54 protein-coding genes and 1 tRNA gene (1 of these 55 running past the window's edge) are annotated in these 56,714 nt (G+C 63.0%); 32 read left to right on the forward strand and 23 right to left on the reverse strand.

Annotated elements, in window-relative coordinates:
• Window positions 1–337: 337 nt before the first annotated feature.
• Window positions 338–1,516, reverse strand: coding sequence for a hypothetical protein (locus tag KA248_09325; GenBank protein ID MBP7830103.1), 1,179 nt, complete (start codon window positions 1,514–1,516; stop codon window positions 338–340).
• Window positions 1,517–2,042: 526 nt separating this feature from the next.
• Between KA248_09325 and KA248_09330 the strand changes: the two genes are divergently transcribed.
• The 6 genes from KA248_09330 to thiL are packed head-to-tail and all read left to right on the forward strand — an operon-like array spanning window position 2,043 to window position 7,435.
• A complete protein-coding gene (locus KA248_09330; protein ID MBP7830104.1) occupies window positions 2,043–3,044 on the forward strand; it encodes a hypothetical protein in 1,002 nt (333 codons plus the stop codon).
• On the forward strand, window positions 3,041–3,493 hold the full coding sequence (locus tag KA248_09335; GenBank protein MBP7830105.1) for a DNA-binding protein: 453 nt from the start codon (window positions 3,041–3,043) through the stop codon (window positions 3,491–3,493). Before KA248_09330 ends, KA248_09335 begins: the two co-directional genes overlap by 4 nt.
• Window positions 3,494–3,512: 19 nt before the next feature.
• Entirely contained in the window at window positions 3,513–4,526 is a 1,014-nt protein-coding gene (locus KA248_09340) for a glycosyltransferase family 2 protein (GenBank protein ID MBP7830106.1), read from the forward strand.
• Window positions 4,523–5,407 carry a CPBP family intramembrane metalloprotease gene (locus KA248_09345; protein MBP7830107.1) on the forward strand — a complete coding sequence of 295 codons (885 nt, stop codon included), beginning with the start codon at window positions 4,523–4,525 and terminating at the stop codon, window positions 5,405–5,407. The genes KA248_09340 and KA248_09345 overlap by 4 nt, the downstream gene beginning before the upstream one ends.
• A gap of 20 nt (window positions 5,408–5,427) precedes the next feature.
• Window positions 5,428–6,498, forward strand: coding sequence for an S-methyl-5-thioribose-1-phosphate isomerase (gene mtnA, locus KA248_09350; protein ID MBP7830108.1), 1,071 nt, complete (start codon window positions 5,428–5,430; stop codon window positions 6,496–6,498).
• A 7-nt stretch (window positions 6,499–6,505) separates the two neighbouring features.
• Complete coding sequence (gene thiL / locus KA248_09355) at window positions 6,506–7,435, forward strand: thiamine-phosphate kinase (GenBank protein ID MBP7830109.1); 930 nt, start codon at window positions 6,506–6,508, stop codon at window positions 7,433–7,435.
• An 89-nt stretch (window positions 7,436–7,524) separates the two neighbouring features.
• Here the strand turns inward: thiL and KA248_09360 are convergent, their stop codons facing one another.
• Both KA248_09360 and KA248_09365 read right to left on the reverse strand, forming a co-directional pair.
• Complete coding sequence (locus KA248_09360; GenBank protein ID MBP7830110.1) at window positions 7,525–7,737, reverse strand: hypothetical protein; 213 nt, start codon at window positions 7,735–7,737, stop codon at window positions 7,525–7,527.
• Window positions 7,734–8,168 (reverse strand): hypothetical protein, encoded by a 435-nt coding sequence (locus KA248_09365; GenBank protein MBP7830111.1) that lies wholly within the window; start codon window positions 8,166–8,168, stop codon window positions 7,734–7,736. Before KA248_09365 ends, KA248_09360 begins: the two co-directional genes overlap by 4 nt.
• Window positions 8,169–8,302: 134 nt before the next feature.
• Here KA248_09365 and KA248_09370 point away from each other — a divergent pair, with 134 nt between their 5' ends.
• Window positions 8,303–9,373, forward strand: a complete 1,071-nt coding sequence (locus KA248_09370) for a YchF family ATPase (protein ID MBP7830112.1) — start codon at window positions 8,303–8,305, stop codon at window positions 9,371–9,373.
• Window positions 9,374–9,475: 102 nt separating this feature from the next.
• On the opposite strand, the gene KA248_09375 is transcribed toward KA248_09370, so the two are convergent.
• A complete protein-coding gene (locus KA248_09375; protein ID MBP7830113.1) occupies window positions 9,476–9,751 on the reverse strand; it encodes an Lrp/AsnC ligand binding domain-containing protein in 276 nt (91 codons plus the stop codon).
• Between the two features lie 48 nt (window positions 9,752–9,799).
• On the opposite strand from KA248_09375, the gene KA248_09380 reads away from it, so the two are divergent.
• Window positions 9,800–10,042: a hypothetical protein gene (locus KA248_09380; protein MBP7830114.1), complete on the forward strand. Its 243-nt coding sequence runs from the start codon at window positions 9,800–9,802 to the stop codon at window positions 10,040–10,042.
• A 32-nt stretch (window positions 10,043–10,074) separates the two neighbouring features.
• On the opposite strand, the gene KA248_09385 is transcribed toward KA248_09380, so the two are convergent.
• Entirely contained in the window at window positions 10,075–11,310 is a 1,236-nt protein-coding gene (locus KA248_09385) for a uracil-xanthine permease (GenBank protein ID MBP7830115.1), read from the reverse strand.
• Between the two features lie 309 nt (window positions 11,311–11,619).
• Here KA248_09385 and ilvB point away from each other — a divergent pair, with 309 nt between their 5' ends.
• The 7 genes from ilvB to KA248_09420 all read left to right on the forward strand — a co-directional run bounded on the left by ilvB (window position 11,620) and on the right by KA248_09420 (window position 18,255).
• On the forward strand, window positions 11,620–13,347 hold the full coding sequence (gene ilvB, locus KA248_09390; GenBank protein ID MBP7830116.1) for a biosynthetic-type acetolactate synthase large subunit: 1,728 nt from the start codon (window positions 11,620–11,622) through the stop codon (window positions 13,345–13,347).
• Window positions 13,348–13,371: 24 nt separating this feature from the next.
• Window positions 13,372–13,881: an acetolactate synthase small subunit gene (gene ilvN, locus KA248_09395; GenBank protein ID MBP7830117.1), complete on the forward strand. Its 510-nt coding sequence runs from the start codon at window positions 13,372–13,374 to the stop codon at window positions 13,879–13,881.
• Window positions 13,882–14,001: 120 nt separating this feature from the next.
• Window positions 14,002–14,763, forward strand: a complete 762-nt coding sequence (locus KA248_09400) for a transposase (GenBank protein ID MBP7830118.1) — start codon at window positions 14,002–14,004, stop codon at window positions 14,761–14,763.
• A 184-nt stretch (window positions 14,764–14,947) separates the two neighbouring features.
• A complete protein-coding gene (gene leuC, locus KA248_09405) occupies window positions 14,948–16,348 on the forward strand; it encodes a 3-isopropylmalate dehydratase large subunit (GenBank protein MBP7830119.1) in 1,401 nt (466 codons plus the stop codon).
• Between the two features lie 233 nt (window positions 16,349–16,581).
• Window positions 16,582–16,767: a type II toxin-antitoxin system HicA family toxin gene (locus KA248_09410; protein ID MBP7830120.1), complete on the forward strand. Its 186-nt coding sequence runs from the start codon at window positions 16,582–16,584 to the stop codon at window positions 16,765–16,767.
• Between the two features lie 13 nt (window positions 16,768–16,780).
• Window positions 16,781–17,419, forward strand: a complete 639-nt coding sequence (gene leuD, locus KA248_09415; protein ID MBP7830121.1) for a 3-isopropylmalate dehydratase small subunit — start codon at window positions 16,781–16,783, stop codon at window positions 17,417–17,419.
• A gap of 92 nt (window positions 17,420–17,511) precedes the next feature.
• A complete protein-coding gene (locus KA248_09420; protein ID MBP7830122.1) occupies window positions 17,512–18,255 on the forward strand; it encodes a ribonuclease H-like domain-containing protein in 744 nt (247 codons plus the stop codon).
• Between the two features lie 115 nt (window positions 18,256–18,370).
• On the opposite strand, the gene KA248_09425 is transcribed toward KA248_09420, so the two are convergent.
• Together KA248_09425 and KA248_09430 are read right to left on the reverse strand one after the other, a co-directional pair.
• Window positions 18,371–20,578 carry an ATP-dependent RecD-like DNA helicase gene (locus KA248_09425; protein ID MBP7830123.1) on the reverse strand — a complete coding sequence of 736 codons (2,208 nt, stop codon included), beginning with the start codon at window positions 20,576–20,578 and terminating at the stop codon, window positions 18,371–18,373.
• Window positions 20,579–20,695: 117 nt separating this feature from the next.
• Window positions 20,696–22,015 carry a M48 family metalloprotease gene (locus KA248_09430; protein ID MBP7830124.1) on the reverse strand — a complete coding sequence of 440 codons (1,320 nt, stop codon included), beginning with the start codon at window positions 22,013–22,015 and terminating at the stop codon, window positions 20,696–20,698.
• Between the two features lie 239 nt (window positions 22,016–22,254).
• Here KA248_09430 and KA248_09435 point away from each other — a divergent pair, with 239 nt between their 5' ends.
• The 7 genes from KA248_09435 to KA248_09465 are packed head-to-tail and all read left to right on the forward strand — an operon-like array spanning window position 22,255 to window position 28,678.
• Complete coding sequence (locus tag KA248_09435) at window positions 22,255–22,767, forward strand: prepilin-type N-terminal cleavage/methylation domain-containing protein (GenBank protein MBP7830125.1); 513 nt, start codon at window positions 22,255–22,257, stop codon at window positions 22,765–22,767.
• Window positions 22,764–23,312 carry a prepilin-type N-terminal cleavage/methylation domain-containing protein gene (locus KA248_09440; GenBank protein ID MBP7830126.1) on the forward strand — a complete coding sequence of 183 codons (549 nt, stop codon included), beginning with the start codon at window positions 22,764–22,766 and terminating at the stop codon, window positions 23,310–23,312. The genes KA248_09435 and KA248_09440 overlap by 4 nt, the downstream gene beginning before the upstream one ends.
• Before the next feature lie 41 nt (window positions 23,313–23,353).
• On the forward strand, window positions 23,354–23,974 hold the full coding sequence (locus KA248_09445; protein MBP7830127.1) for a prepilin-type N-terminal cleavage/methylation domain-containing protein: 621 nt from the start codon (window positions 23,354–23,356) through the stop codon (window positions 23,972–23,974).
• Between the two features lie 14 nt (window positions 23,975–23,988).
• Entirely contained in the window at window positions 23,989–24,714 is a 726-nt protein-coding gene (locus KA248_09450; protein MBP7830128.1) for a prepilin-type N-terminal cleavage/methylation domain-containing protein, read from the forward strand.
• A gap of 7 nt (window positions 24,715–24,721) precedes the next feature.
• Window positions 24,722–25,255, forward strand: coding sequence for a hypothetical protein (locus tag KA248_09455; GenBank protein MBP7830129.1), 534 nt, complete (start codon window positions 24,722–24,724; stop codon window positions 25,253–25,255).
• Between the two features lie 11 nt (window positions 25,256–25,266).
• Entirely contained in the window at window positions 25,267–26,202 is a 936-nt protein-coding gene (locus tag KA248_09460; protein ID MBP7830130.1) for a prepilin-type N-terminal cleavage/methylation domain-containing protein, read from the forward strand.
• Between the two features lie 49 nt (window positions 26,203–26,251).
• Complete coding sequence (locus KA248_09465) at window positions 26,252–28,678, forward strand: hypothetical protein (GenBank protein ID MBP7830131.1); 2,427 nt, start codon at window positions 26,252–26,254, stop codon at window positions 28,676–28,678.
• 44 nt (window positions 28,679–28,722) lie between these two features.
• On the opposite strand, the gene KA248_09470 is transcribed toward KA248_09465, so the two are convergent.
• On the reverse strand, window positions 28,723–33,177 hold the full coding sequence (locus KA248_09470; protein MBP7830132.1) for a hypothetical protein: 4,455 nt from the start codon (window positions 33,175–33,177) through the stop codon (window positions 28,723–28,725).
• A 458-nt stretch (window positions 33,178–33,635) separates the two neighbouring features.
• Here KA248_09470 and KA248_09475 point away from each other — a divergent pair, with 458 nt between their 5' ends.
• Both KA248_09475 and KA248_09480 read left to right on the forward strand, forming a co-directional pair.
• The gene (locus KA248_09475; GenBank protein MBP7830133.1) at window positions 33,636–33,887 is read left to right on the forward strand and encodes a ribbon-helix-helix protein, CopG family; all 252 of its coding nucleotides are present in this window, start codon (window positions 33,636–33,638) and stop codon (window positions 33,885–33,887) included.
• On the forward strand, window positions 33,884–34,294 hold the full coding sequence (locus KA248_09480) for a putative toxin-antitoxin system toxin component, PIN family (GenBank protein MBP7830134.1): 411 nt from the start codon (window positions 33,884–33,886) through the stop codon (window positions 34,292–34,294). The genes KA248_09475 and KA248_09480 overlap by 4 nt, the downstream gene beginning before the upstream one ends.
• 220 nt (window positions 34,295–34,514) lie before the next feature.
• On the opposite strand, the gene KA248_09485 is transcribed toward KA248_09480, so the two are convergent.
• The 5 genes from KA248_09485 to KA248_09505 form a co-directional block, all read right to left on the reverse strand.
• Window positions 34,515–34,961 (reverse strand): hypothetical protein, encoded by a 447-nt coding sequence (locus tag KA248_09485; protein ID MBP7830135.1) that lies wholly within the window; start codon window positions 34,959–34,961, stop codon window positions 34,515–34,517.
• Window positions 34,962–35,373: 412 nt separating this feature from the next.
• Entirely contained in the window at window positions 35,374–35,517 is a 144-nt protein-coding gene (locus KA248_09490) for a hypothetical protein (GenBank protein ID MBP7830136.1), read from the reverse strand.
• Window positions 35,517–35,885, reverse strand: coding sequence for a hypothetical protein (locus tag KA248_09495; protein ID MBP7830137.1), 369 nt, complete (start codon window positions 35,883–35,885; stop codon window positions 35,517–35,519). The genes KA248_09490 and KA248_09495 overlap by 1 nt, the downstream gene beginning before the upstream one ends.
• Window positions 35,886–36,257: 372 nt before the next feature.
• Entirely contained in the window at window positions 36,258–36,434 is a 177-nt protein-coding gene (locus KA248_09500) for a type II toxin-antitoxin system HicA family toxin (GenBank protein ID MBP7830138.1), read from the reverse strand.
• Window positions 36,431–36,622, reverse strand: coding sequence for a type II toxin-antitoxin system HicB family antitoxin (locus KA248_09505; protein ID MBP7830139.1), 192 nt, complete (start codon window positions 36,620–36,622; stop codon window positions 36,431–36,433). Before KA248_09505 ends, KA248_09500 begins: the two co-directional genes overlap by 4 nt.
• A gap of 431 nt (window positions 36,623–37,053) precedes the next feature.
• Between KA248_09505 and KA248_09510 the strand changes: the two genes are divergently transcribed.
• The 3 genes from KA248_09510 to KA248_09520 all read left to right on the forward strand — a co-directional run bounded on the left by KA248_09510 (window position 37,054) and on the right by KA248_09520 (window position 40,517).
• A complete protein-coding gene (locus tag KA248_09510; protein MBP7830140.1) occupies window positions 37,054–38,796 on the forward strand; it encodes a DNA topoisomerase VI subunit B in 1,743 nt (580 codons plus the stop codon).
• A 62-nt stretch (window positions 38,797–38,858) separates the two neighbouring features.
• Window positions 38,859–39,239, forward strand: coding sequence for a GxxExxY protein (locus KA248_09515; GenBank protein ID MBP7830141.1), 381 nt, complete (start codon window positions 38,859–38,861; stop codon window positions 39,237–39,239).
• Between the two features lie 141 nt (window positions 39,240–39,380).
• The gene (locus tag KA248_09520; protein MBP7830142.1) at window positions 39,381–40,517 is read left to right on the forward strand and encodes a DNA topoisomerase IV subunit A; all 1,137 of its coding nucleotides are present in this window, start codon (window positions 39,381–39,383) and stop codon (window positions 40,515–40,517) included.
• Window positions 40,518–40,637: 120 nt separating this feature from the next.
• On the opposite strand, the gene KA248_09525 is transcribed toward KA248_09520, so the two are convergent.
• The 3 genes from KA248_09525 to KA248_09535 form a co-directional block, all read right to left on the reverse strand.
• Window positions 40,638–41,123 (reverse strand): transposase, encoded by a 486-nt coding sequence (locus KA248_09525; protein ID MBP7830143.1) that lies wholly within the window; start codon window positions 41,121–41,123, stop codon window positions 40,638–40,640.
• A gap of 168 nt (window positions 41,124–41,291) precedes the next feature.
• The gene (locus tag KA248_09530; GenBank protein ID MBP7830144.1) at window positions 41,292–42,323 is read right to left on the reverse strand and encodes a UDP-3-O-acyl-N-acetylglucosamine deacetylase; all 1,032 of its coding nucleotides are present in this window, start codon (window positions 42,321–42,323) and stop codon (window positions 41,292–41,294) included.
• Window positions 42,324–42,522: 199 nt separating this feature from the next.
• Complete coding sequence (locus KA248_09535; GenBank protein MBP7830145.1) at window positions 42,523–42,987, reverse strand: hypothetical protein; 465 nt, start codon at window positions 42,985–42,987, stop codon at window positions 42,523–42,525.
• Between the two features lie 93 nt (window positions 42,988–43,080).
• On the opposite strand from KA248_09535, the gene KA248_09540 reads away from it, so the two are divergent.
• Window positions 43,081–43,154 (forward strand) — tRNA-Pro (locus KA248_09540).
• Window positions 43,155–43,346: 192 nt separating this feature from the next.
• Here KA248_09540 and KA248_09545 read toward each other — a convergent pair.
• Window positions 43,347–44,750, reverse strand: coding sequence for a hypothetical protein (locus KA248_09545; protein MBP7830146.1), 1,404 nt, complete (start codon window positions 44,748–44,750; stop codon window positions 43,347–43,349).
• Window positions 44,751–44,853: 103 nt separating this feature from the next.
• Here KA248_09545 and nadB point away from each other — a divergent pair, with 103 nt between their 5' ends.
• Window positions 44,854–46,482 carry an L-aspartate oxidase gene (nadB, locus tag KA248_09550; GenBank protein ID MBP7830147.1) on the forward strand — a complete coding sequence of 543 codons (1,629 nt, stop codon included), beginning with the start codon at window positions 44,854–44,856 and terminating at the stop codon, window positions 46,480–46,482.
• Here nadB and KA248_09555 read toward each other — a convergent pair.
• Window positions 46,446–47,135 (reverse strand): hypothetical protein, encoded by a 690-nt coding sequence (locus KA248_09555; protein ID MBP7830148.1) that lies wholly within the window; start codon window positions 47,133–47,135, stop codon window positions 46,446–46,448. The two genes, nadB and KA248_09555, sit on opposite strands and share 37 nt — an antisense overlap.
• A gap of 160 nt (window positions 47,136–47,295) precedes the next feature.
• Between KA248_09555 and KA248_09560 the strand changes: the two genes are divergently transcribed.
• Window positions 47,296–47,940, forward strand: coding sequence for an NUDIX hydrolase N-terminal domain-containing protein (locus tag KA248_09560; protein MBP7830149.1), 645 nt, complete (start codon window positions 47,296–47,298; stop codon window positions 47,938–47,940).
• A 201-nt stretch (window positions 47,941–48,141) separates the two neighbouring features.
• Here the strand turns inward: KA248_09560 and KA248_09565 are convergent, their stop codons facing one another.
• Window positions 48,142–48,921, reverse strand: coding sequence for a TorF family putative porin (locus KA248_09565; GenBank protein ID MBP7830150.1), 780 nt, complete (start codon window positions 48,919–48,921; stop codon window positions 48,142–48,144).
• A 525-nt stretch (window positions 48,922–49,446) separates the two neighbouring features.
• Here KA248_09565 and KA248_09570 point away from each other — a divergent pair.
• Together KA248_09570 and glgA are read left to right on the forward strand one after the other, a co-directional pair.
• Window positions 49,447–50,058: a SagB/ThcOx family dehydrogenase gene (locus KA248_09570; GenBank protein ID MBP7830151.1), complete on the forward strand. Its 612-nt coding sequence runs from the start codon at window positions 49,447–49,449 to the stop codon at window positions 50,056–50,058.
• 8 nt (window positions 50,059–50,066) lie between these two features.
• Window positions 50,067–51,596 (forward strand): glycogen synthase GlgA, encoded by a 1,530-nt coding sequence (gene glgA / locus KA248_09575; GenBank protein MBP7830152.1) that lies wholly within the window; start codon window positions 50,067–50,069, stop codon window positions 51,594–51,596.
• 3 nt (window positions 51,597–51,599) lie between these two features.
• Here glgA and KA248_09580 read toward each other — a convergent pair whose 3' ends face one another.
• From KA248_09580 to KA248_09595, 4 genes are all read right to left on the reverse strand, one after another.
• Window positions 51,600–53,273, reverse strand: a complete 1,674-nt coding sequence (locus tag KA248_09580; protein ID MBP7830153.1) for an FAD-binding oxidoreductase — start codon at window positions 53,271–53,273, stop codon at window positions 51,600–51,602.
• Between the two features lie 17 nt (window positions 53,274–53,290).
• Window positions 53,291–54,445: a response regulator gene (locus tag KA248_09585; protein MBP7830154.1), complete on the reverse strand. Its 1,155-nt coding sequence runs from the start codon at window positions 54,443–54,445 to the stop codon at window positions 53,291–53,293.
• The gene (locus tag KA248_09590; protein ID MBP7830155.1) at window positions 54,445–55,644 is read right to left on the reverse strand and encodes a TonB-dependent receptor; all 1,200 of its coding nucleotides are present in this window, start codon (window positions 55,642–55,644) and stop codon (window positions 54,445–54,447) included. Before KA248_09590 ends, KA248_09585 begins: the two co-directional genes overlap by 1 nt.
• Window positions 55,645–55,911: 267 nt before the next feature.
• Window positions 55,912–56,714, reverse strand: partial view of a methyltransferase domain-containing protein gene (locus KA248_09595; protein MBP7830156.1) — the 3' portion only. The gene runs 280 nt beyond the window's last position; 803 of the gene's 1,083 nt are visible here — the last part of the coding sequence; its start codon lies off the right edge, out of view; the stop codon is at window positions 55,912–55,914.

Here is a 56,714-nt window from a genome sequence, read left to right on the forward strand (position 1 = left end):
GCGCGTGCGGTCGGGACAAGTGCAGATGTCGACGATCTTCGACGGCCCACTCGACGACTTCGCCTTTCTGGAAATCCATCGCTTCGGCGATGGGGGTGGGAAAGTTGATGTACCACTGATTGGTGCCGCGCTTGCGTTCGATCAACTGAACTTTCGTTGGATAGCCCATAGAGAGCTCCTTTCTGTAACCTAGTCTATATACTAGGTCCTGAATACCAAGAGAAAAAAGCTCGTTCTCTTCAGGCCATGTCGCGGACTAGTAAAGGGCCAAACACGAGCGGCGGCTCTGCGAGCCGCCCTGCTTGACTACGGTAGCGCCGCACGGTGTGCGGCGGACTTACGGATTCAGCTGCTTCCGAATCGCCAGCGCCGCCGCCAGCGCCGCCGCGCGCCGGCCGGGGATCATCAGCAGGTGATTGCCCAGCGGCCGCTCCAGGAGCGCCGGCAGGACGTCGGGATCGTCGAACTCCACGGTCGCCTGCGTCCGGCAAAGGTTCTCATCCTGCCCGCGCTCGATCACCCGGCCCTGGCCGATCCACCACTCCCGCAGGCGCGGGCCGCCGATGCGGTACACCGTGACCTCGTCGGAGGTCCAGTGCCCGGCGATGGCCGTTCCGCGGCCGGATTCGAAGTGCGTGCGGACCGTGTGGCCCGAGACCAGCGTGAACGGCACGGTGCAGTGCGCCAACGTCAGCCGGTTCGCCCGCAGGTCGAGCCGGGAAGGATTGGCCATCCAGCCCGGCTCGTTCCACAGCGCGTGAATCCAGAGCAGGCCCAGGGCGCTGGGGATATCGCCCTCGCACCCGGCCGGGAGCCCTTCGTCGTTGAGGCGGGCCAGCGCGAGGCAGGCCGTCGCGTCCCGCGCGGTCAGCAGGTCGAAGCAGCGCAAGGTCAGTGCCGTCAACCGATGCTGCGCGATCAGGTCTCTCAAGGCCTGATCCATCGTCCGGCCCGCGTCGAGCGCGCGGAGGCATTCCTCCACCGGGATGTAGGCCAGCTCCGGGCCCCACGCGGTGCGCACCAGCTCCGCGTCCGGCGGGCTGGTGAGCAGCCAGTCGGAGGGCATGCCGATCAGGCCCAGGCGCGCCGCGTGCAGGACGCGATTGGCGCGCAGCGCTTCCACGGCCCCGGCGATCGACCGGAATCCGGGATCGTCGTCGCCCGCCTCGGGATCGAAGTAGAACACGCGGCCCGGGATGCCCGCGTTGTGCAGCGAGGCGAAGAACTCGAGCGACGCCGCCAGGGAGCTGTGGTGGGGGATGGCCAGCACCCAGACGGGGCGGCGGCCCACGCGGTCCCAGGCGTCGCGCAACTGCTTCATCAAGCCCTCGGTCCCGCCGCTGATCGGCAGCACCAGGAGCACCTCGTCCCCCGGGGACACCGACGCGCCGTGGGGCGCCGGCGTCAGCGACAGGGTCGCTAGGCGGCGGGCGCAGAGATCGGCCAGGCTCTGCATGGCCGCCGCCTCGTGCAGCGGTGAATGCGCCATGAAGTAGGTGATCGGGGACGAAGTCATGGCCGCATCGTACCCAACCCGGGCCGCGCGCACAATCGCGCATCCTCCTGAATCTTCAGCGTGCGTGAGTTTTCTGTACGATCCGGTCTAATGTGACACGGGCGTCTCGCCCGCGCCTTTTCACGGCCGGGACGGCCGTGCCACACTTCAGATCCAATCGTTCGCTGAAGATTCAGGCGCATCCCAGGACTGATTCATGAGAACGGTGAACCCTCGATCCGTGAAGGGGATGCGATTTTTCTCGAGGGGACTCCCCTCGCGAAACGCGGGGGTCCGGAATCCGCGGAGCCAACCGGCCCCGCGACCGGGGGCGGTCGCGGGCTACGCCGAGTGTCGCATCCGCGGCGTCCGCGTAGCGCGGCCTCGCCCTCGAGGCCGACGCATGCCCTGCTGTGCGCGGGCCTTGTTCTTCCATGGTTGGAACGGGTTACGCTCCTTTATAAATCAGTCCTGGGCGCATCCTTGTCCGCCGGCAATTCCCTTGCCCGGGCGCCCCGGTTTGGCCTATCCTTGCAAAAAAAGGGGCATGCCGATCATGGGAAACTGGTCCAATTTCGTGGCCTGGTGGAAAAGGGCGTGGGGCCGCCAACCCTCCGGGGATTACGTGCCCGTCGAGCCGGATTCGTCGGCCGGGAGCCCGGAACCGGCCCAGGAGAAGTCCGGCCGGATCATCCGTTGGCCCGGCTCGCGCCGGGACCGCCAGCTGGCCGCGCTCCAGGAAGGCTACGTGGAGATGCTGGGCCTGATGCGCGGCATCCGCGAGCACTTGGAAAAGCAGCAGGGCGTGCAGGAGAAAATGGTCCACGTCCTCGACCGCCTGCCGGAATCGATGGACGGGCTCAAGAACGTCGGCCGCGCGGCGGAGCAGCAGGTCGAGGTCATGTCGCTGCTGCGGAAGCAGATCGAGTCCGGCGCCACGCACGACCAGCAGCTGATCGACAGCATGAACCGTTTCAACCAGACGCTCTCCGTCATGGACCAGACCAGCCGCACGTCGGGCCGCGCGGTGGAACAGTTGATCGGAAAGTCCGCCGACTCGGAGAAGATGCTGCGCGAGGCCATGGAGCGTTCCGAGCGGCGGTTCATGATCGTCACGGGTGTCTTTGCGGTCGTGGCCGTGCTCGCGGCGGGCGCGGTGATGTTCCTGGTCTGGGCCGGCCGGACGGCCGCGCCGGCCGACCGCACCCCGGCGCCCGCGGCGGCGATGGAAGCGGCGCCCTCCGCGGACATCACGGCGTCGGAATCCGAGGGCTTGCCCCCCGGCGCCATACCGGTGCCTCCCGAGACCCTGGAGCCCCCAGTGGATGAGCCGGAACCGGCGCCGGCCGAAACGATGGAACCCGCGGTCATGCCCGAGTTGACCCCGGTGGAACCGGCGCCCGAGCCGGAGCCCGCCGTCGAGGCCCCTCCGCCGGAAACGGCGGTGGAAGCAGCGCCTGCCGAACCCGAAAAGCGCGTGAGGAAGCCCCGCCGCTCCGCCCGGCGGCCGTCGCTCGAACCGGCGCCCGCGGAGCCGGAGGCGCCATGAAATACGAACAGGCCGGGCTGGGACGGGTCTTCGTGCTGCGCTTGGAGGACGGGGATATCGTTCACGAAGTCATCGAGAAATTCGCCGCCGAACAGAAGATCCGCGCGGCGTCCGTCATCGTGGTGGGCGGCGCGGACAAGGGAAGCCGCCTGGTCGTCGGACCCGAGAACGGCCGGAGCGATCCGCCGATCTCCCTGATCCATACGCTCGACGACGCCCACGAAGTCGCCGGCACGGGCACGCTCTTCCCCGACGAGGAAGGGAACCCGTTCCTGCACCTTCACCTCGCCGCCGGCCGGGGCGATCGCGCGGTCACCGGCTGTGCCCGGGTCGGGGTGAAGACCTGGCACGTGCTGGAGGTGGTCCTGGTGGAGCTGACCGGCAGCCGCGGCGTGCGCCGGCTCGATCCGAAGCTGGGGTTCAAGCTGTTGGACCCCGAGGGCCCCTGACGCCAACTCCGAGGCACCCATGAGCGACAAGGTCGACGAACTCGATGTATCGGTGGTGGTCCCGGTCTTCAACGAGCAGGAGAGCGTGGCGCCCCTGATGAAGGCGCTTCACGAGTCGCTGTCCGCGCTGGGCCGGAGCTACGAGATGGTGCTGGTGGACGACGGCAGCACGGACGGCACCTGGGCTCAACTGGCGGAAGGCGCCCGGCGCTATCCCGGTGTGCGCCTGGTCCGACTGCGCCGCAATTTCGGCCAGACCGCGGCCATGAGCGCCGGGTTCGACCAGGCCCGCGGCCGCGTCATCGTCACGCTGGACGCGGACCTTCAGAACGACCCGGCGGATATCGGCCTGCTACTCGCGCGCGTGGACGCCGGGGCGGACGTGGTCAGCGGCTGGCGCAAGGACCGGCAGGACAAGTTCCTCTCCCGGCGGCTCCCGTCGGTGATGGCCAACGCGCTGATCAGCCGGATCACCGGCGTGAGGCTCCACGATTACGGCTGCACGCTGAAGGCCTACCGCCGCGAGGTGCTGCAGGGCGTCCGGCTGTACGGCGAGATGCACCGGTTCATCCCGGCCCTCGCCAGCTGGGTGGGGGGGCGGCTGGAGGAGGTCGAAGTCCGCCATCACGCGCGCCGCTACGGGAAATCCAAGTACGGCCTCTCCCGGACCACGCGCGTCATCCTCGACCTCATCACGGTGAAGTTCATCCTGCACTACAGCCGGGGGCCCATCCAGATCTTCGGGCGGATCGGCGGGCTGCTGGGCGTGGTCGGGCTCTTCATGCTGGCCGTCATGGCGGCCGCGAACCTGTCGTACCGGCTCTTCGGAACGACGTTGGCCGCCGACCTGATCAAGCGGCCCTTCTGGATCATGACCTCGTTCATGCTGGTGTTCTTCGGCCTGCAGTTCATCAGCATGGGCCTGCTCGCCGAGATGCAGATCCGCACGTACCACGAATCGCAGAGCAAGCCCATCTACGTGATTCGCGAAACGCTGGACAGCCCGGCGGGCGGCGCCCGCGCGCCCGCATGACACCGCTGGCGTGGAGCAGCGGTTCCCCGGAATCCGCGGCCGCCCGCGCGCTGGAGTCCGCGGGCGAACAGGCCTGGCTCATCGGCGTGTTCTTCCTGGTCATCACCGGCCTCGGGCTGGCGGCAGACGCCGCGCTGGGGATCGCCCTCTGGCGGCGGGCGCCGCGCTGGCCGGTGCGCGAGCGGATCCTGCTTCGTCGCCCCTGGTTCTGGCGGGAGGCCCTCGGCGTGATGATCTGGCTCGCGGCCTGGTACTCGTCGATTCTTGTCCTGCAGCCGCTCTGGCGTGCCGCGGGCCGGTGGGAAACCCTGTGGGTCGTGCTCCAGAGCGCCCTGTTCAACCTCGTGGGCCTGTGGCTCGTGAGCCGGTCGCTGTCCCGGCGCGGGCTGACCTGGCGCAGGGCGTTCGGCGGGCTCCGGGCGGGCTGGCCCGCGCGGCTGGGCGCGGGGGCCCTGTACTACCTGGCCGCCATGCCGTTCATCTGGTTCTATTCCCTGGTCTACCAGGCGGGCCTGCGGGCCAGCGGCTACACGCCCGAGTGGCAGGACGTCGCCGCGGCCTTCGCCGGCGAATCCTCGGGCGCCGTACGCCTGCTGCTGTTCCTGCTCGCCGTCGGGCTGGCCCCGGTGTTCGAGGAGGTCATCTTCCGCGGCATCCTGCTCCCCCTCGTCGCCCGGCGCTGGGGCGTCGCCGCGGCCGTGGTCGCCGTGTCCGCGCTCTTCGCGCTGGTGCACGGACACCTGCCGTCCCTCCTGCCCCTGTTTCTGATCGCCGTCGCGTTCTCGCTGGGCTATATTTACTCGGGCTCGCTGCTGGTGCCCGTGACCATGCACGCGCTCTTCAACGGGATCAACCTGGTCATGCTGGGCTGGCTCCGCTGACCCGGCGTCGGGAGGATGGCATGGCCCTGAAAACCATAGAATGGGTTCCGGACGGCGGCCGCGGGCTGGTCCCGGGCCGCGTGCGCCTGATCGACCAGACCAAGCTGCCGGAGGCTCTGGTCTACCTGGAGACCCGCGACGTCCGGGAGCTCTGGACGGCCATCCGCGAACTCAAGGTCCGCGGCGCGCCCGCGATCGGCGTTGCCGCCGCCATGGGCGTGGTGCTGGCCGCGCAGGCCAGCGCGGCCTCCGACACGCCGGGCCTGCTCAAGGCCGTCAACGAGGGCGCCGCGTACCTCGCCGGTTCGCGGCCCACCGCGGTGAACCTGTTCAACATGCTCGAGCGCATGAAGAAGGCGGCCGCCGGGCTCGCCGGCCTGCCCCCCGGCCGTTTCAAGGAGGCCCTCGCGAAGGAAGCCCGGGCCATCCGCGACGAGGACGCGGAGATGTGCCGGGCCATCGGGCGGCACGGCGTGAGCCTTTTGAAAGACGGTTGCACCGTCCTCACGCACTGCAACGCCGGCGGCCTGGCCACGGCGGAATACGGCACCGCGCTGGCGCCGGTTTACCTCGCCCGGGAGCAGGGCTGGAAGATTTCCGTCTTCGCAGATGAGACCCGCCCGCTGCTCCAGGGAGCCCGGCTGACCGCCTGGGAGCTGATGCAGGCCGGCGTGGATGTCACGCTGATCTGCGACAACATGGCGGCGTCCGTGATGGCGACGGGAAAAATCCATGCCATCCTCGTCGGCGCCGACCGGATCGCCGCCAACGGCGACACGGCCAACAAGATCGGCACCTACTCGCTCGCCGTCCTGGCCGCCGCCCACGAGATCCCGCTCTACGTGCTGGCGCCAACCACCACCTTCGATCTCACGATCCCCGACGGCCGCCATATTCCCATCGAGCACCGCGCGGCGGAAGAGGTCACCGAGGGCCTGGGCCGCCGCACCGCCCCGCGCGGCGTGAAGGTGCACTCGCCGGCCTTCGACGTCACCCCGGCCGGCCTGATCCGCGCCATCGTCTGCGAGCGCGGCATCGCCCGCTCGCCGTACGAAAAAAGCTTGGCCGCGCTATGGCGCGGCAAGCCGTGAGGAGCCGATGTCCACGTTTCATGAACTTGGCGAACGGGAGGTGATCCGCCGGCTCGCGCGGCTGGTCCCCGGCCGGCCGGATGTCCGCGTGGGCATCGGCGACGACGTGGCGGTGGTCGAGCACGCGGGCGCGCACGACCTGCTCCTCACGTCCGACGCCGTAATCGAGAAGGTCCATTTTCTTTCGGATGCCGAACCCGGGCGGGTGGGGCACAAGGCGGTGGGCCGGGTCTTGAGCGATTTCGCGGCGATGGGGGGCGAACCGTTGTGGGCTCTGGTGGATCTCGTGGCCCCGCCGGACACGCAGGTCGAGTGGGCCGAGGCCGTCTATCGCGGCGCCGCCCGGCTGGCGTCCCGCTTCAACCTGGCCATCATCGGCGGGGACACCACGGGCGGCCCCGTTCGCGAGTTGCACGTCTTCGGCGTCGGGCGCGTCCCGGTTGGGACGGCCGTGCTGCGTTCCGGCGCCCGGCCCGGGGATGTGCTGTATGTCACTGGCGCCCTCGGCGGCAGCCTGGCGGGGCGGCACCTTTCGTTCGAGCCGCGCGTGGCCGAGGGGCTCTGGCTGCGGGAGGGCCGCTGGGCCACCGCGATGATGGACATCAGCGACGGGCTGCTCGTGGACCTGGCGCGGCTGCTGGAGCGAAGCGGCGCGGGCGCCGAGCTCCGGGCGGAGCGGGTGCCCGTTTCGCCGGAGGCCCGCGCCGCGAAGGACGGGCGCAGCCTGCTGGACCACGCGCTGGCGGACGGCGAGGATTACGAACTGCTCTTCACCGTGCCCGCGGACAAAGCGACGGCCTTTGTATCTGCGTGGGCGGCACAGTTTGACTTGCCCTGTACGGCCATCGGCGCCATCGCGGGTGAAAACCTGGTGCTCCTGGATCAGGCCGGGAAGCCCATCGTACCGGGACAGGCCGGCTACGAGCATTTCATATGATGGAGGCAGGCCGCCCCCGGCCTGCAAAGACGCCGCCCACGCGCGTCATAGACGCGCCGCTACAGGGCCTCCCCTCTGTAGTGGCGGCTCTACGAGCCGCCCGCGGGCGCCGGCTCGTGCGCCTTGCGCCCGTACACCTTCTCGTAGGCGCGACAGTAGGGACACACACCGCCCTCGATCGTTTTGACGAACCAGAACGCCATCCCGCGCTGTTTCCGGCGGGCGTGCCGGCACACGGGACACTCCACGCACTGCTGCGCCATCCGGCGGTCGCGCTCGGTGATTTCCGCGCTCCCGGTCATGGCGCCGCCTTTTCCTGTTCCACGATGCGGCCGCCTTTTTGCAGGATGATCTGCGAACCCCCGCTGTCCACCTGGCCCCGGCTGCGGTTGGCTCCGAGGTCCACGCTGGCCGCAAGGCCGTTCTCAATGACGACCTGGCCATTCGTATAAATCAGGATTTCCTGTCCCCCGAGCAGGCTGGAACCCCGCGGCTTGCCGAGGATATCGATCACCCGCTCGCGCGTGTCGCCGACCTGCACTTGCGCCGCCTCCGGCTTTTCCTCGGCGGGCCGGTTCTTCCAGCGAAAATACGCGTACGCGGCAAGGCCGGCGATGACGAGCGCCGCGAGCAGCATGTATCCGATGCGGGGTCCGCTGCTGGGCCAGTCCTCGTCCGGGTCGCGGGCGGGAGTTCGCTCGGGGTCGTGTATGGGCGGGGTGAAATGATCCATGGCCGCTCCCGGTTGATGTCTGCCGGAAATCCTAGGGGCCCAGCCCCCCCGCGTCCAGTCCAAAGCCTCCGATGATTTTGTTTCGTTCGGTGCCCGCCTTCCGCTATAAACGGCGGCGCGAAAGGAATCCCGGCATGGCTTTATCACTCTTTCTTATCGGCGCGCCGCGATCGGGCAAGACCGCCGTTTTCGAGGCGCTGACCAACACGCCCGAGGGGCATCATTCCAGCGCCAAGGGCGCGCACCGCCTCGGCTCGGTCAAGGTGCCCGACGCGCGCCTGGCCGCGCTGCGGGACCTGTACCAGCCGAAGAAATACACGCCGGCGGAGGTGACTTTCGTGGACGTCGCCCTTCCGCCCGTAGCCGAGGGGGGGCATGCCCTGACGGCCTTGGCGACGCTGCTGGGCGAGGCCGACGCCTTCGTGCTGGTGGTCCAGGCCTTCGGCGACATGGACAGCCGGGGCAAGCCGCTGGACCCGGCCGCGCAGCTGGAATCCACCGCGCTGGAACTGGTCTTCGCCGACCTGGAAAAAGTGGAGACGCGCCTCGGGCGCATCGAGCACGAAAAGAAGCGCGGGCTGAAGACCAATCCGGCCGAAGAAGCCGCCCTGCAGAAGGGCAAGGCGGCCCTCGAGGCCGGGACGCCGCTGCGCCGGGTGGAGTGGACCGGCGAGGAGGAGAAAACGCTTCGGACCTTCCAGTTCCTGTCCATGAAGCCGGCCCTCATCGTCGCGAACGTCGGGGAAGGGGACTTGAGCGGGGCCGGCCTGGGGGCCTTGCGCCAAGCGGCTCAACGCTTCGGGTGCGAACTGCTGGTCTTCTGCGCGGTGCTGGAGGCGGAAATGGCACAACTGGAACAGGCCGCGCAGGCGGCCTTCCTTTCGGATTACGGGCTGACTGAACCCGCCCGCGTCCGGTTGATCCAGGCCGCCTACCGGCTGTTGAACCTGATCAGCTTCTTCACCGTGGGCGAGGACGAGGTGCGGGCGTGGACCATCCGGCAGGGCACGCAGGCCCAGGCCGCGGCCGGCAAGGTGCACAGCGATATCGAGCGGGGCTTCATCCGCGCCGAGACCGTCGCCAGCGCGGAATTGTTGAAAACCAGGTCATGGTCCGCCTGCCGCGACAACGCCACGCTGCGGCTGGAAGGCAAGACCTACGAGGTCCAGGACGGCGACGTCATCCACTTCCGGTTCAACGCGTAGACGGTCTCGCGGGAGCTCGACCCTCCATCTTCACGCCGATGAACCTGGAGGGCGGAGCTCCTGCGACGCCGGTTCCGGATAGAGACGTACCGGTCCGCGGCCTCATGTCCCGATCGAGAACATCGTCTCCAGGTCGTGCCTGGAATACACCTGGAAGGCGATCAGGGTCTGCGAGCGGGTGATGCCCTTCACCTTGAGGAGATGCTTGGTGACCAAGTCCGCCAGGCCCTCGTTGTCCTTCACCCGGATGATCGCGACGAGGTCGAACTGCCCGGCCACCGAGTAGACTTCCGAGATGCCGGCCTGCCCGGCCAGTTGCTCCGCGACCTCGTTCACCTTGTCACGATCTACGTTCAGCAGCACCATTGCGGTAACCATGAGATTGCCTCCTTCGCGGGGTTCCGTTTAAACTGGTCCCAGCATAGCATGCGCTGCCTGAAAATAAAGACGTTCAAGCCGGGAGAGGAGAAACCGAAATCGGTCATTTCCATCCCCCTGGCGGTCGCGCGCCTGGCCGGGAGGCTTCTCCCGCGGCCCGTGGCCGAGGACTTGGCCCGCAAGGGAATCAACGTGCCGGAGATCCTCGCCATCATTACGAAGGAAGGCCTCCGCGGCACGCTGATCGAAATCGAAAAGAACGGCGAGCGGACGGTGGTATCGGTGGAATAGTCCTCCACCATTCACTATTCACCATCCACCCTTCACTTCTTCTCCGCCCCGTCCTCCGGCAGCACCAGGTTCAGCAGGATGCCCACGATGCCGGCGAGGCCGATGCCGCCCATCGAGAACCGCCCGCAGGTGATCGTCAGGTCGCCGATGCCGACCACGAGAATGACCGAGGCGATCACCAGGTTCCGCGGCTTGCTCATGTCGAGCTGCGCCTTGACCAGCGTCCCGGCGCCGATGGCCGCGATCATGCCGAAGAGCAGCACCATGATGCCGCCCATCACGGGGGAGGGGATGGTGCGGAGGAAGCCGCCGAGCTTGCTCACGAACCCGACGAGCATCGCCGTCACCGCCGCGATCCGCATGTACCGGGGATCGAACGCCCGTGTCAGCGCCACCGCCCCGGTGACTTCCGAGTACGTGGTGTTCGGCGGCCCGCCCAGCAGCGCGGCCAGGGAGGTGGCCAGGCCGTCGCCCAGCAGGGTGCGGTGCAGGCCGGGATCGCGGACGTAGTCCTGCCCGGTCACGTTGGAAATGGCGAGGATATCCCCGACATGCTCGATCGAGGGCGCCAGCGCCACCGGCACCAGGAAGGCGACGGCCGCCCAGTCCAGGCGCGGCCACTCGAATTGCCCGCAGCGCAGCGCCTCGCTCCAGGGCGTCGAAAACCAGGGCGCCGCGTGCAGGGCCTCGAAGTTCACCCGGCCCAGGATCAGGCAGATCGTGTACCCGACCGCGACGCCGCACAGGATGGGGATCAGACGGAGCATGCCCCGCCCGAAGATCACGGCGGCAATCGCCGTGCCGAGCGAGACCAGCGCGACGATCATGGCCTGGCCCTCCGGCGCGCCGCCGGAAGCGAACGACTTGCACATGCCGACCGCCACGGGGGCCAGTTTCAGGCCGATGACCATGATCACCGGCCCGGTGACGATCGCCGGCATCAGGCGATGGATCGTGCCCGTGCCGCCAAAAAAGATCATCAGGCTCAAGACGAGGTACAGCAGCCCGGCGGCGGCCAGGCCGCCGAGCGTGGCCCCCATGCCGAATTGCTCCACGGCTTGCTGGATGGGCGCGATGAACGCAAAAGAACTGGCCAGGAAAATGGGCACCTTTCCCCCCGTGATGGCATGAAACAGGAGGGTCCCGGCCCCGGCCGTAAACAGGGCAATGCATGGCGAGAACCCGGTCAGCAACGGCACCAGAACCAGGGCTCCAAAAGCAACGAAAAGCATCTGAACGCCAAGAACCGTCCTGCGAAGAATGTCCATGGGCCTTCCTCCTTAACAGCATGCACGATAACGAGGTCAGCCGGTTCGGTCAATGAAACAAGAGTTCATGCAGATTTACAGATCAACGAGAAATACGAAATTACAAGTAATCCATATTTCATGCTATTATTTAAGTCTGCCTTTAATGAAATGTCGATTGTTTGCTATAAATGTGAGCTTTTATACTGACAGATACCGTTTATGCTTGTATTATAAGCAGACTATTATCAATATTTATCTTGCATGCTTTGCTTCTCATGGTATCTTATCAGTAAATATTGCAGTTATTCTTGATTAAAAGGGGAAGATATGACTGAAAAGAGACTAGATGGGGCACAGGCTTTAATCAAGTGCCTGGAAAGGGAGGGCATCGAGTACATGTTTGGCCTGTCTGGTGGAGCGGCCATACCGATATTCGATGCTTTGATCACAACCAATACGAAGATCAAGTTTGTCCTTGTCAGGCATGAGCAGGGCGCGGCACACATGGCCGATGGCTATGCCCGGGCTACCGGAAAGCCGGCGGCGGTGCTGGTGACCAGCGGGCCGGGCGCGACGAACACGCTGACGGGAATCATGACGGCGCACATGGATTCGGTGCCGATGATCGTGATTACCGGGCAGTCGGTGTCCTGGATGCTGGGCAAGGACGCCTTCCAGGAGGCGGACATCTTCGGCATCACGATGCCCGTGGTGAAGCACAGCTACCTGGTGAAGAATTCGAACGACATTCCGCGGGTGGCGCGCGAGGCGTACCACATCGCGACGACGGGTCGGCCGGGGCCGGTGCTGATCGATATCCCCAAGGACGTGAGCGCGGGGGCCTGCACGGCGGACCTCTACCAGGAAATGGACCTGCCGGGCTACAAGCCGTACCCGGAAGCCATGGACAAGGAGAAGATCCTGGAGATCGCCGAGGCGCTGAACAAGTCGCGCAAGCCCGTGCTGCTGGTGGGCCATGGCGCGATCATCTCGGACGCCTGTGCGCAGGTGAAGGCGCTGGCGGAGAAACTGAACGCCCCGGTGGTGAACACGCTGCTGGGCAAGGGCGGCTTCCCGGAAACGCACCGGCTGGCGCTGGGCATGCTCGGCATGCACGGCACGGCCTACGCAACCAAGGCCGTGGTGGAGGCCGACCTGATCATGTCCATCGGGTCGCGGTTCGACGACCGCATCATCGGCCAGCCGGACAAGTTCGGCCGCAACGCGACGAAGATCCATATCGACGTGGACCCGATGGAAATCGGCAAGATGATCAAGCCGGACCTGTTCATCATCGGCGATGCGCGGCCGATCCTGGACGAGTTGAACAAGCACGTGGCGCGGCTGGACACCTCCGAATGGCTGGCCCACCTGGAGGGCTACAAGAAGAAGTACCCGCTGCACTACAAGAAGCAGGGCGGGCTGAAGATGCAGCACATCATGGACGAGCTGTACAAGCTGACCGGCGGCAAGGCGGTCGTGGTGACCGACGTGGGCCAGCACCAGATGTGGGCGGCGCAGTTCTGGAAGACGGACGGCCGCAACGACTGGTTGAGCTCCGGCGGCGCCGGGACGATGGGCTACGGCCTCCCGGCGGCCATCGGCGCGCAGTTCGGGCGGCCGAAGGAAACGGTCATCGTGTTCTGCGGCGACGGCGGGTTCCAGATGACCATGCCCGAGCTGGCCACGGCGTGCCTGCACAAGCTGCCGATCAAGATCATCGTGCTCAACAACCATTACCTGGGCATGGTGCGGCAGTGGCAGCAGCTGTTCTACGACGACCGCAGGAGCGGCGTGGACCTGGAGGGCAACCCGGACTTCGCCAAGCTGATCGAGAGCTACGAGAACGGGAGAGGCCTGACCCTGAAGCGGCCGGCCGACGTGCGGAAGATCCTGACCCGCGCCCTGGAGTACAACGACGGGCCGTGCCTGGTGAACGCCGAGGTGGTGAAGACCGACAACGTCTTTCCCATGGTGCCCGCGGGCCGCGCCCTCGAGGACCTCCTCGTGGAGCCCCCGCGCCAGAAGATGGAAAAACCCACGGGTTCGACGTGAGCCGAGGAAGGAAAGGATAGGACCATGAGCAAGATGGCGAACGGCAGTGATATCCATACCTTGAGCGTGTACGTGGCCAACAAGCCCGGCGTGCTGGCCCGCATCGCGCAGGTCTTCGCCCGGCGCGGCTTCAACATCGATTCGCTGGTCGTGTCTTCGTCCGTGGACGGCAACTTCTCCCGGATGACGATCACGGCCAAGGGCGACCCGTCGGGCCTCCAGCAGGTGATCGAGGCCTTGCGCAAGCTCATCGACGTGCTGCACTGCGTGGACCACACCGGCGAGGACATCGTGGTGCGCGAGCTGGCACTGGTGAAGATCAAGGTCACCGCGGAGGAGCGGACCGAGGCGCTTCAAATCGCGGATCATTTCGGCGCGAAGACCGTGGACCTGACGGAGACCTCCATGATCCTGATGGTCACCGGCACCACGGACAAGCTGGACGCGATGATCGGCCTGGTGAAGAAGTTCCAGGTCATCGAACTGGTGCGGACGGGCAAGGTGGTCATGGCCCGCGGCGCGGAAGAGACCTGATCGGACCTCCTTCACCGGCCGGCAAGCCGGCCGGGGTCGCACGGCCCCGGCGGGCTTGATCGAGAAGAAAACGGCCCCGGCGGGCTTGTCCCGCCGGGGAAGAAGGTCTATCGTCGGTCCATGCTGCTTCCGCTGGTCCACAACCTCCATTACTCCTGGTCCGGATGGCCGTCGGCCGCCGAGTTCCCCTTGGAGCCCGCCGCACCGTTCCTTGACGATCTCCGGGCGGCCTGGCGCCGCGACGGGCTTGAACTGGAGTCTCGTAACTGGCGGCCCGACGTCATCAGCATGACCTTCCACGCGGCTCCAGACGCCTCGCCCGTGTTCATCACCGCCCGCGTGAAGGGGCGCATTCAGCACACGTTGCGCCGGTCCGGTACGCCCTGCGATTTCAGCCGGAAAGTGGCGCTGCGCTCCCTGGGGGACAATCAGTCCGACGTCGTGGGAAACTATCTTCGAGAGCAGACGGCCCGCGCGGACTTCGCGGACGAGCGGTATCGGGCCACGCTGCGGGAGGCAAGCCTTGAGGACGCCACGGTGGATTTGTCCGCCCCCGCGGAAACGAATAGCGGGAGATACTGGTACAACCTGCATCTGGTGGCCGTTACGCAGGACCGGGTTCGAGTCGGCCGCGAGGATTTCCTGTACAAGATTCGGGACGGTGTGCTCGCCTGGGCGCGGGAGATGGATTGCCGCCTTGGATCGCTGGCGCTGATGCCGGACCATGTTCATCTGGCGGTACGGGGCGCCCTGGCGCGGTCGCCCATGGAGTTGGCGGAGACGCTGTGGAGAACGCTCAACCGGGCCGCCGGCTGCCGGCTCATGAGCGATAAGGTCTACGCGGGTACGTTTTCGGAGTACAGCGTCAAGGTGGTGCTGTGAAGGAGGCTCGGACCTCCTTCACCGGCCGGGCAAGCCGGCCGGGGTTGATTAGGAACGGCCCCGGCGGGCAAGCCGGCCGGCGTTGATTAGGGGCGGCCCCGGCGGGCTTGTCCCGCCGGGGAAGAAGGTCTGGGAAGTCCGGCGGATTGACCCTGCCGCCCGCCCCCCGTATAGTCTCTCCTCCATGAGCAAAACACTTTTCGAGAAAATCTGGGACCGGCACGTGGTCCGGACGCTGCCGGACGGCAGCGTGCTGCTGTTCATCGACCGGCACCTGGTGCACGAGGTGACCAGCCCGCAGGCCTTCGAGGGGCTGCGGCTGGCGGGGCGCAAGGTCCGCCGCCCGGAGCTGACCTTCGCCACGATGGACCACAACGTGCCGACGGACCAGCAGGCCGTCATCCGCGACCCCATCTCCAAGGCGCAGGTGGAGGCGCTGGAACAGAACTGCCGCGATTTCGGCGTCACGCTGTACGACCTGCAGAGCGACCGCGTGGGCATCGTCCATATCATCGGCCCCGAACTGGGCCTGACGCTGCCGGGGACGACCATCGTGTGCGGCGACTCGCACACGGCGACGCACGGCGCGTTCGGCACGCTGGCGTTCGGCATCGGGACCTCGGAGGTCGAGCACGTGCTGGCGACCCAGACGCTGCGCCAGAAGAAGCCGAAGACGTTCCGGGTCGAATACACCGGCCGCCTGAAACCAGGCGCCACGTCGAAGGACATGATTCTGAAGCTGATCGGCCTGATCGGGACGGCCGGGGGCACGGGCTATGTCCTGGAGTACGCCGGCACGGCTGTCTCCGCGCTGTCCATGGAGGCGCGGATGACGATCGGCAACATGAGCATCGAGGCCGGCGCGCGCGCCGGGATGATCGCGCCCGACGACACGACGTTCCAGTACATCGCCTCGGGTAAACGCCCGTTCGCGCCGAAGGGCGCCGCGCTGGACAAGGCCGTGGCCTTCTGGAAGACCCTGCCCAGCGAGCCCGGCGCAAAGTTTGACCGCGAGCTGACCATCGACGCCTCGGCCATCGCGCCGCAGGTGACGTGGGGCACCAGCCCCGGCATGGTGACGGACGTCAGCGGCGTGGTGCCGGCGCCCGGCCAGGTACCCGGCTACAGCGCCAAGGACGTCGAGCAGGCGCTGGCCTACATGGGCCTGGCGCCGGGGACGCGCATCACGGACATCAAGGTGGACACCGTGTTCATCGGGAGCTGCACGAACGGGCGCATCGAGGATCTGCGCAAGGCGGCCGCCATCCTGAAAGGGCGGAAAATCGCGAAGAACGTGCGCGCGATGGTCGTGCCCGGCTCGGCCGCCGTGCGCCGGCAGGCGATGGCGGAGGGGCTGGACAAGATCTTCACCGCCGCCGGCGCGGAATGGCGCTACGCGGGCTGCAGCATGTGCCTGGCGATGAATCCCGACCAGCTGAAGCTCGGCGAGCGGTGCGCCGCGACGTCCAACCGCAACTTCGAGGGCCGCCAGGGCAAGGGCGGGCGCACGCACCTGTGCAGCCCCGAGATGGCCGCCTGGGCCGCCGTCGAAGGGCATTTCGTGGATATCCGGGAGCGAATGTGATATCCTGACCGTGGAGCAAACGATATGGCCAATACCTATACTGCCGTGATGAAACAGGACGGGGCGTGGTGGATCGGCTGGATTGAGGAAGTTCCTGGAGTCAACTGCCAGGAGCGGACGAGGGAGAAACTGTTGGTGAGTCTCCGCACCACCTTGGCGGAAGCCTTGGACTTGAACCGCCAGGAAGCGATTCGAGCGGCCGTATCCAACTATAGCGAGGAACTGGTTACGATATGAAGCGCGTCATACTGCTCAAGCATTTGCGAGAGCAGGGTTGCGTGTTCATCCGGGAGGGCGGAAGTCATTCATGGTGGCAGAATCCGGCGCAGAACCGACGCTCCTCCGTGCCCCGGCATACGGAAATCAACGATCTACTAGCCCGCAAGATATGCAAAGACCTGGGAATTCGCTCTGTTTAACAAAGACTATCTCATGAATGCTTTTACCACCCATCGCGGGATCATCGCGCCGCTGGACAACGCCAACGTGGACACGGACCAGATCATCCCGAAGCAGTTCCTGAAGTCCATCAAGCGGACCGGCTTCGGCGAGGCCCTGTTCTTCGACTGGCGCTACCTGCCGGACGGGAAGCCCAACCCGGACTTCCCGCCCAACCGGCCCGAGTTCAAGGGCGCCTCCATCCTGGTCGCCCGCAATAATTTCGGTTGCGGCTCCAGCCGCGAGCACGCCGTCTGGGCTGTGATGCAATACGGCTTCCACGCCGTCATCGCGCCCTGGCAGCAGCGGGGCGATACGCGGGTGCCGGCCTTCGCGGACATCTTCCGGAACAACTGCGTGCAGAACGGCCTGCTGACCGTCGAGCTGTCCGAGGCCGAGGTCGAGGAGATCTTTCAGATGGTCGGCCGGTTCCCCGGGCTGGAGGCCACGGTGGATCTGGACGAGCAGCGCGTCGTGCTGCACCTGCCCGAGGAGATCGCCTTCCATTTCCAGATCGATCCCGGGGTCAAGGAGCACCTGCGCCGCGGCCTGGACGCCATCGGGCTGACCCTGCAGCATGAGGCGGACATTGCGGCGTTCGAGAAAAGCCATGATGTGCAGATGGCCCGGTAGGGGCGCCGCTCGTCGGCGCCCGCCCTGTAGTACGCGCTTCGCTTCACTACAGGGCCCGCGGGCGTCGCAAGCGACGCCCCTACGGTAGACCCATGCTCCAGCAAACCTTCCTCCACCTGCCCGGCATCGGCGAGACCCGCGAGCGGCGGTTCTGGCGGGAGGGAATCGTCGACTGGCCCGCGTTCCTGGACGCCCACGGGTGCGGAAAGCTGTGCGGCCACCGCTATGACCGTGTCGCGCCGACCGTGGAGGAATCCATCCGGCGTTACGCGGCCGGCGACTGGCGACACTTCGAGCAATGCCTGCCGTCCGCCCACAAGTGGCGTGCGCTGGGCGACCTCATGGAACAAGCCCTCTACGTGGATATCGAGACCAATGGGTACGTCGGGCCGGACGCGATCACGGTGATTGGCGTGTACGACGGGCGCGAGGCGCGCGCGTTCGTCGAGGGGCGGGACCTCGACCAGGCCCTCGAGGTCATCGAGGCCCATCCGCTGGTCGTCACGTTCAACGGGGCCGCCTTCGACATGCCCCTGATCCGCCAGCGGTTCCGGCACAACCTGTTCAACCACATCCATCTCGACCTCCGCTTCCCGCTCAAGAAGCTGGGATACGCCGGCGGCTTGAAACGTATCGAGCAGGCCTTCGGGATCGAGCGGTCGGAGCAGACACGCGGACTCGACGGCTGGGATGCCGTCCGGCTCTGGAGCGAGTACCAGGCCGGACGCAGGAAATCACTCGAGGTCCTGGTCGAGTACAACCTCGAGGACGTCAGGAACCTCGAACCGCTCGCGCGCTACGTCTTCGAGAATATGAAGAAACAGACGGGGATTTAACCACGGTGATCACGGAGGCACGGAGGAGAGCGGAAGATGCCCGCCGATTACGCAGATAGACGCAGATGATTGATAAATCCGCGTGATCTGCGGGCCATTCTTCTTCCTCCGTGGTTCAGTCTGTTTGGGTTCCGGCGTATTCGAGCAGCCGGTCCTTCAGCGTCGTGACGCGCGAGTGCGATTCGACCTTGTGCGCGGCAATGGCCATGGCTTTGACCGTGCCGACGACGATCACCAGTTTCCGGCCGCGAGTGATCGCCGTGTACAATAGATTGCGCTGCAATAGGATATAATGCTGCGTGTGGATCGGGATCACGACGCAGGGATACTCGCTGCCCTGGCTCTTGTGGATCGTCGTCGCGTAGGCCAGCGAGACCTCGTCCATCTCCTGGAAGTCGTAGGCCACCTCGCGGTCGTCGAAGCGCACCTTGAGCTCGCGTTCCTCCTCGTCCAGCCCCGTGATGCGGCCGATGTCGCCGTTGAAGACGTCCTTGTCGTAGTCGTTCTCCATCTGCATGACCTTGTCGCCGACGCGGAAGGTCCAGCCGTAGCGTTCGATCGCCGGGCCCCTGGGATTCAGCGCGGCCTGGAGGCGCAGGTTGAGGTTCCGCGCGCCTAGCTCGCCGCGCTGCATCGGGGTGATGACCTGGATGTCCTGCGGCCGGATGTGGAACCGCTTCGGGATGGCCTCGCCCACGAGGCTGACCACCCGGTCGCAGGCGGCGGCCGGCTCCTCGGTCTCGATGAAGTAGAAATCGGACAGCGGCCCCTCGGTCGTCCTCTCCTTCGGATAAAAGGGAAGCTCCCCGGCGTTGACCCGGTGGGCGTTGGTGATGATGGCGCTGGTGGCGGCCTGCCGGAAGATGTGCGTCAGGCGGCAGACGGGGAACTGGTTGCAGTCGATCAGGTCGCGCAGGACACAGCCGGGTCCGACCGACGGCAGCTGGTCCACGTCGCCGACCAGGATGAACCCCGCGTGGCGCGGCACGGCCCGGGCGAGCTGGTTGGCCAGGATCACGTCGATCATGCTTGTCTCGTCCACGATAAAGACGTCGCCCGAGAGCGGATGGGCGGCATCGTGGCGGAAGCCGCCGGTCTTCGGATCGTACTCCAGCAAACGGTGGATGGTCTTGGCCGTGAGGCCGGTGGTCTCGGTCATCCGCTTCGCGGCCCGCCCGGTCGGGGCGCAGAGCACCACCTTGACCTTCTTCGCGCGCAGGATTTTCAGGATCGCGTTGACCAGCGTCGTCTTGCCCACGCCCGGCCCGCCGGTGATGATCATGACCTTGCGCTCGACGGCCAGCTTGACGGCCTCGGCCTGCTCGGGCGACAGCTCCATCCGGATCTGGTCCTGGACCCACGGCAGGGCCTTGTCCATGTCGATGGGCGGGCAGCGGTGGGCGCCGCGCGCGAGTTCGACCATCTGCCGGGCCAGTTGCCGCTCGGCCTGGTCCAGCGAGGCCAGGTAGACCAGCGGCTCGCCGTGCCGGTCCTGCCCGGCGACCAGGCGGCCGGTCTCCAGGCCCTCGTTCACGGCGCGCTCGAGGATTTCCGCGGGAATGTCCAGGAGCGCGGCGGCGCGTTCCACCAGGCCGGCGCGCGGGAAGGCGCAGTGTCCCTCGTCCGTCAGCTCCAGCAGCACGTACTCCACGCCCGCCCGCGCGCGCAGCGGGGAGGTGGGCTCGACGCCGAGGCTGGAGGCGATCTGGTCGGCCGTCTTAAAGCCGATGCCGTGGATGTCGCGGGCGAGGCAGTAGGGGTCCTGCCGCACGCGCTCGATGGCCGCGTCGCCGTACATTTTGTAGATGCGGAAGGCGCGGGAGGTGCTGACCTTGTGGCTCATCAGGAAGGTCATGATCTCGCGCACGGCCTTCTGCTCGTTCCACGCCGCCTTGATCCGCGCGCGGCGGATCGGCCCGATGCCCTCGACGTCCTCGAGCCGGGCGGACTGGTTCTCGATGATATTCAGCACCTCGCGCCCGAATACCTTGACCAGCTTGCCCGCGTAGACCGGCCCGATGCCCTTGATCAGGCCCGAGGCGAGGTACTTCTCGATCCCCTCCAGCGTGTCCGGCTGGGTCGTCCGCAGCTCCGCGGCCTTGAACTGCCGGCCGTGCTGCGGGTCCATCACCCAGGCGCCCGCGGCGTCGAGCCATTCCCCGGCGTTTGCGTCGGCCAGCGTGCCGACCACCGTCACCAACTCGCGGAAGCCCTTGACCTTCACCCGCAGGACCGCGAAGCCGGTCTCCTCGCTGTGAAACGTCACGCGCTCGATCGTGCCGGAGAGGGGCTCGGCGGGGCGGGCTGGCGGGGTGGGGGGCATGGGTTAGTGAATGGTGAATGGTGAATGGTGAATAGTGGGAATAATATACGGGATCGGCAGGCGCGTGTGCTCAACACCATTCACTATTCACCACTCACCATTCACTCTTCGCCCCCGCTACCACTGTTGCCACTGCGTGACCCGGTTGAAGGCGTGCTGGGCCTCGGCGCCCTCGCCGACGGCCTGGAGGTAGGCCTTGTACTTCGCGGACGCCTCGGCCTTGCGGCCCATGCCCTCGAGGGCGAACCCGGAATAGAACGTCGTGTTCGGGTTGCCGGGCAGGATGCGGTCGTAGTGGTTGAAGTCCGCCAGGGCCTTGTCGTACCGGCTGTTGTACAGCGCCGCCATGCCCTCGACGTGGTAGGACTGGGCCTCCTGCGGGTAGGCGGCCTTCGCGGCGGCGGCGTAGGACTGCGCGTCCGCGGGGCGGTTCAGGGCCAGGCAGACCTTCGAGGCCTTCAGCAGCGCCTCGTAATCGTCCGGCGTCTTCTGCAGCGCGGCCTTGTAGTGGGCGAGCCCCTCCTCGAGCTTCTTCGCACTCACGGCCTTGTCGCCCTTCTGGATATCGTCCACGGTGGGCTGGAGTTTCCGGAGGGCGGCCGTGCTGTCCATGTACCGCTCGCGGTAGAGCGGCAGGCTGGCGGATTCGCTGTATTCGGACCGCGCTCGCTTGACGGCGGTATCGTACCGCTCCTGACTCATCGGGTGCGTCGCGAACATCAGCTCGATGACGTTCGGTTTGCCGTGGGACATCTTCACCAGGATGTCCTGCAGGCCGATCATGCCCTGCGGATTGTACCCGCTGCGCACCATGTACTCCATGCCCAGCGCGTCGGCCTCGCGCTCGTGGGCCCGGCTGTACCGGGCCAGCAGCGCGCCGGCCCCGATGCCGCCCAGGCCGGCGACCACCGGCGCCCAGTCCTCGTTCTTCTCCGCCACGGCGACGGTCGCGGCGGCCACGGCGACCTGCGCCAGGATGCCGCTGGTCATCGACCGGGCCGCGTGCCGGGCGTTGACGTGCCCGAGCTCGTGCCCGAGCAGGGCGGCCAGCTCCGCCTCGTCGTCCATCGCCAGCATGATCCCGCGCGTCGCCGCGATGCTGCCGCCGAGGAAGGCGTAGGCGTTCACGTGCGACGCGTTGACGACGCGGAAGGTGTAGGGCATGCCCGGCCGGTGCGACCGCTCCGCCAGGCTGTTCCCGACCTGGGCCAGGTAGGCGTTCAGCGCGGGGTCCTCCACGGGCCCGTAGTCGGCCGAGAACTGGTGCGGGGCCGCTTCGGAGTCCATGCGGATCTCCTCCGCCTCGCTGATGAACATCAGTTCCTTCTTGCCCGTCACCGGGTTCGTGGCGCAGCCGGTCAGCACCGCCGCCCCCGACAGGGCGGACAGGGCCAGGAACTCGCGGCGGGATATCGGGCGCAGGTTGCTGTCTGTCATAGGCACCTCGTCATTTACCGACGCTATGGTATTCCAGCCGGGACAGCGGGGGAAGCGGATTTAACGCAAAGCCGCAAAGCCCGCAAAGGGGAATGGTCAAAGCGCGAGCGCTTGATATCCGCGCCCATCCGCGAAATCCGCGGTGGATCTCCCGTTTTCATTAGACTTCCGGCCGCGGGCCGGGTACGTTAGTTAGTGGAAGGAAGAGAAGGGCTTCCGCGGATTGGAGGCAGGCCGTCATGAGACCGCAAAGACAGGCTCGGGGCGGGCGTAAAGGGTTCACGCTGATAGAGTTGATGGTGGTATTGGCTATTATCGGAATACTGACTTCGATGGTTTTGGGATTGGCTGGCTACGCGGGACGAAAAGCGGCTTTGACTCGTGCAAAGGCGGATATCGAGACGATACGCAATGCCTTGGAGCAGTATCGCGTACAATATGGCCGTTATCCGGGGAACACCGACCTTAGCAATGATAATGCGAGCAAAAACCTTGTGGACCACCTCTGGCGTTATCCGCAAGTCACGGATGGACTGCAACCTTTTCTAGTGATTAAGGGCCTTACAGACCCGAAAGAGGTGACAACGTTTAAAGATCCATGGGGGAATGATTATTTGTATTATCACAATCCGTCGGGCAGTCCCTATTACGCGCCGCACAATAACTCGAAATTTGGTTATGACCTTTGGTCCAGAGGCCCTTCTCCCGATGATCCTTCGCAGTTCATAAGCAATTGGTCCGGAGACATGTGACTAACGACGGGGCGAATATGAGAAACAATGGATTTACACTGATCGAGCTGCTTGTGGTGATCGCGATAATCACCGTGCTAGCTACGCTGCTGCAACCAGCGGTCATTGGCGCCATAAAAAAAGCCAAAATCGCCAGTACACAGAACGAGGTTGCCTCGATTGCCAATGCAGCCCGGGCTTTCTATACAGAATACGGACGTATGCCAACTACGCTCCCCGTGGGGGCCGGGCAGGATCCTGTTTTCGGTGGAGCAGATGCGCCCAATCCGCAAGCCGCAGTGATAAGCATATTAACACAGGCTACAAATGCCGCAAATCCCCGCCGCATTGTTTTCCTTCAAGTTTCGCCCGATTCCATGCTCGATGGAAACTTTGTCGATCCCTGGAATAACCCGTATTACATTGTTCTAGATAATAACTATGATGGGTCGATTAAGGCCGATCTCCCGACGGTTGGGGCAGTGAATTTATCCGGCATCACCGTGGGCGCGTATTCCTTGGGGCCGCCGCCGGTCTCCGTGGATACGGTAATTAAGTCTTGGTAATGAACGAGTGGTTAAGCATACGTGAGGAACGAATGAGCCTTATGTGGCGGCAAGCAGAGCGCAGGGGGCGATTACGGGGCAACGGGTTCACGCTCATTGAGTTGCTCGTAGTTATGGTCATCATTGGTATCTTGGCAGCCATTCTTTTCCCGGCTATTAGTGCGCTTCTGACAAGCGGCAAGAAAACCAAGGCTCTTGCCGAAGCAAAGAGCGTTGCCAATGCGTGGAAGGCCTATTACAATGAGTATGGGCGTTGGCCAGTCGAGGGGGGGAAGTTATTCAACATGAGCGGTGATGAGTACAACGCCTTGGAGCATTCCGAGGGGATGCAGATGACGGGCGTTGTGATGAACGACCTGATGTACCCTGACGCCTCCGTGGATTCATTGAACATGTCATCAGTGTGCGTCAGGTATAATCCAAAGAGAATTGGCTTCATGGGCTACAGGAGCGACGCCGTGGACAGCGAAGGCTCGCTGGTTGATCCATGGGGCCGGCCCTATCGTTTCCTTTTTGATTTAACGGATGACCAGGGCCAATTAAGGCAAGACGGAAAGATTATCCGATACGAAGGAACGATTATCATTGATAACGTGATTGCCTGGTCGGTTGGGCCTGACGGACTGCCCCGCAACGAGGACGATATTAACAGTTGGAATTAAGAAGGTAAGCTTCCATGAAGAAAAGAGACCGTCCATCGATGGAAGCAGCAAGATGGCATGCTCAACTGGGCGCCGAGCTTTTACAAGGCATGTCTCGGCAAGCTTTCACACTCATTGAACTGTTGGTAGTCATTGTTATTATTGCCTCTCTTTTTGCTGTGGGTGTACCTGTTTTCAATAATATGATGCACCGTGGGATTTCCACCGGCGTGCCGACCTTGGTAACGACACTACGATTGGCCAGACAGCATGCCATTACTCACCGAAAGAATGTATATATCCTTTTCCCTGGTTCATTTGTCAATTATCCGGATGATTTCAAGGAATATGCATTGCGTTCTTATGCGGTTGTCGAAGTGACTCCAGGGCAAAGTACTGAAACTGCGCGGTATGTCACCGATTGGAAAACATTACCACAAGGGCTCTACTTCGAAGAGACGGAGACGGGCAAGGGGAATAATGTGTTCGAAAGCTGGACACCAGCTTCCAACGCGCGATTTCCATTCCCCAATGATTCAGGTGCTCCAAGGGCTATACCAGCGGTAAGGTTTTCGCCTAACGGGCAATCAAGACTATGGGGTGGCGCCACGTGGAGCCAGACAGACAGTCATCTGTATATTCGACCCGGCGTTCGCAATCCAGGCGAGATAATGCCGACATGGATCATCCCGGAAAACACAACAGGTACTATTGTCCGTATTTTTGAAATCACCGGCGTAGTAGATGTGAAAAAATACTGATTATTTTATGAAAACGAGCAAACAGGGTTACTCGTTGATTGAACTCTCATTGGCCATACTTGTCGCGACGCTGGGACTCATGGCTGCCTTCGGGCTTTTCCCCGAGGCATTGCGAATGAGCCGGGCGGCCACGGAGTTCACCGAAATGTCCATGTTTGCTGACTATGTTCTGGATAGCCTGTGGGTCGTGGCCACAGCAGACTTCTCAAAACTGGCCGAGCAGGAGAGGGTGATCCCGCGCACCCACGCCCTCACAAATGCAGTCTTCCGTACCGATGCCTTTGGCGGTGGCCTTTATGTGGATGCGGGGGCTGTTCGGCTTTATGAATGGCAGCCAAGGTACTTTGGGAGTGAATATGGAGTAACAGTGGAAGGCTATGCCGCGGCGCGATTTACGTACCTGCTAAACATCGGGTCCGGAGGCGGGATGAAATACGCAAGGCTCAAGGTCTGGCCGGGCGATGTTGTAGCGGCCGCTGCGGCGAATCATAATCTTAGCGGAAGCGTGGTCTTTTACCGGTCGTACGCTCCGATGCAGTGAGGAAGCCGCAAATGATAATTCCTGATTTAATAAAGCCGTGCAAGAAGCCGGGCTTTACCCTTATTGAGGTGCTAGCCGGCATGGCCGTGCTTCTTATTCTGACGCTGGCCTTGATCAGAGTGTTTAATGAATCGGCAGCAGCCTTTCAGAGGGGAAACACAACCGTCGCGCGCAATTCGCAAGCCCGGGCTGTGTTAGAAGTCATCCGGCGGGACTTGGAGGGGATGGTGGTGGACGAGCGAGCGACCTTGGCCAAGGGCGGGGATCTCAACCTTGATGTTGAGGGAAATATCTGCCGGGATTTTGACGGCATTGCTTTCATGACCTTGGCAGGCAAACCCATTGAGCCGGGAAGTGCGGCCTTGGCGGACGCTAATCAGCCGGCGGCTACTCGCTCCTATCAAGCAATTTACTACTACGTTCGTTACAACAAGGATGAAGAACTAGATTATGGTAGCTTTCAGTTGATGCGAGGCGTGCATTTTCCAAATACGATTCGCCGACCGAGTCTCAACCCACCCACGAATCGCGTAGACCTGCTAGGGGTTGACACGGTCTGGTGGAATAGAAACAGGCCTGCAGCCGAGAGAATGCTGAATAATGTTGTCCGATTTGATATTTGGGCGTGTAACGAAGAAGGACGTGAATTGTCCAGCTTTTCGCCCATTACAATGTTCAACGCTGATACATATCAAGTTAGATACACCAGCCTGGAAAACATGCAATTGGGGCCAGGGCAATCCTATCCATCGAATACGCCGCCTGCGTACCTTGACATTTACTTGCAGGTGGCCAGCGATGATGCCATGCGCAAGGCGTGGTTGGCATTTCAAGGGGGGAACAGTCAGCAGGCTTGGTCTATATTGTACCGGGACTCCAGCGTGCTGTGGACGCGGGTCGTACCCCGCATGGCGGATGCGCAGAGAAGGCAACCCTATACCTATTGAGTTTCAGGATGAAAGAAGAATACGCAAGATCTTCTCTGGAGAGCAAGACATGAAGCGAGCGTGGAAAGAATCGGTATGCTCGGAAGTCCAGGCCGATTCGCGAAGGGGTATCGCATTGGTTGTCGTCCTCGCGATACTGTCTGTTCTGGTGCTTTTGGCCGTGGCCCTTTCCATCAATGTGCGCACCGAACGACTCGTTGCCGAATACGCAAAAGACGGCACTCGATCACAGCACTTTGTTCAAAACGCGCTGAACAGAGCAGTAGCGGATCTTCATGGAAGCATGTGGTCGAATCGGTTTGCGGACAATTCGCTAGAGCCACTCATATCAGTCCCTTTGGTCTATTCGGTGTATGAATCCGTGGCGAGAGATTCGGAGGAAGAAGCGGGTGGCGCTTTGGGCTCGAGCATGCCCTTGATCCGCGGTGAAGTATTAGATTGGATACCCCGGCGCTATTTTGTGAATCCAGGATTCCCGGAACTGCAGGCCTCAAATATCGCCAAGAATGCGGAGTGGATAGCGGTTATTGATCCAATTCCAAATCTGAATGGTTTAAAACCCATCCTGGGGCGGTATGCTTATGTGGCCCTTGATTGCACGGGGCCGCTAGATGTCCACATGGTCAACAGAGATGCCGTCAGAGGCGGGGGCACCTCCGTACTCAATGAAATCAACTATAAGTATCTTCCGGAAGTGACCAGTATAGAGAATCTCCACACAAACCTCGGCTTTTACCATAGGTTTGGCACGTTCCCCGAAATTCTCTTCTTGAATGATGGTATTGACAATCGCTCTGAATACGATGAAGGCAGTGCCCTAAGTAGCACAAACCTAAACAATCTGCAATCCTATTCGCTCTGCTATGATCGAGGATGGTTTGATTGGGAGTCGAAACAATGGAAGCCAGCCGATGACATTAAGGATTGGGTCGAGGCGGATGCCAAAACAGCATTTGAAGAGTTGGGGTATCTAAACGCTTCTGATATGGCCCAGTGTTTCTCTGACTACATTGACACAGATTTCAAGCCAAAGGCTTTGGACATTCCGTGCTGTGAACCGGTGCCTATGATCAACGAGATTCAATCGGCGCACCAATTTCAATATCTCCCCGCTACACTTGAGCTTCGGTACACGCACGAGGTAAGGGTTGAGCTGTGGTTTCCGTGGGCTTATACGAATGTCCATGATTATGAGGTAACGGTGAAGCCCCCGAAGTTCAGGGGCTCTGACGCTGGAAGCGCAAAGATACCTGTAGCTGTTCAAAGGGTTAATCCCGTGCCGCCGCCGCCTCTTATCGCTGAGGTCGTCGAGTTGCTTCCTCAAGCAGATAATGGCGCTAGTAAAGCATTCACAATCAATGGACCATGGACGCTTAATCGCTTTGTCGCTGTGACCGCAAGGTATGAGTTTGTGTTGTCTCCTGTCGCGCCATTTGTACGTGCACAGGCCAACCCGCAATCTATTAAGTCGTTTAGCATTAGTTTGGAGGATGCCACCGACAGCCATCTGGTGGATAATATTGATCTACCCAGCAAGGGCATTGACCCTCTTCCGCGGCCTCTATTAATACCGCCAGCGGAGCTTGATATGACTGCCGTCGGGGCTCTTGCGGTGAACGATCCGCGCATAAACCATGTGGAGGACGGCTGGGATACGCCTAGCGAGCCCACCATCGGTGCCATGAACAAGGTCGAATCTTTCAATGAATCCGTAGGCGGTGATGTGGAGGGCCTGCCCTTGTATTGTCGGAATAACTCGATCGGCTCTGTAGCCGAGTTGGGATATATTCCCACGGGCATTGATCCATCAACTCCTGATTCGGCAAAACGGTGGAACAGCATTGATTTGTTTTCAGAGCGAGGGCGTCAGCTTCTTGCCAGGTATCGGTGCGGCCCGTTTGGAGATGATCCGTCTAAGGGGCGTTTCCCCCAAACATGGACCAACAGCACGAGTTCGATCAATCCCAATACTACGTACACGAATGTCCTCATTGCAGCTTTTCGCGATACACCCATGTTGGCGTACCCGGGCGGGCCTACGAACAGAACTGTTGAAAACGACATGGCCCGCGTGATCGTGCAAGGGATGTGGGAAATCAACACGAACAGAAATATTGCCACCAGCAATCGGTTTGACAGCGCGGCGGGATGGGTGACATCGCGCGCGTTTTCGGTAAAGGGGCCACTGTCGGATCAGGATGGCGTCTTCCGGTTAACGAACAATGAAAAAGAATCACTGATTGCAAACTCCTATCGGATTTTCAATCCGAATCAGAATCTATTCACGATCATTGTGGTAGCCCAGACCTTAACCGATCGTGATACCATTGGGCAGTGGGACGGGGATGATACGGATATTATTACCAGCGAGCGGAGGGCCGTTGCCCTTCTCTGGCGCGATCCCTTCCCCGGCCCGAATGAGCGTCATGAAGCATATATCCGCATCTTCCGTTACCTTGACGACGCTGAAGATTAAGCGGGACCACTCACGCCGCCTGCCCGTGGCAGCCCCTGCATTTACTACGGCTTGGTAAAGTGAACGCGGAAGAAGTACGGCCTGCTACCCAACTGGGGTTGATCGAACCAGACCGTATTGGTCCCGCCCGAAAGAGTGCCGTTCCACTGTGTTATAGGCTGCCACGTCAGAACAGTCGTGGGGAGATTGGTGGAAAAATATGGCTGAATGACCCATGGGGTGGCTCCGGTGTTGCCATATGCATAGATTATCACATTTGTGTTCCTAACGAGCCGGATGATATCTACATCCGGCGGAACAAGATCCAGCAGGGCTGATCCCGTGTCCGGAAGACTGAAATCGCTCATACTGGCGCTGCTAGAGTTCGATCCGCGAACCCAGTAGTAATACACCTGTCCGGGAACAGCAGAGAAATCTTCATATATTAATACATCTGCATTCACACCGGCAATGCAGATCGCCGCATTAGTATCGCTGCTTGGATGCCGCCATATTCCATAGCCCGTCTCGCCGGCTATATTGTCCCAGGTTAGGATAACCTTGTTGGTATATGCCCCATCCGAAGCGGCAAGATTAAGCGGCGCGACAAGGCGACGGTAGCCGGTATCCACATTGCTCCAAGTGCTCGTGCCAATCGCGTTGGTTGCAATAACCCAGTAGAAATAGAGCTGGCCGGGTGATGCCGAAAAGTCATCGTACAGGACCACTCCAGCGTCATTTACTCCAATGCCGACTGCTGTAGGGGTGTGATTGCTGGTATTCCGCCATATGGTGAATCCTGTCTCCGTGGCGACATCGCTCCATTGCAAGCGGACCCTGTCGGTATACGTCCCATCGCTGGCTGTAAGGTCCGTTGGCGCCTCCGGCCCAGCGCTCACCAACGACTGTCCTGCGTTGGCGGCGCCTGGAGTCATTTCATTGGTCCTCCAATTGAACGCGTCGTATACGCTCCCGGTTCCTGCCAGTTGGAGGGCATTAGGATCAGGTCTATATCGCCAGTCTTCTTCGGCGTATACACGAGTGAAGTTTGTGATCGGACCTGCGTATGAAATGCTTTGTTCGATACCGCCGCCTTCGTTGTAAAGACGGATTCCGCTTGGCCACGCGCCGTCGGATATCTGATCATCTTCATCATTAAGATATGTCCAATTTGTATGAGCGAAATGCTGATTGACATTCATAACAGGCTGGTCGCCAAGAAGGTAGAATCCAAAGCCATTAGTCATATTCGATAATACTGTGCCCTGTGGTATAGTATAGGAGGCGTAGTAATTAAAGGTGACGCCGGTGTAAGCAGGGTCGCTGATATAAAAAGCGACCCTCCATCCGCTTATGTCATGCCCGGCAGGCCCGCAGAGCTCAACAAATTCATTGGTGTCGTCGTAGAACCAGTTCCCATTCATGTAGTTGATCTCGTTGATCCATACTCGCCCGGATTCATTCCGAGGGACAAAATATGCCGCCGGGCTTGTGGGCCCGCCGGGAGGATAATACTTCGGTGCTGTTAGTTCGCTCCCGGGCCCCGTGTAGTCGCAACGCATATAGTATTGCACGGTTGTTCCGCGCGGCCTTGGGGCTATCGCAGAGGTAGCCACGTACGTGATGCCTTCCTGCAGAGTCATGGGCAGTACGGTATACACTCCGGAAGTACCAAGCCGATAGTATGACGTCACGGAGACATTCTGTGCGCCGTAGCGGGCGAAAGCTGTGGCATAGAGCGTGACCGCGTCGTTGGTAAACGGGGTCTCCGGTTCATGCCAGCCGTTGAAGATGACTTCTGCGGGGGGCTGTGGCGCGCCGAGTTGAATTTCGTCGAAATAGACTTGCCTGTTTCCGTTTGTCCAAAAGAGCCGCGCATAAACGCCATTGGTTATTGTGAAATAGCGCGAGTATAAAGAGTAAGTAGGGGATGAAATTAAAATAGAGTCCTGGGTTATCCATGTTGTGCCGTTTGTAGACGTTTGAAACAGGTAAGTTACGGGTGTAGTATCCCAGCAGCGGTAATAGAAACTGACAGGGCCAAGGCCTTCGTACAGCCACGGACTTGTAATCGATCGGGAGCCGGTGTCCCGCATTCGAGGCGCCAATCCTGCGTACGCCCCATTCGTCTCAATAATCGCGTTCAGAACGGTCCACCCATCCCGCTCATAGTCTCCGTAGCTGCTTGATCTGCTCCAGGAGTCGAAATTCTGATAGCGCAACAGGCTGGGCGCAGCAATATTAACCTGATCCAGCAGTAAGTCTTGAAGCGTCCCGGGAGCCGATGGAGGGCATAGCGCAATGACATCATCAAAGGCCGCATTACCGTACACCTTGGTATACGTAAACCGCACATTGGTGACACTCGTGGACAAGGGCAGTGAAACGGTGGTTTTTGCTGTTGGCAGGGGCGAGATGTTTGTTAAAGCGCTCCATACGCCTGCCACGGCAGCCTCGACGAGGAATTGGTTGTTCGAAGTGCCGGTTGACGCCCCACGGAGAAAGAAGCTTATATTGGTTGGATTCGCTAATGCCGGAGTAATGATTCGATCACCTGTTGTGTCAAATTTAAGGCCGGGGATATCACGACCGGAATAATCGGTTGACGTGTAGTCGGAACCCAAACCAGAGAATGTCCACCCAAGCGGTGGCGCTGCCCGGCCCCCGGAAAAACCCTCATCAATTAAGACGTTCCCTGCCGCTCCTGGCGGATTAGTGAAGTTGCAAATACGCACATAGCTTCCGACCGGATTGTAGAAATAGCGGGTATATTCGCTGTAAGAAGAGCTTAAGATGTTGGAGATAACATCCAGAGTCGTCCAGGAAATACCATCCGTCGAGGATTGCAGCCCCAAACGCGCGGGGCCGGTACCATTTGTGCCGCGGGCATACTGGAAGCTGATGGCACCATAGCCGTTATCGAAAAGAGGGCTTCGGACATGATTGATTGTGGTAGTGCTCCCCGGCAAGAAGGCCGATTTGCCCTCCATGGCATTAATGGTCCATACACGGCCTGTCTGAACCAACCAGTCCAAGTATGTATGCTGGCCCAGATTAGTGCCGCTGTCCGGCCAAGAGTTGAAATCCATGTATCTTGGTATGTCAGCAGGATCGTCAATGACAATGTCGTCAATGAAGAGCCTGTTTGTTCCGCCCGCATGTTGTATTCTTACCCATGAGGGCTGCTCGATGTAGATGAATTGAGAGTGTTCCACGTAAGAAAGCGTAAGAACATTGGTCACCGTCCCCACCGTGTCCCATGAAATACCATCCGTGGAAGTCTGGACTCTGAAGGCAACAGGCCCCGTGAGGTCATCCTCCTCTCCGACAAAACCATTCCGATACCAGAAGTGCACGGTACCCATGCCGCTGTCCATGCGCGGGCTTTGCACATAGCCGCCTTGCGATGAACCGTTTGTTGACGCGAGACTGGCCGCGTAACCGGACCGAGCCACTTCCTGGGTCACAAATCCATTTGACAAAACGTCCACGGTTCGACCGGTACAAAGAACCCAGTCGTCAAGGGTGTGACAAGCATCAAAAGTGTATGCCCCCCACGAGTTAAAATCCTGGTTTCTCAAGGAGATCTGGCGAAGCTCAAGATCATCAATTTGAAACGCGCCGGCAGCACCCACGCTGTCGCAAGTGATGACCAAGCGAATGTATACGGTTCCACCCGGCGTATCACCCCTCACTGATCGCTCGCGCCACTCCAAATTCGAAATTCCCACTATATTGCTTACCGTTGTCGCGATTAGATTAGTGGCGGCCCCATAGAATTCAAACTTGATATCTTGAACCTCGCTTGTCCATTCGTTGTCTCCGTAAAACCAACCTCGTGCCTCGTACGTCAATCCGGGGGAAGCCGGAACCTGACGCCACCAGCCTCCCGATGTGGGGTCGGTGGGGCTCCACTGCCCCTGTACGACACCCATCCAAGTTCCGCTGCGACTGCGCCAATTGCGCCGGTATGCGTTGTTCCATTTGCCGCCGTCCATATCTGGCACACCCCACTGCCAATGGCGTGCTTCAGAATCATTGGAGCCTTGTACTTCGAATCCGGGATTGTTGAGCAGATTGACGCCTGAAGTAGCGGCATACAGCATTTTAACGGTGTACTGCCGAGTGGCGTCGTTAAATATAAAGTGGTATCGACCCGCGATTCCATTTGACAAAATGATGTTATTGGGTTCGGGTGGGCTTTTCTCAGCCGTTCCCGAGAGCGGGGCGGCAAAGGTCGCCTGATCAGTCTCGCCCCAATTTGTGCTCCACGCTGAATTTGCCACGAACTTAAACTCCGTTCTGTTTGTGGTTATTTCGAAGTCACCTTGCCATGTATTGTTTGAAACCAACACCATGTTGGCTAGTGGTTGCCAGTTGTTGAAACTGCCCGCCGTAGCCATTCTTGCGTATGAGGAGGTCTGGGCCCAAACAGGGCTAACGCAGGCAAGACCTGCAAACAGGACCGAGATGGAAAAAAAACGATCCAGGTTGAGCGTTATTCTGGCGAGTATCTTCATCTCGACTTTCCCCGTAAGTAGTATACCCCATCCGGCCCATTCTGGTAGAGCCGGCATCACACCGGCTATCTGGATCAAGACATACCCCGCAACCCAGCAGAGGGCAAGAAGAACTGACGGGCAATCGGATTTCAACGCAAAGGCGCAAAGACGCGGAGGGGAACGCCCGCCGATCACGCGGATCGCGCAGGTGGTGGCGCCCCAAAGGACAAGGAGGGGGGGGGCTGCGAAACACGCTAAAGGCCCGAAAAGGATCCCCCCCTTCGCGTCTAGTCGCGGTTCCCTCATCTGCGTCCATCTGCGTGATCCGCGGGTTCCACTCCGAGGTTCAGCATCTTCGCCGAGGGGCAGCTCGGAGAAACCACGGATGAACACGGATGGGCATGGGTGCTTCCTGCCTTGCTATTGACGGTGTAATACAAACCTTGTATATTCTCCTTGAAACAAAGGGAGAAGCCATGAGCGCAGTAACCGTCAATATTTCATTTGAGAGTAAGCTGTTGAATGAAATCGACCGGGTGGCGAAGGAAGAAGCCCGGAGCCGGTCCGATTTTGTGCGCGAGGCCGCCAGGGCGTATATCGAGCGCCGCGAGCGTTGGGCCGGACTCCTTGCCCTGGGGCGGGATAGGGCGAAAGCCAGAGGGCTGACCCCCGAGGATGTGGCCGGCGAAATCCGGGCCTGGCGCAGGGAAAAGGCCCGGAGCTCATGAGTCCGCCCCGACTGGTCGTGGATTCCAATGTGATTATCTCGGCGGTCTTTTTCGGCGGGCCTCCGGCGCGGGTGCTGCAGCAGGTGATAGGAGGCGCGGCGGCGGCTTTCATATCCCTGGAGATCCTGGACGAGATTCGCGAAGTAGTTCAGCGGCCCAAGTTCGGGTTGACACCGGAACAGGCCCTGCTTTTGATCCAGGAACTGACCCATGTCTGCCGCGTGGTGGAGCCGAAGACGGCCGTTCAGGAGATCAAGGACGACCCGGATGACAATGCCGTGCTGGCGTGCGCCCTCGAAGCGGGGGCTGCCATCATTGTGACCGGCGATGCCCACCTGCTGAATCTTAAAGAATGGAAAGGCATCCGCATTCTTGCTCCGGCGGAGGCGTTGAGCGAAATGGATTGAATTCGCTGCCTTTCTTTCTTTATCGAATATCATCCGCGTGATCCGCGCCTCCGCTTCCTCCGCGTCTTCGCGCCTTTGCGTTAAAAACGGAACCACGGATGGCACAGGGGAGGATGTATGCCCGCCTCCGTGTCCTTGGGGTTAACCATTCGTTGAATTCAGGAGCGTGTTGGGATAGACGCGAGTACGCCACTCCTCGCCCCATGCTCCCCCCGGCTCGCTATTCTTCCCCAAGGGCTTCCAGGTCGGCAAGGTCTTTCTTCCTGCCACTGGCTCGCTTATTCACGGTATACTGCCGAAGGCCGATATAGTGAACAGGAACCTCGCCATAGGTTCCCTGAACCTTGCCGGTATTGGCTTCTTCCCATGAGACTCCCGTGATGGAGGTGATCAGATCTATTCGGACCGGGGGCACCCCCAGTTGGACCACCTGGTCCGGCTTTAGAAAGTCATGCTCCGATAGAGCCAGCGAGCCAAAGCCAAAGCGCTTCAGCGCTTGAAGAATCCGTGCGGCATTTTCTGCGCCGGGCCGGACAAGGATATCAAGGTCTCCGGTAAAGCGCGGCGCACCGTGGAAGGCAAGGGCATAGCCCCCGACGATGAGATACTCAACCTTGAGTTCGTTGAATAATTCGAGCAGTTCTTTGAAGTCTGGCTGCACTTCCATGGGCTTCTCGTCGCAAGAGTTCAACCGCATCGATTCGTTCCGCGGCAGGACGGCTCCGCCAGTACTTGAGATCGTCAAGACAGGATGCTTCCCGCAATGTCCTGATGGTTGCCACTTTCATTATCATGGGTATAGTATACCTTCAGTGTCGGCGACAAGCCAGCCCTCTCCTGAATCCGCGCGTAAGGCGCTTTGGCTGTACGGCAAATCGGTCTGCTCGCCGCAGCCTACGCGGCGGTCGGGGCCGACCGCCCTCCAACAAGAATCATCTCGTGAGTCTCGATGACCCTTCGTGGAGGGCGACGGGCCTCCGTCGCCGCCATCCCAGGCGTCTTGCCCATGCTCCCATGATCTGTCCGAGGGCTTAAGCGAGGATTTGGGCCTCTGTGCTCGCGGCCATGCTCCTTGCCTGTTACGGCCCGGTCCGGGACCGGATCTGGTAGAACCCGCGCCCCTCAACGCCGACGACGGAGTCGGTGAAGGTGATGAAGTTCGCGCCGACGGGCAGCGTGATGTTCGTGTTCACCGGCACGGTGAAGCCCTCGGTGCCCAGCATCAGGTTGCTGCTCCACCACACCTCGTACCAGCGGTTGCTGATCGCCGGCCAGCGCAGTACCGCACCACCGCCAGCGCGGCGTTGGTGACGGAGATGTCGCCCGGGTTGACCTTGTACTCCGCCGTGCCGGAGATCGGCAGGTTCGTGTTCGGCGCGTTGATCTCGCCCCAGTCGTGCGCCCAGGCGGGCGTGGCGAATTTCATCTGGAACGAGCGGTTGGTCAGCGTGAAATCGCCCTGCCAGGTGTTGTTGGCGATCAGGGTCAGCTTGTGGGTGGTGGTGTTCCAGCCGTTGAACGAACCGGCGATGTTCACCTCGGAGTAGGCGGAGGTCTGGGCGCGAACCGGGCCGGCAGTCCCGCATAACACGGCAAGCGACCAGAAGAATGCTGAACGAATCAGGTCAAGCGCTTTTCCGGACATTCGTTTCATGGTCCCTGTCCCCGTAGAGTAATATACCCCAAGCGTTCCGCAGTGGTAGAGCCGGCGTCACGTCGGCTATCTGGATAAAGACATACCCTGCAACCCAGCAGAGGGCAAGAAGAAGTGACGGGCAAACGGATTTCAACGCAAAGGCGCAAAGACGCGGAGAGGAGGATGCCCGCGGATTACGCGGATTAACGCGGATGGGGATCTGAAGGAACATCCGTGAAATCCATGATATCCGTGGTCCATTTTTTTAACGCAAAGGCGCAAAGGCGCGGAGGGGAAGACGTAAGGAGGTGCAGGACGTAACAGAATCTAGTCTTTCAGCTTCTTGAGAATATGCCGGGCCAAGTACTCCTTGATTTCCTGATGGCGGGGTACGGGTTGACACGAACCGGTCTGCGGATTCTGATACCAATCGTGACGACCCCCTTGGCGGATGAGTACGCACCCCATGGCCTCAATGGCCTGAAGCAAGGTTCGCCTTTTCACGCAAGCTGGAGCTCCCCGACATGTTTCACATTGGGGATGGCCCCGCCGGTCAAATCGGAATACAGATCCTTGAGGTTGTCCTTTAACTCTTCCAGGGAGACGCCTTGAGTCTGGTAATCTGGGAATTCCTCGATGTAGCCCAGCCACATCTCTTCATCTTGCCAGTATATGAATCGGACATTCTTCATACCGGAAGTCTAGCCCGCGGCCCCAAGGGATTCAAATCCTTCTTTTTCCCCAAGCGCGCTATTTCCCGTGCAAAGACGCGGAGGGGAATGCCCGCGGATGACGCGGATGAACGCGGATGGGGCCTCCGCGGAATCTGCGTGATCTGCGGGTTCTCGTCCCTGTCTTCTTTGCGTACTTGGCGCCTTGGCGTTTCATACCGAATCCGGGTGAAGGCGGGTAGATTTCGGGCTCGCAGGAGCTCGCCCCTCCATGATTCCTGCCACTGGAGGGCGGAGCTCCCGCCTTCGCGCAGGGGCTACGGCGGGCAAGCTTGCGACGCCGTTCGTACCGCCTCTCACCCGTACCTGGTATCATTCCTGCATTTCGTGGTTTCTCTTTCCGCTTTCCTTCGCTACCGTACCCCGCATTCTTTTTTCAACGGGAGACGATCATGGCCAGAGAACGCAAGCCCGCCGCCGCGGAGACCGCCGAGAGCATGGCGCAGAAGCAGCGGGAGATTTCCGTCTCGGAATTTTTCCTGAAAAACCGGCACCTGCTCGGGTTCGACAGCCCGCGCAAGGCGCTGCTGACGGCGGTGAAGGAAGCGGTGGATAACTCGCTGGACGCCTGCGAGGAGGGCGGGATCCTGCCGGAGATCGGCGTGGAGATCGTCCAGGTCGCCGACGACCGGTTCAAGGTGAGCGTCACGGACAACGGGCCGGGCATCGTGAAGGCCCAGATTCCCCGCATCTTCGCCAAGCTGCTCTACGGCTCGAAGTTCCACCGCCTGCGCATGTCCCGCGGCCAGCAGGGCATCGGCATCAGCGCGGCGGGGATGTACGGCCAACTGACCACCGGCACCTCGACCCGCATCCTGTCCAAGGTCAAGGGCTCGAAGAAGGCCCACCACATGGAGGTGCAGATCGATACCCGGGCGAACAAGCCGGCGATCCTGACGGACGAGGAGGCGGAGTGGCTGCCCGTGTTCACCCCCGTGGACGCCGAGGGCCGGTCCGGCAGGGCCATCGAGTACAAGCACGGCACCTGCGTGGAGATCGTCATGGAGGCGGCCTACGTCCGCGGGAGGCTCTCGGTGGACGAGTACCTCAAGCAGTGCGCGATCGTGAACCCGCACTTGCAGCTGCATTACCGGCTGGCGCTCCTCAAGAAGGACGCGAAGCCTGTAGCCGGCTTCGTTGAAGCCGGCCAGAAGTCGGGGGCGCCGGGGTCAGCGACCCCGGCTACAGGGTCGCCTCCGGCGACGGAAGCCTTCACCTACGCCCGCGCCGTCAACAAGCTGCCTGTCCCGCCGACGGAGATCAAGCCGCACCCGCACGGGGTGGAACTCGGCCTCCTGATGCAGATGCTCAAGGGGACGGCCGCGCGGACGCTGCGGTCGGCGCTGACGACGGATTTCTCGCGCGTGGGCGACCGGTCCGCGCTGGAGATCTGCGGGCGGGCGGGGCTGAACCCGAAGGCCAACCCGACCCGCATCGCGCACCAGGAGAGCGAGGCGCTCTACAAGGCGATCCAGGACACGAAGCTCATGCGGCCGCCGACGGACTGCCTCTCGCCGATCGGCGAGGCGCAGATCCTCGCGGGCCTGAAGAAGGAAATCGCGGCGGACTTCTACACGGCGGTCACGCGCGATCCGGAGGTCTACCGCGGCAACCCGTTCCAGGTGGAGGTCGGCCTCGCGTATGCGAAGCCGGACCCGAAGCAGGAGATCGGCGCGGATGAGCCCGTCCGCGTGATGCGTTTCGCGAACCGCGTGCCGCTCCTGTACCAGGCCGGCGCCTGCGGCATGACCGAGGCGGTGGGCGACGTGAACTGGAAGACCTACGGGCTGGCCCAGCCCAAGGGCGGGCTGCCGGTCGGGCCGATGGTGATCCTTCTGCACATGGCGAGCGTCTGGGTGCCGTTCACGAGCGAGAGCAAGGAGGCGGTGGCGCACTACCCGGAGATTCTCAAGGAGTTCACGTACGCGCTCCAGGAGTGCGGGCGGCAGCTCTCCGTGTACTTGAGCCGGCGGCGGCGCCAGGCCGAGGTCGAGCGCAAGCGCAGCTACATCGAGCTGTACATCCCGCACCTGGCCCTGGGCCTGCGGGAGATCCTGGCCTTCGACGAGCGGAAGGAGAAGCAGGTGATCCAGAAGCTGGGGAAGATGCTGGAGAAGACGCACTTGGATGTGTAACGCCAAACCGCGGAGAGGGGGAGTTAACGCAAAGGCGCAAAGACGCGGAGAAGGGGGGGGAGATGACGGAGAATGAAATCAGTCAAGTGATTATAGGATCGGCTATCGAAGTGCACAAGGTGATGGGTGGACCCGGTCTTCTCGAAGACGTATACGAAGAAGCCCTCTGTTACGAAATGCCCATCCGCGGCCTTCAGGTGGGCCGGCAGATTGATGTCCCGTTGATTTACAAGGGACACCGACTGGCCAAACCGTTGACCCTGGATGTTCTGGTCGAAGAGAAAGTAATCGTGGAATGCAAGGCGGCCAAAGAGATTCATCCCGTTTTTGAAGCGCAGTTGTTGACCTACTTAAGATTGACAGGATTGAAGTTGGGCCTGCTGATCAACTTTGGCGAGACCTTGGTGGCCCAAGGCATCCGCAGGGTGGTAAATGGACTATAATACAAAGATTTTTACGCAAAGGCGCAAAGACGCAAAGTGCGCGAGAAGGTTCAATCTGATTGCGTTTCCCATCACCTCAACGTTCCTCTTTGCGTCCTTTGCACCTTTGCGCCTTTGCGTTAAACATCCGGAGAAATGACGATGGCGAAATCGACGAGTCAGGGCGGCGGGCCGGACGTGGTCTCGAAGAAGGCGGCGTCGGCGCGGATCGTCCGCGTGGCGGAGACCGTGTACGAGGACGTCACGAAGAAGAACCGCAAGCCCTCGATGAAGTTCCCGGTGCGGTCGCTGGCGAACGTGAAGTACGACGTCAAGCGCGGCCACTTCGAGATCCTGAACCGCGTGGCCACGCGGACGCTCTCGTACAACACGGTCAAGACGTTCGCCCAGTCCATGCGGCTGCTCGCGACGACGAAGAACGACCTGCTGGACAAGGACGACATCGCGGGCAAGCGCGAGATCTACTACAACAGCAAGAGCTGGGGCGAGTGCCGGTTCAACGAGCAGCCGGAGAGCGACACGCTGCTCGACGACATCGAGGCCATGCTCGAGATCAACCGCGAGCAGCTCGGCTACATCCCGGAGGAGCACGGCGGCGAGGTGTGCGGGCCGCTGGTCGTCATCGACCGCGACCCGGCCACGGGCAAGGACATCCGGATCGACTGCACCAAGCTGGGGACCGGCGCATGGAGCATCCCGTCGCGCGTCGAGCACCTTCGGTTCCAAAGCAAGGCGAGGTTCGTGCTGGTGATCGAGACCGCCTCGCTGTTCCAGCGCCTGGTGCACCACCGCTACTACGAGAAGGGGAACTGCATCCTCATCTCCATGAGCGGCGTGCCGACGCGGGCGTGCCGGAGGTTCATCCGGCGGCTGGCGGACGACCAGAAGCTGGCGGTCCTGGCGTTCACCGACGGGGACCCGTACGGCTACTGCAACATCTACCGCACTCTCAAGGTCGGGTCCGGCCAGGCGGCGCACATCAACCGGTTCTTCTGCGTGCCGCAGGCGCACTACCTCGGCGTGACGCCGTGGGACATCAAGGAGTTCAAGCTCGAGGACGCGACGCACCCGTTGGAGGAGGCGGACATCAAGCGCGCGAAGGACGCGCTGAAGAACGACCCGTTCATCCGGCACCACAAGGAGTGGCAGCAGGCGCTGGAGCACATGCTGGCGCTGGGCGTGCGCGTCGAGCAGCAGGCCTTCGCCAAGCACGGGCTGAACTTCGTCCTCGAGGAATACCTGCCGCGGAAGCTCAAGAAGGCCAAGTTCCTGCCGTAGAGCACGGGTGGAGGGCCGGGATCGGCGATCCCGGCTACAGGGCTGTTCTTGTAGCCGGGATCGGCGATCCCGGCTACAGGGTTGTTCTTGTAGCCGGCTTCGGTGAAGCCGGCAGGCCGGTTACGGGAAATCAATCCAGCCCTGATAAGGCCAATCCTCCGCCCTCCTGACCAGGCCCGCTCGGACCGGATTGTCCCTGACATACAACCACTTTTCGCTGCGGCTTTCCTCGGAGCGAAGAACGTGATCGAAGAACTCCGCCTGCCATATCGGGGAGAGAAAGCCGCGATCGCGAACGAGACGTTTGCTGGTCCATTGCTTCCATTGTCGCATGAAGTCCGAGAGCGTCTTGTCCGCGCTCACTGGAGAACAGAAGAAATGAACATGATCGGGCATAATCACGTACCGTCCTATGGCCCATCGATGCCTGGGCAGGGCCTGACCCCATTCATGCAGAAGGATGGCGCCCGCGTCGCCATCGGCCAGAAAGGCGCGGCGGCCGTGTGTGCACGTCGTAATGAAATACACGGGCTGGCCGGCATAGATTCGCTCCAAGCGGCGCAGGTGCCCGTGGCATGGCGTGGTCGGCAACAGGTTCTTTTCCATTGTATGCTCGAGATTATGAGCCGGGAGCGACGATCAGCCGGGATCAGCGATCCCGGCTACAGGATCGAGGCATCAATGGAAGAAAGGAGAATGAGGCGGAAAATTCCACGGAAAAGATTCCTGTAGCCGGCTTCGATGAAGCCGGCAGGCCGGGACCGGCGGTCCCGGCTACAGGGTTTGCAGCAAGCGGTTCTTGTAGAGCTGGCGGACGAGCTCGACGTCGAGGGTGTGGCCGGCCTTGTAGGAGACCACGCGGCCGACGAACTGGCCTTCCTCGATCAGGGCGAGGGCGGCCAGCAGGTCCAGGGCCGCGCGGTGCCAGACGGCCTCGAGCGACTTGCCCTCATGGACTAGGCGGGGCTCGTTGTAGTATTCGCGCCGCCCCGCGATCAGCAGGTTTTTCTTGGTGTACCCGAGGTTCCGAATGTCGGCGAAGATGCGGCCGATGGTGCGGCAGTAGATCATTTTCACGCCGGACGAGTTGGTCCGCGCCTGGGCGCCCTGGCGGAACAGCTCCGGGGTGACGTGGAATCGCAGGCGCTGCCGGCCGATGGCGGTCTTGAAATCGATGGCGCAATCGAGATGCAGGGTGGGGCGGGCCGGATCGGCGGGCGGGGCCAGGGCCACGAAGCTGCCGTTCGCGCTGCAGACGCAGACCGGCTCGCGGACCGTGACCCGGCGCGCCGGGGCGTCGACCTCGCGCCAGCCGGCCTTTTCCACGGCCTCGACCAGTTCCAGGCTGCCGCGGTCGAACAGCGGCGGGTCGCCGGAATCGATCCGGACGAGCACGCTGTCCAGACCCAGCCCGACCTTGAGGGCCACGATGTGTTCGACCATACGGACGTAGTTGTGCGGCGGGCCCGCGCGCAGGACGATGTTGCTTACGATGTCGCCGGTGGTCCAGACATTGCGGGCGGATACCGCGAAGGGCAGCACGTCCTTGAGGTCCGACCGCTCGAACCACCAGCCGGGCAGGTCCGTGGGCTCGAAGGTCACCGTGCGCGTGTGTTTCCCCCTGAAGGTGCCGGGGCCCTGGACCGTGACCGGCCCGGCGAGCGTGCGCTGTCGCCTCGGGGCGCCGACGACCGCGGGGGCGGCGGGGAGTTCCAGGTCCACCGGCTGCCGGGAAAAGAGTTCCCAGGCCCGGGTCATGTCCTCGGGCTGGCCGGCCAGTAGTTTGCCAAAAGCTGCTTCCGCCATGTGCCTCATCCTTCCGGTTCGCGCGCAGTCTACGGCAGGGAGGGGAAGGCTGACAAGCGGATTGGCGGGATTCGCAGCCATTCTCATCCTGGGCAGAACAGCAGGCTCATAGCGCCTGCTGTACGAAAGTACAGCGGGGGCTACGAACCCGCTGTGATTCGGGCGCCGATAAGCGGCAAAAGTAGAATGGCTGCGGGGTTCAGGCGCTGTCGGCCACCGGCTCGGGCCGGCCGGCGTTCCGGTCGCCGTTGCGGTATTGCTGCATCACGCGGTCGCTGCAGTCCGGGCAGACGCCGTGGCTGACCTGCGCGAGGCGCCGGTTGGAGAAAAAGACCTCGAAGTGCTCCCAGGCCCGGTCGGCGACGTGGACCTTGCGGCAGTACGAGCAGATCGTCACGGAGCCGCTGCGCCGCACCTGCCAGTGGCGGACGACCGGGAGCAGGGCCAGCAGGCCCATCGACAGGATTCCGGAGGCCAGGAAGCCGGCCTGGGCCAGGCGGGATTCAATACGGGGATCCGCGAAGAACCGGCAAGGCCACTCGCATGCCACACAGGCCCACACGAAGCCGGCGGCCACCAGGATGCACAGCGCCTGCCACAGGAACATCCGGACCGGGGAGTAATTCGGGATCTTCGCCGGTTGACATTGGACGCCGTTACTCATTCCATGTATAAATAACGCCGTTCGGGCGGAAAAGTTAAACCCGCCCGGGCATGGTTCAGGCGGGCCGCGCGGCGGTAGAACAGAGCCTCATGTCGGGGCGTAGCTCAGACTGGCAGAGCGTCAGCTTTGGGAGCTGAAAGTCGCTGGTTCAAATCCAGTCGCCCCGACATGGGGCTTTTCTTGTTTCCGCCGCGGGGTCGCTGGTTCATTTCGCGCGGCGAGGGTAGCCGCGCGGAAAGGCTTGAGCGCAGTGAAAGCCCCGAGCCAGGCGAGGGCCAGTGGCCCGGGCGGGCCGCGCAGCAAATCCAGTCGCCCCGACATGGGGCTTTTCTTGTTTCCGCCGCGGGGTCGCTGGTTCTTTACGCACGCAGGCGGATGGACGCGGCGACGGACTTGAGGAAGTGGCCGGAACGCAGCGTGTCCCATCCCTGCTTGAGCAGGCGGAGGGGATGGGTTTCGACGGTCCGCAGGACCGCCTGCATTTCGGAGTCCAGCGGGGTGATTCGTTCCGAGCCGCCCCAGACGGCCTGCGGACGGGCCGTGTTCCAGGGATCGCAGGCCCAGCGCGTCCAGGCCTCGAGCGGCGGCGGTAACCCCGTCCGGACGTCCGCGCAGATCGGGGCTTCCAGCCGGCAGGGGAAGGCGCGCAGGGAGTATGCCGGGAAACCGAGGGCCCGGAGCCTATGTATGGCCCGGCGACCGGCCCCCGGCGGTTCTTCCGGACCGCCCAGCCACAGCTCGGCCTGCGGCTCGATCCCGTACTGCCGGAGCAGCAGGAACGTCCGGGCCAGTTCGTTCTCGTCGAGGGCGCAGCCGTACTTGAGCAGGTTGGCCCGGTCGCACGAGGGCAGCAGGAACACGACCCGGCGGCACAGCGAGAGGCGCATCTGGTCCATCGTGTCGGGAGACAGGAGCGTGGGAAGCAACTGAAGGGACCAGGGGATGACGTTGCGCACCTGGGCCAGGGCGGCGCACCACTGGTCCAGGCGGGCGGGGGTCCAGATGCCCGGGGGATCATCCAGGAAGACCTCGGCGACGCCCTTGTCCGAGGCCTTCTGGAGGCAGGACGCCAGGCGATCCATGCGCCAGGACCGGAGCGGCTCCGAGGCGAGGCCCCACGCGCGATCGGCCGGGCAGCGAGTATGGCCGCGCGTCAAGCGGACATGGATGCTGCATCCCCCCGAACCGGGCAGCCCGGCATACGCGGCTATAAATGGCTCGTGCCAGTCGGGCAGGGTCAAGCTGTTGAGATCGTTGAGCCAGCGGGCTTCCCGGGCCGGGCTCCCGCGGAACAGGAGGCCGGGCACGTGCTGCAGGCGGGTCTCGACGGTGAAGAAATCGAGCAGGCTGTGAAGGATGGGTTCCGGGTCGCCCGCCAGCACATAATCCACGCGGGGCAGGTCCATCGCGGCTTCCGGGAACTCGGATGGGTGCTGGCCGCACAGGCCGACCGGGAGCGAGGGAAAGGCGCGCTTGAGAATGTTGATCAGGCCCATGGCCTGGCCCAGCCCCTCGGTGGTCGTGTTCACAATCACCACCACCGGATCCGCCACCTTGCGGACGGCCGCCACAAGTTCGGTTTCCATGGACGTGAAAAACCGGGCATCCAGCAGCGTGGCGATGTGCCGGGAGCGTTGGGACAAGTGGGTCTGCAGGCACATCAGGTCCCACGGCGGAAGCAGGGGATGCGCGTTGAATCCCGCCGGGCCACGGGGCGGCACGGGCGGCACGGCTTCCGGCGGCTGGATCAGCAACACATTCACTTGCACAAGGCTCCGGGGATGAGCAATATGACGGCCAGGGCGAAAACAGCCATCCCCCGGCCCTGGTCGGGCCGGGGGCAAATGTAATACGAAGCCTGCGAACATGCAAGTACTGGACTGCGACATCCTCGTGATCGGCAGCGGGCTGGCGGGCCTCATGACGGCCCTGCGGCTCGGTCGGCAGGCCCGCGTGATCCTGGCCACCAAGCGGGCGGTCGAGGAAAGCAACACGGCCTACGCGCAGGGCGGGATCGCCTGCGTCGTGGATCCGGATGACAGCCTGGAAGAGCATGTGCAGGATACGCTGGGCGCCGGCGCGGGGCTGTGCCGGGAGCCGGTGGTCCGGGCCCTGCTGGCGGAAGGGGCGGCCGGCATCCGGGATCTCGAGGCCTGGGGCGTGCGCTTCGAGCGGCGGCAGGGCCGTGAGGAGGAGTACGACCTCGGCCAGGAGGGCGGCCACTCGCGGCGGCGCGTCCTGCACGCGGGCGACATGACCGGCCGGGAAATCATCCGCGCGCTGGTCGAGCAAGCCCGGGCTTGCCCGAACATCGAGATCCGGTCCGACCTGATGGCGATCGACCTGGTGACCACCGGCTGGCTTCATCACCCCGGCCCCAACCGCTGTATCGGCGCATACCTGCTGGACCGGCGGGCCGGAAATGTTCTCTCCATCCGGGCCGGCCACACCGTGCTGGCCACCGGCGGGGCGGGGAAGGTGTACCTCTACACGAGCAACCCGGACACGGCCACGGGCGACGGGCTCGCGATGGCATGGCGGGCCGGCCTGCCCATACTGAACCTGGAGTTCGTCCAGTTCCATCCCACGTGCCTGTACCACCCGGAGGCCAAGTCGTTCCTGGTCAGCGAGGCCGTGCGCGGGGAGGGGGGCGTGCTGGTCAACGCCGGCGGCGAGTCGTTCATGGAGAAGTACGACGCCCGCGCTTCGCTGGCGCCGCGCGACATCGTGGCGCGCGCGATCGACCAGGAGATGAAGACACGCGGCGATTCCTGCGTCTACCTGGACATCACGCACCGCTCCGAACGGTTCCTCCGGCGGCGCTTCCCCAACATCTTCGCCACCTGCCAGCGCTTCGGGATTCACATGGCCCGCGCGCCCATTCCCGTCGTGCCCGCGGCCCATTACTTCTGCGGCGGCGTGGAGGCCGGGATCGACGGGCGGACCGCGCTGCCGGGCCTGTCCGCGTGCGGCGAGGTGGCGTGCACGGGGCTGCACGGCGCCAACCGGCTGGCCAGCAACTCGCTGCTGGAGGCCCTGGTCGCCGCCCGCCGGACCGCGGAGACGGTCCTCGCCGGCGGGGCGCCGATCCGGCCGCCGCGCGAGGAGATCCCCCCCTGGCAGTCCGGGGCGGCCGTGCCCAGCGACGAGGGCATCGTGGTCGAGCATAACTGGAACGAGGTGCGCACCGCGATGTGGGACTACGTGGGCATCGTCCGCACCGACCGCCGCCTGGACCGCGCCCTGCGCCGGATCCGGAATTTGCGCCGCGAGATCCGCCAGTATTACCTGGACTACCTGATCACGCCCGACATCCTGGAACTGCGCAACATCGCGGACGTCGCGGAGCTGGTCGTCCGGTCGGCCCGGTGCCGGAAGGAGAGCCGGGGCTTGCACTACACGCTGGACTATCCGCGCCCCGACTCGGGCCGGCCGGCGGGCGACACGCGCATCCAGGATCAGCCCGGCGGGGCGGTCGGGGATCGGCTGGACTGACTTTCGCGGCCGGCCTCGATCGCGCGCTCCACGAAGAAGGTCAGGCAGCCCAGCACGAACAGCACCGTGGCCACCCAGAGGCTGATCGCAAGGATGATGCCGCCGGGCCCGATGCGGCCGTCGGCGTCCCGGAGCAGGTTGGTCAGCAGGAGGCCCGCCAGGATCGCCGCGAGGCTGCGCTTGAGATACCGGAGGAAGAGCTCCCAGCGCTGCCGCCGCGGGCTCATGATCGCCTGCGGGTTTTGCGACCGGACCAGACGGTGCAGCGGGATCCCGGCCAACAGGGCATAGAAGACAGCCTCCTCGGCCGCCGAGGGCGCGTGCCCCAGGTCGCCCAGGGTGACCCACATCATGACCGCGGTCACGATCACGAACCCGGTTTGCAATACAAAAAGGAGAAGGGGAAACCAGGCATCCGCGGCGGCGTCCGGGCCCGGGTGCGCCACGGACGGGAGCCGGGCGGCGCCCCCGAGCACCAGGTGCAGGCCCAGGGCCGTGCCGAGCGCGCTCCACAAGCCCGGCCCCGGCGCGGACCGCGCCGCGAACATCATCGCCAGCGCCAGGCCCACCGGGATCAGCCCGAGCCAGTGTGCGCGGGCGATATGCTGCGGGCAGGTGTCCGAGGACGGGCGATACTCGGAAAAGACGTCCATGACGCCTTCTTATCTCCCGGCCGGCGCGGCCTGTCAACCCCGGCCGGCGCGGAAACGATGGATTGTCATTCCGAGCGAAGCGAGGAATCTCAAACGTTTTTTCACGACCCCGGACGGTTGGACGGTTTTCCAGTTCGCCCGGTCATGGTACAGTGTCCCTATGAACGACCAGGACCCGGACTTGGAGGAGCCCCGCTGGATCGCCTGGGCGCGCGAGCTGCAGGCCGTGGCCCAGAACGGGCTGCATTACACGACCGCCGGGTTCGACCGCCAGCGGTACGAGGCCGTGCAGCGCATCGCGGCCGAGATGTTCGCGGTCCAGTCGGGTAGCGACACCCGCCGGGTCTTGGACCTGTTCCGCGGTGAAATCGGCCACGCCACGCCGAAGGTGGACATGCGCGGCGCCGTCTTCCGCGACGGGCGGCTCCTGCTGGTCCGCGAGCGGCGGGACCAGCTCTGGACCCTTCCCGGGGGCTGGGCCGATCCCAACGAGATGCCGACCGAGGCCATCGAGCGTGAGATCCGCGAGGAGGCGGGCTATCGCACCCGGGCCGTGAAGCTGGCCGCCGTCTACGACCGGTGCCGACAGGGCGCCATCCCGCCGTACCCGTACCACGTGTACAAGATCTTCTTCCTCTGCGAACTGCTGGGCGGCGCGCCGGTGGACAACATCGAGACCGACGCCGTGGACTTCTTCGCGGAGGACGCCATTCCGCCGCTCTCGATCCCGCGGGTCAATCCGCGCCAACTCGCCCGCCTCTTCGAGCACCACCGGAATCCGGCCCTGCCCGCCGATTTCGATTGAGCCCGAAGTCGGAAAAATGAACCGCTAGACCCCTGCGGCCTTGTGCCGCAGGTGAATCAGGTTGGCGGGTTGCCGCACGAGCCGCCGAACTGACTCACCCGCCAGGCAAGCTGGCGGGGGTCGAGGGGAAATGTGCGGTGGGCCAAAAAAACCGCCCTCCCGCGGGCGCGGAAGGGCGGTGGAATTCCTGACGTGTCCGGATCAGAACGCACGGCTCAACGTCACGCCGCCGTACACGGCGTCTTTTTCGCCGTAAACCGCTTCCGCCGCATCCTCGATGTCGCCGTCCAGGAGCATCACGTACTGGAGGGTGCCGGCCAGGGAACAGGTCTCCGAGAGCGCGTAGGTGAGTCCGGCGGAGAGGTTCAGGTCGTTCAGCGCGGCGCTGTCGTTTACGATGGCGTCGCCTTCCTCGCCCTCTTCCGGGGAGAAGCTGAAGTAATACTCGTTGTAATCCGCGCCGCCGAAGCCCAGGGATGCGCCCAGGTCCAGCGAGAGCTTCTCTTCCATGAAGGCCAGACTGTGCCCGATGGCCACCTGCGCGTAGAAGTCCTCGACCTCATCGAAGTCGTAGAACAGCGTGACGGAGGGGGCCAGCAGGACGTCCGCCTCGGCCGTCAGGAACAGCTCGCCGGTGTTCTCCGCCGTCTTGAGGACATAGTCCACGATGCCGACCTCCAGGCTGGCCGTTTCCCCCAGATCGCGGCTGTAGGAGACGGTGAGGTCCACCTCGTTGAACTCGCCCTGGTTGTCCAGATTGTCCGTCAGGTCCATGTTGGCCCACGTGTTGAACGAGAGCCCGCAGGGGCCCGAGACGGTCAGCGACGGCTGGAACACCGGCTCGTCGTTCAGAACCTGCCCGCGCCACACGTAGTGCGAGAGGACGCCCAGGCCCAGTTCCGCCTCCGCCGCCCAGCTTCCCATGGCGGCAGCCAAAACCACGACCAGCGCCACGCCTGCCTTCATCATGCTTTTCTTCATCGCGTATGCTTCTCCTGTTTTTTATCCTGTGTACCATGCTCCCGGTGCGCCCCGGCCCGACCACGGCTTTCTCCGTGCGCGACCCTGGCTCCGGGCCCGGCCAGGCACATGCAATCCCCATGCCACCCGGCCGCCTCCATCGCACCGATTATCCCTGTTATGACAGGTATGGCAATAGAATATGATTAAACCAAAAAGTTGATCGAAAAATTATAAGTAACAATAATGAGTGCACACTAAATCCATAATGACAATACTGTAACTTTAAATAAAACCGACTGCCGTTGCACGAGGGCGAGGTGGCGGGGACCGGACTCGGTGGAAGGGCGAAAAAGGGCTGGTCAACGGCGGCTCGCTTTTCTAGGCTGCTTTTGAGAGGTGGAAGCCCTGATCGGCACGCCTCTTCCGGCACGCGGTGCTCCGGAGAAAGAGGCTATGAAGACAGGCCGGTGGATAGGCATCGCGGTGCTGTGGGAATGGGCCCGGGTCGTCGCGCTGGCCGGCCTGGCCCCCGGGGAGACTTTGATGCCAAGCAAGGTGGAAACCATGATTACATTGCCGTCGCCGGTGGCCGAGCGTCATTGCGAACTCAATCACGCCCTGCAGTTCCGCCGATCCACGCGGGAATTCAAGGACGAGCCCATTTCGCTGGCCGAGGCCGGGCGCCTTCTCTGGGCGGCGCAAGGTGTCACCAGCCTGGGCGGGTTCCGGACAGCGCCTTCCGCCGGGGCCTTGTATCCCCTGGAACTCTATCTCGTCGCCGGCCGGGTCAGCGACCTCGAGGCGGGCATTTACAAGTACGAGCCGACCAAGCACGGGCTGGTCAAAACGATGAGCGGCGACCAGCGTACCAAGCTGGCTGCGGCCTCGCTCGGACAGCTCTGGATGAGCCAGGCTGCGGCGATCCTCGCGTTCAGCGCCGTGCCGGAGCGGACCACCCACCGGTACGGGGACCGCGGGCACCGCTACGTCTACATGGAAGTCGGGCACGCGGGCCAGAACGTGTCGCTGGAGGCGGTCGCGCTCGGGCTCGGCACCGTGGTCGTGGCGGCCTTCTCCGACGACGAGGTGCGGAAGGTCCTAGGGCTCCCGCACGGCGAAGAGCCGCTCTACCTGATGCCCGTGGGCCGGAAGTAAGCGAGCGCATGGCTAGGCCCCGGTCATCCCCCAGGAAGAAACCCGCCCGGCGCCGCGCGCCCCCCGCGGGCCGGACGATCCTCTTCGTCGCTTCCGAGTGTGCGCCGTATGCCAAGGTCGGCGGCCTGGCGGACGTTGTGGGGGCCCTGCCCAAGGCGCTGCTCCGGATGGGCCACGAGGTCCGCATCGTGCTGCCCCTGTATGCCTCGATCGACCGCGCGCGCCACGGGATTCGGTTCCTGCAGACCTCCTGCGTGCACATGGGCAACGGCGAGGAGCAGTGGGTCGGCGTGCACGAGGCGACCGCGGACGGCGGCGTGCCGGTCTGGTTCGTGGACTACGACCGGTTCTTCGGCCGGCCGGGATTGTACGACGAGGCCGGCGGCGAGTACGGCGACAACGCGTTCCGCTTCGCCCTGCTGTCCAAGGCCGCGACGCAGATCTGCAAGGACACCGGCTTCATCCCGGACGTGGTGCACGCCCACGACTGGCCCACGGCCCTGGCGCCCGTCTTCCTGAAAACCTGGGACCGCATCCTCTCGCCGTTGTCGGCGACGGCCTCGGTGCTGACGATCCACAACATCGGCTACCAGGGCGTGTACCACGCCAGCGCCTTCCCATACATCGGCGTCGGCTGGGAGCATTTCGCGCCCGATCGCTTCGAGGACCACGGCCAGGTCAACCTGCTCAAGGCGGGTGTCGCCTTCGCCGACGCGCTGACCACGGTGTCCCCCGCGCACGCGAGCGAGATCCTGGACCCGGTCGGCGGCATGGGCCTGGCCCCGCATCTCTCGGCCCGCCGCGGGGAACTCACCGGCATCCTGAACGGCGCCGACTACGAGCATTGGAACCCGGAGACGGACCCGTTCATCCCGGCCCACTATTCCCTGAAGGACCTCTCCGGCAAGGCCGCCTGCAAGGCCGACCTGCAGCACCGCATGGGCCTCGCGGCGCGCCCGGACTGGCCGCTCTTCGGCATCGTGTCCCGGTTCGCCCCCCAGAAGGGGTTCGGGCTTCTCGCGGAAGGTCTGCCGGAGGCCCTCAAGCAGATGCTCTTCCAGGTCGTGGTCCTGGGCACCGGCGATCCCTGGATGGAAAATTTCTTCCGCGCGCTCTCCGCCGCCTGGCCCGGCCGCGTGGCCTGCCACATCGGGTTCTCCAACGAGTTGAGCCACTGGATCGAGGCGGGCTCCGACTTCTTCCTGATGCCGTCCCTCTACGAGCCCTGCGGCCTCAACCAGATGTACTCCATGAAATACGGCACGCTCCCGGTCGTGCGGGCGACGGGCGGCCTGGACGATACCGTGGAGAACTACAACGAGAAGACCGGCGCGGGCACCGGCTTCAAGTTCTGGGAGCCCGCCGCGTCGGCCGTCCGCGACACGATCGGCTGGGCCGTCTCCACCTGGTTCGACCGCCCGCAGCACATCGAGCGCCTGCGCCGGAACGCCATGCAACAGGACTTCTCCTGGGCGGCCTCGGCGGCCGAGTACGTCAAGGTCTACGAGCGCGCCATCGCCGCCCGGCGAAGGGGCTGACCGTCAGCGCAGATTGTACCGGCCGGGCGCAATGATTCCGTTCGGATCGAGGACGCTCTTCAGGTCGCGCGCCGTTTGCCAGAACGAATCCGACTCGTCCAGGATGAGGTCCATGGACTGGCTGCCGACGCGATACGGGGGGAATCCGCGCCGGATGAATTCCCTGGTCAACTCGTCATTGCACGCGTGCGCGGCGGCGGTCCGCTCGGCGGAGTTCCGGTCAAACGCCAGGTTGATCACGCACTCCATCGCCCGATCGTCCACCAGGTTCAGCGTGACGAACGGCGTGAAACCATGCTTTTCGAATACGAGCGTGGTCAGGTCCATTCCTTCGCGCACCCGAGCGCCTTCCGCCGGCAGGAAGGGTACGCAATACAGGAGTCCGCAGTGCCCCTGGTCGGGATCGTCGCGCTCCGAGGAGGAGTTCTGCCCCAAAGGCCAGCTCACGCTCAACATGGGGGCATCCGTGGGCACGCCGCGCGCCAGGCCGTAGAGCGGTTCGGCGGCCTTCAGGATGGCGCGCTGCCGGCGGACCCACGGGATCCATGTCAGACGGGATGAAAGCCGGTCTGCCCAGGACAGGACCCGGTCCGTCATGAAGAGGGGCCGGCAGAGTCCGCGCAGGCGCCGGCGTATGAGCCCGCGTGCCTCCCGAAGCTGTCCCGGCAGGCCCGGGATGCCCGCCACGGCGCTCCAAGGGCCGAACCCCTGCTGTTCCAGCAGGTGCTCGGCTGTGCGTCGGCGTTCCGCCTCCGGGGCCTTCATCCACGTGGACAGTTCGCGGTATACAAGCGGGGCCATGGCGATCCGGGTGCGGTGCCGGTTGCCGATATGGGCGACGGCAGTCAGCACTCCGTCCCTCCGCAATTCCGTGAGCGCCTCGACGAAGGGGGCCAGGTGTTCTTCGCGCTTGATTCGGGCGATCAGGACCATGCCGGCGGCCGGGACTGGCCGGAGATCCACGGCGGCGGAGGTGACGATCCCGAAGTTGGACTGGAAGAACAAGCCGTCCAGCGCCGGGCCGATTCCGTGGCGATACAGGTGGGGGGTCAATGCCGAGGCATAATGACCGAAGCCTGTGCGGAGGACCGAGCCGTTTCCGAGCACGATCTCCATCCCGGAAAGACTGTCCGCCTTGCTGGAGAAGTACCCGATGCCGCGTTCCAGGGCGTTGCCGATCAGGCTGGTATCCGCCGCGGAACCCGTCACGTTGAGCTGCAGGGCAAGGCCCTGTTGCCGCAGGTGCTCGTAGAGCTGCCGCTGGGTTACGCCCGGCTCCACGACGGCATAGTGATACCGCGCATTCACCGCACGGATGCGATTCAACCTCGAAAGATCCACGATCACGGTCCCGTCCCTCGGCGGAAGCCGGGAGCCCAGGCCCCAGTTGTGGCCGCGGCTGATCGGGTAGAGGGGGATGTCGCGGGCATTGGCGATTTCGACGATCCTGCGCACCTGCCCGGTATCCGAGGGCCGGAGGACGGCGGGGATAGAGCGCCGCAGGCCGCTGACGTTGGCCTCGTACGCCGCCCGCTCGGACGGTTGGTCGAGGACTTGATCAGCCCCCAGCGCCTCGCGCCACTCGCGCAACGCCATCGACAGGTTTTCCGCGATCATCGTGCGCGAGCCAGCATGTAGAAATGTCTCCGGCTTGTCCAGACGATCCCGTTTTCTCATCCGCGACGCCCGGCGGGTCAACAGGACAGGGGGATTGCAAGGGTGACCGTGGTGCCCGCCCCGGGTTGGCTGGCCATGGTCAACGTGCCACCATGATCCTCGACGACCTGCCGGGCAATGCGCAAGCCCAGGCCGACCGAGCCACCCGGGTCGTTGCCCGCCGCTGACCGTATGTCGGCCAATTTCTCGGATGACATGCCGCGGCCGTTATCCTGCACTTCGATGAGTGCGTGATCCTGCTCCCGGCGAAGGTTGATGAGAACTAATCCTCCTTGCCTTCCCCGGACCGCCTCGATGGCGTTGACCATCAGGTTCTGGATCGCCCGCATCAGGGACAGCCGCAGGGCATGGACCTGCACGTCGTGGGCATCAGTCTGTACCCGGATCTCCGCGCCCTGCAGCAGCGCCCAGGAAGACATGCCGGCGGCCAGTTCCTTCACGAGTTTCAGCACGTCCACGGGTCCGCGGGAAATGTGAGTATTGCGGCCTTCCGAAGTCCATGTGTCGGCCAGTTCCTTGCACCGCGAAACGCTGGTCTCGATCATCTCTATGTAGGAGCGCGTTGCGGGCCACTTGTCACCCAGGAGGGGGCCCGCTTCGCGCAGTTGCATGGAAAGCAGTTCCACGTACCCCAGCACCAGGGTCAGGGGATTGCGGATATCGTGTGCGAGTTCGGCCGCCCGGCTGCCGAGGGATACAAGCGGGTCGTTCTGGATCATCTTTTCCTGCAGTTTGTGATTCAGCAGGTTCAGCTCGTTCTCCGCCTTGCGCCGGCGCCGTTCCACATCCGTGTGCAGGACGCTGCGCCGGACGACGTTCAGCATCTCCGGGGCGTCGAAGGGTTTCTTGAGGTAATCGCTCGCGCCGAGGCGCACGGCCTCTTGCGCCGTCTCCAGGGTGCTGTAGCCGGTAAGGAGGATGATCGCCACGTCGCCATCCAGAACCCGCATTTCCTTCAATCCGTCGATGCCGTTTTTTCCCGGCATACGGATATCGAGAATCACGGCCGAAGGCTTTTCGTTTGTCAGCAGCGTGGTTGCGGCATCCACGCTGTCCGCGCACAGGACCCGGTACTCGTTCTTGAGCAGGATGCGGAGGCTTTCCCGCGGGCCATGGTCGTCATCCACCACCAGCACGGTGGGCATAGTCTGGGACAGGGGCGATGGTTCCATCAGAACGTGTACCCGTAAGAGAAGCCAAGCAACTGCGAGCAAAGCTCGTAGGAGCCGTTGAACAGGGGTTGAGGGCTGGATGTGACGTTGCGGTCCTCGAAAAAGCTATAGGCATAAGCCACGTCGAAGCGATGATGATTCCATGTGTACCCCGTGCCGAGACTGACCACGTGGCGATCCGCGTCCGGCAGGGTGGGGGCCAGCGTCGGGGAGGGGATAGGACTCTCGATGAACAGGTAGCCGCCTCGCAGAACCCAGTTCTCGGTCACGCGCCAGTCGGCGCCGACGCCCAGGGTCCAGCTGTCTTCCCACTGCTGCGGGATGGTCGTCTGGGGCAACAGGGAGTTCAGGACCCCGGCATCCAGGATCAGCCGGTCGTACCGCGAAAACTCGATCCATTCCACATCCGCGCCGAGGCGGAGGGTGTCGGTAGCCTGGAAGCCGTAGCCGGCAGCTATCACGGAAGGGAAGCGGATCGTGGTGTCAAAATCGCTCGAGGAGGGCAGAGGGAAGCCGGCCGGAAGACCGCTGACCGAAAAGTCTCCGTCGTAGTCGATATCCACCGGTGCGCGGTAGACCAGGCCCAGTACCTGGCGCGGGGAGCACTTCCACTGCAACCCGGCATGGCCGCTCACGCCGGCGCCCTCGGCGTCAAAGCGGGCCTCGCCATCCGGCAGCAGCGGGATGCCGACGGCCTGCGACCAGGGGAAGATCTGGCGGAGCGTGAAATCGGAAAACAACAGGTCCGCGGCCAGTCCCAAGGAGAAGGTGTCCGTAAGTTGCAGCGCAAAGGCGGGCGAGACTTCCAGGGTCCGCAATTCCGCCCGGTACGGAGCGGCATATCGGAAGAGACTGTCCTGGCTCCACTCGGTGGACTGGCCGTAGGGCGAGGATAGACCTATCCCGGCGGCATAACGACCGTCGGACAGGGCCGCGACGGCATAGAGAGCAGGAAGCCAGGCGGGGTCGTTTCGCGTCTCGACGTGATCGAAAGGCGGGACGGCCGACTTGAACTCTGCGCCACCGTCCACCATGGTCAACGAGGCCAGAACTTCAGTCCTGTCCTGCCAGGCCAGCCCGGCCGGGTTGTGGGAAAGCAGGGAAGCATCGTCCGTGAGGGTCAGTTTTCCGCCCGCATGTCCAAGCGCCGCAGCTCCTTCGGGTGGATTTCTAAACCCGCTGGAGAACGCTGGTTCCATGGCTGCGGCCGTGCAGAGAATACATATGCTTGCGATCCTTGTCCTGAACCTGTTCATCCGGTGTTTCCTTTTATAAGCAGCAACCCTGATTTCGCGGACCGCTTCTTTCTACCGCAATGTTGCTGCCGTAAGCATGTGGCATGCCATTAGCTCGTTATGCCGGCCTGTTTGCAGGATTTCTCCTACATCGCTAAATTAAAAGATGCTCCGATGAGTAAAACAACATCCGGAATCCGGCTTCAGTGTCCAGAATTGTTCAGCCGGTGCTCATTTTATGCCGATCACTACGCCATGATCGCGCACAAGTCGATGGGTTAGAATCCGCGAGAAACCGGCCTCATTCATCCATGTGGCATATTCATTCCACGTGTAAAGCATTCCCTCTCCGGTGGCCAGCGTGAGGAAATAAGGCGAGCCCATGGCCGCGCTCAAGGGCCCTGTGCCGTCGTTGTGTTGCATCATGTTGAAGACAATGGCGACGCCATGGGGCGGTAATGTGCGGCAGGCCTTTTGGAGTAGAGCCTTGTTCTTCTCCGCGGACCAGATGGTCATGAAGTGGGCGAACAGAATGGCATCCACGCCGGCGGGAAATTCGTCAAGGAAGCCGTCGCCCTCCACGGCGGCCAGTCGGTCCGCATATCCGGCCTTTCGGATATTCTCCCGGGCGATCCGGCATACCGTTGGCGAGTCAAACACCGTCGCGCGCAGCGACGGATAGCACCGGGCCAACTCGATGATGTTGGAGCCGTTACCACCCCCGACATCAAGCAGATGACGAACCCGGGAAAAGTCCACGGCCCCGGCAAGCATCCGGTTGGATTGCACGGAAATGCTCTCCATGGCGGCCTGGAATATACTTTCCAAGTCGGGATCATGGGTTAACCGTCCGTAGAGAGTGCTCTCCGTCCCTCCAAACTCCGTGAGACCGGTATTGGAGCCGGCCTTCGCGGCGTCGAAGAAGTGCGCCATGGCCCGGTAGTTGATGAAGTGCTGCCAGAGCACGACAGGCACGATATTCCCCGGTTGGGCCCGGTCCAGCAACCGCGCGGCGAGCCAGGTGTTGCTGTAGT

Source organism: Kiritimatiellia bacterium (assembly GCA_018001225.1).
GTDB lineage: Bacteria > Verrucomicrobiota > Kiritimatiellia > CAIQIC01 > JAGNIJ01 > JAGNIJ01.

Coding starts and splice junctions, on each gene's coding strand:
- KA248_09435 (MBP7830125.1), top strand. CDS start 22,255: ATGAGACCGCAAAGACAGGCTCGGGGCGGGCGTAAAGGGTTCACGCTG.
- KA248_09365 (MBP7830111.1), bottom strand. CDS start 8,168: ATGGATCATTTCACCCCGCCCATACACGACCCCGAGCGAACTCCCGCC.
- KA248_09420 (MBP7830122.1), top strand. CDS start 17,512: ATGCTCCAGCAAACCTTCCTCCACCTGCCCGGCATCGGCGAGACCCGC.
- KA248_09465 (MBP7830131.1), top strand. CDS start 26,252: ATGAAGCGAGCGTGGAAAGAATCGGTATGCTCGGAAGTCCAGGCCGAT.
- KA248_09380 (MBP7830114.1), top strand. CDS start 9,800: ATGCGCTGCCTGAAAATAAAGACGTTCAAGCCGGGAGAGGAGAAACCG.
- ilvN (MBP7830117.1), top strand. CDS start 13,372: ATGAGCAAGATGGCGAACGGCAGTGATATCCATACCTTGAGCGTGTAC.
- KA248_09555 (MBP7830148.1), bottom strand. CDS start 47,135: ATGGACGTCTTTTCCGAGTATCGCCCGTCCTCGGACACCTGCCCGCAG.
- KA248_09470 (MBP7830132.1), bottom strand. CDS start 33,177: ATGAAGATACTCGCCAGAATAACGCTCAACCTGGATCGTTTTTTTTCC.
- KA248_09400 (MBP7830118.1), top strand. CDS start 14,002: ATGCTGCTTCCGCTGGTCCACAACCTCCATTACTCCTGGTCCGGATGG.
- KA248_09570 (MBP7830151.1), top strand. CDS start 49,447: ATGCCAAGCAAGGTGGAAACCATGATTACATTGCCGTCGCCGGTGGCC.
- KA248_09335 (MBP7830105.1), top strand. CDS start 3,041: ATGAAATACGAACAGGCCGGGCTGGGACGGGTCTTCGTGCTGCGCTTG.
- KA248_09525 (MBP7830143.1), bottom strand. CDS start 41,123: ATGGAAAAGAACCTGTTGCCGACCACGCCATGCCACGGGCACCTGCGC.
- KA248_09515 (MBP7830141.1), top strand. CDS start 38,859: ATGACGGAGAATGAAATCAGTCAAGTGATTATAGGATCGGCTATCGAA.
- mtnA (MBP7830108.1), top strand. CDS start 5,428: ATGGCCCTGAAAACCATAGAATGGGTTCCGGACGGCGGCCGCGGGCTG.
- KA248_09590 (MBP7830155.1), bottom strand. CDS start 55,644: ATGGAACCAGCGTTCTCCAGCGGGTTTAGAAATCCACCCGAAGGAGCT.
- ilvB (MBP7830116.1), top strand. CDS start 11,620: ATGACTGAAAAGAGACTAGATGGGGCACAGGCTTTAATCAAGTGCCTG.
- KA248_09485 (MBP7830135.1), bottom strand. CDS start 34,961: ATGGAAGTGCAGCCAGACTTCAAAGAACTGCTCGAATTATTCAACGAA.
- KA248_09530 (MBP7830144.1), bottom strand. CDS start 42,323: ATGGCGGAAGCAGCTTTTGGCAAACTACTGGCCGGCCAGCCCGAGGAC.
- KA248_09330 (MBP7830104.1), top strand. CDS start 2,043: ATGCCGATCATGGGAAACTGGTCCAATTTCGTGGCCTGGTGGAAAAGG.
- KA248_09520 (MBP7830142.1), top strand. CDS start 39,381: ATGGCGAAATCGACGAGTCAGGGCGGCGGGCCGGACGTGGTCTCGAAG.
- thiL (MBP7830109.1), top strand. CDS start 6,506: ATGTCCACGTTTCATGAACTTGGCGAACGGGAGGTGATCCGCCGGCTC.
- KA248_09370 (MBP7830112.1), top strand. CDS start 8,303: ATGGCTTTATCACTCTTTCTTATCGGCGCGCCGCGATCGGGCAAGACC.
- KA248_09385 (MBP7830115.1), bottom strand. CDS start 11,310: ATGGACATTCTTCGCAGGACGGTTCTTGGCGTTCAGATGCTTTTCGTT.
- KA248_09360 (MBP7830110.1), bottom strand. CDS start 7,737: ATGACCGGGAGCGCGGAAATCACCGAGCGCGACCGCCGGATGGCGCAG.
- KA248_09510 (MBP7830140.1), top strand. CDS start 37,054: ATGGCCAGAGAACGCAAGCCCGCCGCCGCGGAGACCGCCGAGAGCATG.
- KA248_09535 (MBP7830145.1), bottom strand. CDS start 42,987: ATGAGTAACGGCGTCCAATGTCAACCGGCGAAGATCCCGAATTACTCC.
- nadB (MBP7830147.1), top strand. CDS start 44,854: ATGCAAGTACTGGACTGCGACATCCTCGTGATCGGCAGCGGGCTGGCG.
- KA248_09375 (MBP7830113.1), bottom strand. CDS start 9,751: ATGGTTACCGCAATGGTGCTGCTGAACGTAGATCGTGACAAGGTGAAC.
- KA248_09480 (MBP7830134.1), top strand. CDS start 33,884: ATGAGTCCGCCCCGACTGGTCGTGGATTCCAATGTGATTATCTCGGCG.
- KA248_09345 (MBP7830107.1), top strand. CDS start 4,523: ATGACACCGCTGGCGTGGAGCAGCGGTTCCCCGGAATCCGCGGCCGCC.
- KA248_09505 (MBP7830139.1), bottom strand. CDS start 36,622: ATGAAGAATGTCCGATTCATATACTGGCAAGATGAAGAGATGTGGCTG.
- KA248_09445 (MBP7830127.1), top strand. CDS start 23,354: ATGTGGCGGCAAGCAGAGCGCAGGGGGCGATTACGGGGCAACGGGTTC.
- KA248_09585 (MBP7830154.1), bottom strand. CDS start 54,445: ATGGAACCATCGCCCCTGTCCCAGACTATGCCCACCGTGCTGGTGGTG.
- KA248_09580 (MBP7830153.1), bottom strand. CDS start 53,273: ATGAGAAAACGGGATCGTCTGGACAAGCCGGAGACATTTCTACATGCT.
- KA248_09450 (MBP7830128.1), top strand. CDS start 23,989: ATGAAGAAAAGAGACCGTCCATCGATGGAAGCAGCAAGATGGCATGCT.
- KA248_09560 (MBP7830149.1), top strand. CDS start 47,296: ATGAACGACCAGGACCCGGACTTGGAGGAGCCCCGCTGGATCGCCTGG.
- KA248_09340 (MBP7830106.1), top strand. CDS start 3,513: ATGAGCGACAAGGTCGACGAACTCGATGTATCGGTGGTGGTCCCGGTC.
- KA248_09475 (MBP7830133.1), top strand. CDS start 33,636: ATGAGCGCAGTAACCGTCAATATTTCATTTGAGAGTAAGCTGTTGAAT.
- KA248_09410 (MBP7830120.1), top strand. CDS start 16,582: ATGAAGCGCGTCATACTGCTCAAGCATTTGCGAGAGCAGGGTTGCGTG.
- KA248_09490 (MBP7830136.1), bottom strand. CDS start 35,517: ATGCTGGGCACCGAGGGCTTCACCGTGCCGGTGAACACGAACATCACG.
- KA248_09325 (MBP7830103.1), bottom strand. CDS start 1,516: ATGACTTCGTCCCCGATCACCTACTTCATGGCGCATTCACCGCTGCAC.
- KA248_09455 (MBP7830129.1), top strand. CDS start 24,722: ATGAAAACGAGCAAACAGGGTTACTCGTTGATTGAACTCTCATTGGCC.
- glgA (MBP7830152.1), top strand. CDS start 50,067: ATGGCTAGGCCCCGGTCATCCCCCAGGAAGAAACCCGCCCGGCGCCGC.
- leuD (MBP7830121.1), top strand. CDS start 16,781: ATGAATGCTTTTACCACCCATCGCGGGATCATCGCGCCGCTGGACAAC.
- leuC (MBP7830119.1), top strand. CDS start 14,948: ATGAGCAAAACACTTTTCGAGAAAATCTGGGACCGGCACGTGGTCCGG.
- KA248_09460 (MBP7830130.1), top strand. CDS start 25,267: ATGATAATTCCTGATTTAATAAAGCCGTGCAAGAAGCCGGGCTTTACC.
- KA248_09565 (MBP7830150.1), bottom strand. CDS start 48,921: ATGAAGAAAAGCATGATGAAGGCAGGCGTGGCGCTGGTCGTGGTTTTG.
- KA248_09430 (MBP7830124.1), bottom strand. CDS start 22,015: ATGACAGACAGCAACCTGCGCCCGATATCCCGCCGCGAGTTCCTGGCC.
- KA248_09425 (MBP7830123.1), bottom strand. CDS start 20,578: ATGCCCCCCACCCCGCCAGCCCGCCCCGCCGAGCCCCTCTCCGGCACG.